Raw genomic sequence first — 55,273 nt, forward strand, 5'->3', positions numbered from 1 at the left:
CCAGGGCACCAGCACGACCAGGACCGTGACGGGTCTGCCGTCCACCGGCACGATCTACGTGCGGCTGTGGTCGTATATCAGCGGAAGCTGGCAGTGGAACGACTACACCTACAAGGCCGGCGGCGGCGGGACGAAGTCTGTCCTTATCTCGCCAGCCAACGGAAGCAAGCTGGCCAAGACGACTACATTCCAATGGTCGTCGGTCAGCGGCGCCTCGCAGTACTGGATCTACTTTGGTTCTACGGTAGGTGGTTCCAACTACTACAGCGCGTCCCAGGGGACGAGTACCTCGAACACGTTCACCTTCAACAACTTCAACGGCCAGACCATCTACATGCGGCTCTGGACGCTGTATGGGGGAGTGTGGGCATATAACGACTACAATTTCATCGCGCCCAGTGCATCCACCACAACGGGCGGGGCTTCGGGCGCGCCGTCCGTCACGGGTGGCGTGATGCAGCAGAGCGCGCTCGAATAGACTGACGATCGCGGTCGGGGCGGCCGCCGGAAGCGGCCGCCCCGATTTTTTTCAACACCTTCCTACTGCAAGTGCAGCGGACGGGGTTTAACTGCATCCCTTTCCCCCCAAGGCCGAGCGATCGATGGCGGTGCTGGCCGGGTGGCGACGCGGACGAGCAGGGCGAGATCGCCGATTGCCGGCTCTTCCGCCTTCGCCTATCACGCTTGGCATGTCCCCCCAGGTCGAAGCCGCTCTCTTCATCTTCGGTCTCGTCGCCATCGGCTATCTCGCCGGGGTGACTGGCTATCTGCGCGCCGAGATCGGCGACGCGCTGGGCGAGTTCGCCGTCGGCGTGGCGCTGCCGCTGCTCCTCTTCCGCACCATGCTCTCGGCGGATTTCCATGGCGCGGCGCCGTGGTCGCTCTGGGCGACCTACTTCTCCGCGGTGGCGCTCGCCTGGACGATCGGACATCTCGTGACCACCCGGGTCTTCGGGCGCGATGCGCGCGCGGGTGTGGTCGGCGGTGTTTCCTCTTCCTTCTCCAACACGGTCCTGCTCGGACTTCCGCTCGTGATGGGCGTCTATGGTCAGGCCGGCTTCGAGGTGCTGGCGCTGATCGTCTCGGTGCATCTCGGGATCATGATGGCCGCGACGATCATCATCTTCGCGATCCTCGAGGGCGGGGAGAAAGGGTTTCGGCCAGTCGCGCTGCTGCGGGATTTCGTGCGCAAGCTCGCAACCAATCCCCTGATCGTCGGCATCGTGTGCGGTCTGGCGTGGCGATTGACCGGCCTGCCGCTGCCCTCGCTCGCGGCGCGTTTCGTGGACGGGCTGGGCAACATTGCCGGCCCACTCGCGCTGTTCTCCATGGGGCTCGGACTGCGCCGCTATGGCATATCGGGGAATCTTCGGGCGGGGTTCGCGCTGGCGGCGCTGAAGCTCTTCGTCATGCCGGCGATCGCGCTCGGCATGGTGCTGCTCTTCGGCCTGCCGCCGCTCGCGGCTTCGGTGGTGGTGTTGACGGCGGCGCTGCCGGCAGGCGTCAACTGCTACCTCATCGCCGTGCAATTCGGCACCGGCCAGGCGCTCGCCTCCAACATGATCACCATCGCGACCGGGCTCGGCGTCGCGACGACCGCCTTCTGGATCACGGTTCTGCACGCGATCTTCGGTTGACGGACGGTCGACGACGCCTCTTCGTGCAAGAGGTCGGCGGATGGTCGACGGTCCTTCCCCTCAAAGGAATGAGTGGCAGGCGACCTCAGCCAAGCTCCGAGCGGTAATGGATGGTGCCGGTGAGGCAGCGCGAAACGCGCAGTTCCACCGGCTTGCCTTCGAGGTCGAGCGCAACGCGGGTGATTTCCAGTAGCGGCGCCCCGACCTCGCAGCGCAGGTGCGGCGCCTCTGCGCAGGTGGCGGCGACAGCCTTCAGCTTCTCGCTCGCCCGCGCGATGGTGATGCCCCAGCGTTCCGAGTAAAGCCCGTAGACATTGTTGGGGATCTCCGCGAGGTCCCCGAAACCCGAAAAGCGCGCTGCCGGCAGCCAGATCGTCTCGACCAGCGAAGGCGTCTCGGCGAGCGAGCGGACGCGGTCGATGCGCCAGATCTCGTCGCCTTCAGCTATGCCCAGTGTGGCTGCTTCGCGGCTTCCGCTCGCCTCGGAGCAACGCGCTAGAATCCGCGAGCTCGGAAAGGTCACGTCGCCGTCATCGGGAACGAGCCGGAAGAATTGGAACAGGATCCGGCTTTCCTCGGGTCTTGCGACGAAGGTGCCGCGGCCCTGGCGCCGGATCAGGAGGTTCTCGGCGGTCATGGCATCGAGCGCCTTGCGGATGGTGCCCTGGCTGACGCCGACTTCACGCGCCAGCTCCATTTCCGAAGGAATGACCTGGCCCGGCTGCCATTGACCTTCGATGAGGCGGCGCACCAACTGGTCCCTGACCTGCACGTAGAGGGGTTTGTAGGGAAATGGGGCGACGGCGCCGCTCTGGTCCATGCTCGACTTCCAGTCTCGGAACGGCCTCCTTGTTAGCGTGTCGCGATTGACTCCGCTATCATTTCGTATCTTATGTCTTATATAAGACTCCTTTACCGCCGGACCGTCGTCATGAGCATTCCCCACCTTCTCGTCCACGAGCACAACGACAATGTCGGCGTCGTCGTCGTGGAAGGATTGAAGGCCGGGACGAGGATGCTGGCGGTGGTAACGGCGGACAATTCCTCCTTCGAGATCGAGGCGAAGGCCGACGTCCCGATCGGCCACAAGGTGGCGCTCGACGATCTGGTGAACGGCGGGACTGCCATCAAGTATGGCGAGGACATCGGCCGCTTCGTCGCTGACGTGAGGAAGGGCGAGCACGTCCACGTCCACAATCTCAAGACGAAGCGCTGGTGAGGCTCCCGGCGGCGCGCGGCGGCACCCGCGCGTCCCGGAGCGGTTCGACAGAAGGGAAAGGCGGCCGATGGCGTCGAGATACTCCAACATGACGGTTCATGCCTACCGGCGCGACAATGGCCGCGTCGGGGTGCGCAACCATGTGGTGATCCTGCCGGTGGACGACATCTCCAATGCCGCCTGCGAGGCGGTGGCGAACAACATCAAGGGCACGGTCGCGCTGCCCCACGCCTATGGCCGGCTGCAATTCGGCGAGGACCTCGACCTCTTCTTCCGCACCATGATCGGCACCGGCGCAAATCCGAACGTTGCGGCGGTGGTGGTCATCGGCATCGAGCCGGGCTGGACGAAGCGGATCGTCGACGGCATCGCGGCGACCGGCAAGCCGGTGGCGGGCTTCTCCATCGAGCAGAATGGCGACTTGAAGACGATCATGGACGCGAGCCGGAAGGCGAAGGAGTTCGTGCACTACGCCACCGAACTCCAGCGCGAGGAGTGCTCGATCTCGGAGCTGTGGATCTCGACCAAATGCGGCGAGAGCGACACGACGACTGGGCTCGGCTCCTGCCCGACGGTCGGAAACATGTACGACAAGCTCTTGCCGGAAGGCATCTACGGATGCTTCGGCGAGACATCGGAAATCACCGGCGCCGAACACATCGCCAAGGCACGCGCCATCAATCCGGAGGTCGGCGAGCGCTGGTACGCGATGTGGAAGGCCTACCAGGAGGACGTGATCGAAGCGTACAAGACCGACGACCTGTCGGAGAGCCAACCGACCAAGGGCAATATCGAGGGCGGACTGACGACCATCGAGGAAAAGGCGCTGGGCAACCTGGAGAAGATCGGCAGGACGTCGAGATACATCGACATCCTCGAGCCGGCAGAAGCGCCGAAATCGGGCGAGGGGCTCTACTTCATGGATTCCTCCTCCGCGGCGGCCGAGTGCGTTACCCTGATGGCGGCGGGCGGCTATGTCATCCACACGTTCCCGACCGGCCAGGGCAACGTGATCGGCAATCCGATCGTGCCGGTGATCAAGATCACCGCCAACCCGCGCACCGTGCGAACCATGGGAGAGCATGTCGACGTCGACGTGTCGGGCATCCTGCGCCGCGAGATGACGATCGACGAAGCCGGCGACGCGCTGATCGACATGATCGTGCGGACCGCCAACGGCCGCAACACCGCCGCCGAGGCCCTCGGGCACCGCGAGTTCGTGATGACCAAGCTTTATCGCAGCGCGTGAGGCTCAGTCGTCGATATGGTCAAGCATCGAGCGTGCTGCGCCTTCGAGCATGTCGAGCCTCGTCGTGCAGATGGTCCAAAGTGCATCATAGTCGATGCGGAAATAAACGTGCCTGATGATGTTTCCTATTGCGGCGACATCGGCCCATGGGATGTCGGAACGGGTCGACTTGAGCGAGGCAGATAAATGCCGAGCGGCCTCGCTTATCACGAGGATCGACATCGATACCGAGTTTCGCCTCATGACGTCCGACATGAAAGCTTCCCTGTCGATCCCGTTCAGGACGAACCTGATTTCGTCGATCGATCGCAGGATGTCTTCGAGCCGCAGGGCGTCGCGGCGCGTCATCGCTTTTCAGAACACCAGGACAAGTTCCGGTGCGATCTCCCGTCGGAACCGTTCATCGATGGAGCGCGATGTGGTCGGGTATGACTCGATGCCAAGTACTTCCGTCAGTTGCCGATGCATACCGGACAGGTCGAGCAGCGAGAAGTTTGCGTCGGGTCTAACGTCGACCAGCAGATCCAGGTCGCTGTCGGGACGCTCGTCCCCGCGCGCACGCGAGCCAAACATCTGCAGGCGCGTGATGCCGCGGGCGCGCAGCTGCGGTTCCAACTCCCTCAGTCTGGCGATGATTTCGTCGCGTGTCATGACGGGCGCCGTGCCTTGCCATTGGATGAGACCAATATAGTGCAAAAAGCAGAGCGAGGGGAGGCCGTTCGCCGCGCTTCGACATGGCTATCGCCTGGATCTGATGGACGGCTGACACCCGGAGGAGACGGCAAGGATGCGTGAGATCGTCATCACCGAGTTCATGGACGAGGCCGCGATCGAGCGGCTGAAGGCCCGGCACGAGACGCTCTACGATCCAGGCCTGGTCGACCGGCCGGAGGACCTTGCGCGTGCGGTCGCGAATGTACGGGCGCTGATTGTGCGCAACCGCACGCAGGTTCGCGGCGCGCTGCTCGACGCCGCGGAAAAACTCTCGTGCGTCGGCAGACTGGGCGTGGGGCTCGACAACATCGACGTCGACGCCTGCAAGGCGCGTGGCATCGCGGTCTACCCGGCGACCGGCGCCAACGACCTGTCGGTCGCCGAATACGTGGTCTCGGCCGCCATGACCCTGCTGCGCGGCGCCTATTCCGCGACCGCCGACGTCGCGGCCGGCAAGTGGCCGCGACAGACCCTCATCGGGCGCGAGCTGGCCGGCAAGACCATGGGGCTCGTCGGGCTGGGATCGATCGCGCGCGAGGTGGCTTGGCGGGCGCAGGCCTTCGGCATGCAGGTTGCCGCCACTGACCCCATGCTGCTCGCCAACGATCCGGCCTGGCAACTGGCGCGCAACGTCTCGCTCGACGGGCTTCTGGCAATTTCGGATGTGATCAGCCTGCACGTGCCGTTGACCGACGCGACCAGTCGCATGATCGGCGCGGCGCAGATCGCCGCCATGAAGCCGGACGCGATCCTGATCAATGCCGCGCGCGGCGGCGTGGTCGACGAGGAAGCGTTGGCTGAGGCGTTGCGGGTGGGCAGCATCGGCGGCGCCGCGCTCGACGTGTTCGAGACGGAGCCGCTGACGGCCGAGGCGGGCGCGAAGTTCGCGGGTCTGGACAATCTCATCCTGACGCCGCACATCGCGGGCGTCACGGTCGAGTCGAACGTCCGCGTCTCGGACCTGATCGCCCGGACCGTGCTGGCGCATCTGGAGAAGGCCTGAATGTCGGAGAGACTGCTGAGCGTCGGCGAGGCGCATGCGCTCATCGCTGCGGCTCTGACGGCGTCGAGGACGTCGCCGGAGAATGCGTCGCAGGTCGCTGACGCGCTGGTGGGTGCCGAACTTGCGGGGCAGGGCGGGCACGGGCTGCGGCGCGTGCCAGCCTATGCGGCACAGGCTAGAGCCGGCAAGGTCGACGGCTTTGCCGTGCCGAGCGCAAAGCGCACCCGGCCGGGCGCCGTGCATGTCGATGCGGCACTCGGGTTCGCCTATCCAGCGCTCGGCCTGGCCGCGCGGGAACTGCTCGCGATCACGCCGGAGCAGGGGATCGCCACCGCGGGCATTTTTCGCTCCCATCATGCCGGCGTCGCCGGGCTTGCGGTCGAAGCTTTGGCCGAGCAAGGCCTCGTGGCCCTGATGTTCGCCAATGCGCCGGCCTCGATCGCGCCCTGGGGCGGACGGCGTCCGCTCTACGGAACCGACCCGATCGCATTCGCATGTCCTACCGAAGGCGGCGCGCCGGTCGTGGTCGACGTGTCGATGTCCAAAGTGGCGCGCGGCAAGATCATGGCGGCAAACCAGAAGAAGGAGCCGATCCCCGAGGGTTGGGCGCTGGATGTCGACGGCAACCCCACCACGGATGCGAAGGCGGCCCTTGCCGGAACCATGGTGCCACTCGGCGACGCCAAGGGAACCGCGCTGGCGCTCATGGTCGAGCTCCTGTGCGCCGGTCTGACCGGCGCCAATTATGCCTATGAACAATCGTCCTTTTTCGACGCCGAAGGCGCGCCGCCGGCGACGGGCCAGTTGCTGATCGCCATCGACCCCCAGGCCTTCGGCGGCACCCGAGCATTGGCGCGTTTCGCCGAGATGGCGGGGCTCGTGGCGGGCATGGAAGGCGCGCGGTTGCCAGGGTCGAGGAGGCAGGCTATTCGTGAACGCTTTCGGCGCGACGGCATCCCCGCCGACGCCGCGCTCGTCACTGAAATCGAACAGATAGCCGCCGGTTGAAGGCGGGCCAAGGAGGCGTCCCGATGTTGCAGAAGACCAGTCACTATATGCGCCAGGCAAACCTGATCGGCGGCGAGTGGGTGCAGGCGGATTCGGGCGCCACGATCGACGTCACCAATCCGGCGAACGGCCTCAAGATCGGCACCGTGCCGAAATCCGGCAAGGCTGAGACGAAGCGTGCCATCGAGGCTGCATCGGAAGCCTTCAAGACGTTCCGCAAGACCTCCGCGCTCGACCGTTCCAAGATGCTGCGCCGGTTGCACGACGCCATCATGGACAACCAGGATGCGCTGGGCGAACTCCTGACCATGGAGCAAGGCAAGTCGCTCACGGAAGCCAAGGGCGAGGTCGGCGCTTCCGCCGCCTACATCATGTGGTTCGCCGAGGAGGCGCGCCGCACCTATGGCGAGGTCGTGCCTTCTCCATGGACTGATCGCCGTATCCTGGTGACGCGCGAGCCGGTCGGGGTTATCGCCGCCATCACGCCGTGGAATTTTCCGTCCTCCATGCTTGCCCGCAAGATCGGCCCGGCCATCGCCGCCGGCTGCACGACGGTGGTCAAGCCCGCCTCGCAGACGCCGTATTCCGGTCTCGCCTGGGGGCTCCTGTGCGAGGAAGCCGGCATCCCGGCGGGCGTGGTCAATATCGTCACCGGCTCGGCCGCCGAGATCGGCGACGAGATCTGCGCCAATCCACTGGTCAAGAAGATCACCTTCACGGGCTCGACCGAGGTCGGCAAGATCCTGATCGAGAAGTCCGCCGCGACCGTCAAGAAAGTGTCTATGGAACTCGGCGGCAACGCGCCGTTCCTGGTCTTCGACGATGCCGACATCGACCGCGCTGTCGAAGGCGCGATGGTCGCCAAGTATCGCAATTCCGGCCAGACCTGCGTGTGCACCAACCGCTTCTTCGTGCAGGCGGGCATTCACGACAGGTTCGTGGAGAAGCTGGCCGAGGCTTCGGACAAGCTCAAGGTCGGATCGGGACTGGACCAGGGCGTGCAACAGGGTCCGCTGATCGACGACAAGGCGGTCGAGAAGGTCGAGGAACTGATCGGCGACGCGACCGCCAAGGGCGGCAGGATCGTCACCGGCGGCAAGCGCCACGACCTCGGCGGCTCCTTCTTCCAGCCCACCGTGATTTCCGGCGCCACGCCTGAGATGCGCTTCATGAAGGAGGAGATTTTCGGCCCGGTCGCCCCGGTCTTCAAGTTCGAGACCGAGGAAGAGGCCGTCGCGCTCGCCAACGACACCGAATACGGCCTCGCCTGCTACTTCTACACCTCTGACCTCGGCCGCGCCTTCCGGGTCATGGAAGGGCTGAAATACGGCATGGTCGGCGTCAACGAAGGGCTGATCACCACGCCGGAGGCGCCGTTCGGCGGCGTGAAGGAGTCTGGTCTTGGCCGCGAGGGCGGGCACCAGGGCATCGAGGATTACCTCGACACAAAATACGTCTGCATCGGCGGCCTCGGCCTCTAGCCGGCAGCGAAACTGATCCAGGGCGACGCGCCGCAAGGCCGTGCCGGTTTGACGGGAGCGCCATATGGCGGATGCCGAGGAATTCGGGACGACGGCGGAAGGCGAAGCGGTCCATCGTTTCGAGATCAAGGGCGGCGGCCTGACGGCGCGCATCCTTACCTGGGGTGCCGTCGTGCAGGACCTCCGGCTGGCCGAGCACGACGCGCCACTGGTGCTCGGCTTCGAGAGCTTCGAGGATTATCCCGCCTTTTCGTCGTATTTCGGCGCGATCGCCGGACGCTATGCCAACCGCATCTCCGGCGGCCGCTTCACCATCGAGGGGCAGCGCTTCCAGACCGATACCAACTTCCTCGGCAAGCATACGCTGCACGGCGGATCGAGGAGCACGGGCAAGCGGGTCTGGCGGCTGGACAACCGGGGCTCCGACTTCGTTACCCTGGCGCTGCGCGATCCTGACGGCTTCATGGGGTTCCCCGGCACGCTCGACATCCTGTGCACCTATCGCCTCAAGCTGCCGGGCACGCTGTCTGTCGAGCTCAGCGCGATCACCGACCAGCCGACGCTCTGCAATCTCGCGCACCACTCCTATTTCAACCTGAACGACGGCGGGATGAACGACATTCTGGGCCACCGCATGATGATCCCCGCGCAGGCCTACCTGCCGGTGGACGGCGAACTGATCCCGACCGGCGTCGTGCAGCCGGTCGAGGGAACGGCGTTCGACTTCCTGCTGCCGCGTCCGATCGGCCTGCCGTTCGACGGCAAGCACGTCGACTACGACCACAATTTCTGCCTGTCGGCGTCGCGAGGCCCGCTCAAGCAGATGGCCTGGGCGCAGGGCACCAATTCGGGCGTGGAGATGGAAGTCTGGTCGACCGAGCCGGGCCTGCAGTTTTATGACGGCCACAAGGTGGCGCGCGAGAAGCCCGGTCTTGGTGGCCGCATCTACAAGGCCAATGCCGGCTTCGCCGTGGAGCCGCAGATCTGGCCGGATTCGCCAAACCGGCCGTATTTCCCGCAGGCGCTGCTGTGGCCCGGCGACCGCTACCGGCAGGTGACGGAGTATCGCTTCAGGATGCCGTGACGGCCGCGCCGAACGCCTCGCGCAGGACCGGAACGGGCGCGAGCGCGCCGCGTACCTGCACGACCGCGGCCGCGACCCGGTGGGCCCGCCGCACCGCATCGGCAGGGGCATCGCCGGCAAGGCGCGCCGCGAGATATGCGCCGTTGAAGCTGTCGCCGGCCCCCGTGGTGTCGACCGGGTTCGCCACGCGGATGGCGGGGATCGTTTCCGTCGCGCCGGCCTGGACCGACAAGGCGGGCTCGGATCCGTTCTTGATGGCGATCTCGGCCACGCCCGCTTTGCGCAGCCGCTCGGCGGATTCCTCCAGCGTGAGGTCGCCATAAAGCGCCTGTTCGTCGGGAAAGGTCGGCAGCGCGATGTCGCAGACGGCCAGCGCCTCGGCCACCGCTTGCCGGGCCGGTTCGGCCGAGGGCCAGAGGCGGGGGCGATAGTTCGGGTCGAAGGCGATCTTGGCGCCGGCCCGTCGCGCCGCGGCAATGGCGGCGAGCAGCGTCGCGCGGGCATCCTCCGGAAGGATCGCCAGCGTGATGCCCGAAAAGTAGACCAAGGCGCGGCCCTCCAGGCTGACTGCGAGCGCGTCGGGATCGTCGGCGAGGCGCCGCGCCGCCGCGTCAGAGCGCCAGTAGGTGAACGAGCGCTCCGCGCCGTCGAGCGTGATGGCATAGAGACCCGGACGCGCGCCGGGAATCACCGGGCTGGAGGCAATGCCGATGCCGTGGTCGCGCAGGAAGGCGATCTGCCTGTCCGAGAACGTATCGTCCCCGAAAGCGGAGACGTAGTCGGTCGCTCGCGCTTGATCGGTCAGTGCGCGGATCGCCCAGAGCGTGTTGAACGTGTCGCCGGCAAAGCCCATGCGCCAGGTCTCTTCGCCCGCGCCCGAGAGCTCGAGCATGCACTCGCCGATCGATGCGACACCAGTTCCCGACATGTGATCTCCTCTCCGGTGGATTTGGTCTATACCGGAAGCGGGTCGCGCGCGAGGGGAGCGTCGGCACGGGATTTTACGCTTGACCTACCCGGAGCTGGAAGGTCTAGCAGACGAAATGCGGCCCCGGACGGTCGCCCCAAGGCGCGAAGGTTGCAGGCGGAGGAGCTTCTTGATCATTCGCAATCGGGTGGAAGAGGTTCTTTGATAGGGAAGAGCATGCTTGCGAACCTTTCCCTCGGCGCCTTCGTCATCTCGCTTACCGTGGTGATCCACACATGGGGTCTGATCGCGATCACGCATGTGACGGCGCAACTGACGGCCCGCTTCCGGACGCATGGACGGCGCAGCCGAATCTTTGCGATGGTGACGACCGTGATCGGCATATTCTGCGTCATCACCGTCGAAGTGTGGCTATGGGCGGCCTTCCACTACGCGCTGGGTGTGGTCGGCGATTTCGAGACAGCTCTCTATTTCTCGACCGTCTCCTTCTCGACGCTCGGCTACGGCGATGTCATCCCCGCGGTCGAATGGAGGCTGTTCGCGGCGCTCGAAGGGGTGGACGGCTTCCTGCTCATCGGCTGGTCGACGGCCTACCTGATCGCGGCCGGCATCCGCGTCGGGCCGTTTCGCAGCGGCGAGCATTTCTGAGGAGTCAGCGGCTCGCGCGCGGCCAGCTGTCCTTCACCGTCTCCATGGCGACGAAGGTCGAGGTCTGGGAGACGTGCGGCAGCGCCGAGATCTTCTCGCCGAGCACGCGGCGGTAGTTCGCAATGTCGGTCGTGCGCACCTTCAGGAGATAGTCGAAGCTCGACGCGATCATGTGGCACTGCTCCACCTCCGGTACCGCGAGTACGGCACGGTTGAAAGCATCGAGCGCGGCCGACCGGGTATCCGACAGTTTTACCTGCACGAATGCGACATGGCCTTCGCCCATCTTCTCGCGGTCGACCATGGCGGCATAGCCGCGGATGTAACCGTCCGCCTCCAGGCGTTTCACCCGCGCCTGCACCGGCGTCTTGGAAAGGCCGACCTTCTGTGCCAGTTCGGACATGGACAAACGGCCCTCGCGCGTCAGCGCGGCGAGGATGTTGCGGTCGATGCGGTCCAGCGCGTCTGCCAATCCAGAGAATCCGATCCAAACGATCTGAAAGTCCTTCTTTCTTTGGCACGCACGGCCTGTGAAGTGCAACAGAACGGTCCATACGTGCCGCCCGGGCGGTGGTAATCAGGAGACCTGCACCCGGCTTGACGCTCCTCGTCCCGCCGCGCCAAATCGGTGTCGTTCCTGCAAGGATTTCGCCATGCCGTCTCTTGCCAGCCTCCGCGATGCGATCCGTGCCAACACTCTCCGCGACGAGGACGAAACGCTTCGCCGCCTGGTGGAGGAGGCGAACCTCTCGGGCGACGAGCGCGCGAACATCTCGGCACGTGCGGAAGGGCTGGTGCGGACGGTGCGCAAATCCTCCGACCCGCACCTGATGGAGGTTTTCCTGTCGGAATACGGGCTGTCGACGCAGGAAGGCGTGGCGCTGATGTGCCTGGCGGAGGCGCTCCTGCGCGTGCCGGACGCGGAGACCATGGACGACCTGATCCGCGACAAGATCTCGCCGCACGACTGGTCGGCGCATTCGGGCGAGTCCACCTCGATCTTCGTCAACGCCTCGACATGGGCGCTGATGCTGACGGGCCGGGTGCTGGAGGAAGGGCAGGGCGGCATCGAGGGCACGCTCCGGGGCATGGTGCGGCGCCTCGGCGAGCCTGTGATCCGCACTGCGGTGTCGGCCGCCATGCGCGAGATGGGCGAACAGTTCGTGCTGGGGCGCACGATCTCCGAAGCGGTGAAGCGCGGCCGGCCCTACACGCAGAAGGGCTATCTCTATTCCTACGACATGCTGGGCGAGGCAGCGCGCACCGAGGCCGACGCCCGGCGCTACCACCGCGCCTATGCCGACGCCATCTCGTCGCTCGACAGCGGTGCGACGAGCACCAACATCCGCCGCAACTCTGGCATTTCCGTAAAACTCTCGGCGCTGCATCCGCGCTACGAGTTCACGCAGAAGGACCGAATGATGCCGGTCATGGTCGACCGTCTGCTCTCGCTGGCGATAGCCGCGCGCCATGCCCGCATGGGGCTCAACATCGACGCAGAGGAAGCGGACAGGCTCGACGTCTCGCTGGACGTGATCGAGCGGGCGCTGGCCGAACCGGAGTTGCAGGACTGGGACGGTTTCGGCGTGGTCGTGCAGGCCTACGGCCCCCGCGCGCCCTTCGTCATCGACTGGCTGCACGAGCTGGCGCGGCGGCTCGACCGCACCATCATGGTGCGGCTGGTAAAGGGCGCCTACTGGGATTCGGAGATCAAGCGGGCGCAGGCGATGGGGCTCTCGGGCTACCCGGTCTTCACGCGCAAGCCAAACACCGACGTTTCCTACATCGCCTGCGCAAAAAAGCTGCTGGAGATGACCGACCGCATTTATCCGCAGTTCGCCACCCACAACGCCCACACCGTCTCGGCTATCCTGGAGATGGCCGAGGACCGCGACAGCTTCGAGTTCCAGCGCCTGCACGGGATGGGCGAGGCGCTACACGAGACGGTGCGCAGGGCGGAAGGCACGCGCTGCCGCATCTATGCGCCGGTAGGCGCGCATTCCGACCTGCTCGCCTATCTCGTGCGGCGGCTTTTGGAAAACGGCGCCAATTCCTCCTTCGTGCACCAGATCGTCGACGAGGACGTCGGCGCCGACGAGATCGCCCGGGACCCGTTCGAGGTCGTGGAGAAACAGGGCAGGGCGCACAACCCGGCGATCCCCATGCCGTCGGAAATCTTCGGGCGCGACCGCAAGGCGGCGAAGGGCTGGGACATCACCGATCCGGTGACTATCGCGCGGCTGGAGAAGGAGCGGGCGCCGTTCGACGGCGGCCAACCGTGGATGTCGCGTCCTACCACGGGAGCGGCATCCGGCGAGGTGCGGCCGATCCTGAACCCGGCACACCCGGACGAGATCGTCGGAACCGTCGTGGAGGCCGATGCGGAGACCGCGGCGACGGCGGTCGCGGTCGGGAAGGCGGCGCAGCCCGGCTGGGCCGCGGTTCCTGTTGCCGAACGCGCGGAAATCCTGCGCCGGGCCGCCGACCTCTACGAGGCGAACGCGGCGGAGTTCTTCGTGCTGTGCACCCGAGAGGCGGGCAAGACGCTGGCCGACGGCATCGCCGAGGTGCGCGAGGCGGTGGATTTCCTGCGCTACTACGCGGCCGAATCCGAGGGGGTCGAGACAGGCACGCAGGCCCGCGGCGTCATCGTCTGCATCTCGCCCTGGAATTTTCCGCTCGCCATCTTCACCGGCCAGATCGCGGCCGCCCTCGTCACCGGCAACGCGGTGATCGCCAAGCCGGCCGAGCAGACGCCGCTGATCGCCGCCCGCGCCGTCGCACTACTGCACGAGGCCGGCATACCGGCCGAGGCGCTGCAGCTGCTGCCCGGCGACGGGCCCTGCGTCGGCGCGCCTCTGGTCGCCAGTCCGGACATCGCGGGCGTCTGCTTCACCGGTTCGACCGCCGTGGCCAAGGGGATCGAGCGGCAGATCGCGCAGACGACAGCCCCCGACGCCATGCTGATCGCCGAGACCGGCGGGCTCAACGCCATGGTGGTCGATTCCACCGCGCTGCCCGAACAGGCGGTGCGCGACATCCTCGCCTCGGCCTTCCAGAGCGCCGGCCAGCGCTGCTCGGCGCTCAGAATCCTCTACGTGCAGAAGGACGTCGAACGGAAGGTGGTCGAGATGCTGCGCGGCGCCATGGAAGCGCTGGTCGTCGGCGATCCACGCACGCTTTCGACCGACGTCGGCCCGGTGATCGACGAGGAGGCGCAGGCTTCGATCCGCGCCTATTGCGAGGAGATGGAGGCCAAGGGAAAGCTAATCGCCAAGCTCGATGCGCCGGCCGCCGGCCGCTTCGTGGCGCCGCACATCTTTCGCGTCTCGGGCATCGGCGAACTGGAGCGCGAGGTGTTCGGCCCGGTGCTGCACGTCGCGACCTTCGAGGCCGACGAGATCGACCGTGTGATCGCCGCCATCAACATGAAGGGCTACGGCCTGACCTTCGGACTGCACACCCGCATCGAGGGGCGCGTGCAGCACTTCGTCGACGGCGTGCATGCCGGCAACCTCTACGTCAACCGCAACCAGATCGGCGCCGTCGTCGGCTCGCAGCCCTTCGGCGGCGAGGGCCTGTCGGGCACCGGACCCAAGGCCGGCGGACCGCACTACCTGCGCCGTTTCCGTCGCTCGGCGCAGCGCCAGTCGCCGACGGGCGAGGGCGAGACGGTGACGGCGGCGATGATCGCCGAGCATTTTCCCGACAACCAGCGCGGCAGCTGGGCGACGCGGCCCGATCGGGTCGGTGCGCTGCGCAAACTCCTGCGCGGCAAGGCTGCCGATGCCGTTTCCGCAGCGGCCGGACTGGACGCCGGACCCTACGACCTGCCGGGGCCGACGGGGGAAGCGAACACACTGATGCTCGTCCCGCGCGGCCGCGTGCTCTGCCTCGGGCCGGACCCCGACCTCCTTCTGATGCAGGCGGTGCAGGCGCTGGCGATCGGCAACGCGGTGCTGGCCGTCGCGCCGGGCGCAACGGCCGCGCTCCAGCCGCTCCTGTCGAAAGGCCTGCCGGTCGGCACCCTGGATGGGATCGTGGAACCTAGAACGCTGACCGCGATCGCCGTGGATGCCGTCGCCTGCGCGGCCGAGGAGGTCAACCAGCGCGCGCTGCGCCAGGCGCTCGCCGCTCGGGAAGGCCCGATCGTACCGCTGGTCTCCGAGACATTGGCGCCCGCGGCCTACGCGCACGAGCGCGCGGTCTGCGTCGACACGACCGCGGCGGGCGGGAATGCGAGCCTGCTGGCGGCGGCGTAAGGTCACGAAGGACCGGCGCGGAGAGGACGTCAGGCGGCACGGAAGAGCGCTACCGCGTCAGGACCCGCGGGGAAGCGCAGGGTGCCCGTCCTGTCGGTGGCGGCCGCCCAGATGGCTTCGGCCACATCGCTTTCCGTGGTGGTCAGGAGCGGCTGCGCGTACTCCGCGAAAATCGGCGCGGCGAAATCGGCGTAGGCCTTCGGAAGGAGTTGCTCGGGGCGCACGGAGGTGTTCTGGCCGAACCGCGTGGTCGGAGCATAGCCGGGCTCTACCAGTTTGGCGCGGATGCCGAAGTGCGCGAGCTCATGGGCGAGCGAGCCGGTGAATCCCTCGATGGCATGCTTGCTGGCGGTATAGGCCGCTGCGAGTGGCATAGGGGCAAGTGTGACGCTCGAGGTAACGTTGACGATGACGCCGGAACGGCGATCGCGCATCTGCGGGATGACGGCCTGCGTCATGGCCATGACGCCGAAAGTGTTGGTATCGAAAACCTTCCGGACATGGGACATCGGCGTCGCTTCGAAGGCGCCGACGACGCCGATTCCCGCGTTATTGACGAGCACGTCGATCGGCCCGGCGTCTTCGATAGCCCGTGCGATGCTCTCCCCGTCCGTTACGTCCAGCGCCAGGATGCGCAGGTGCTCCGAAGGTGGCAGGACGCCTTCGCGCGGGCTGCGCATCGTGGCCACGACGTTCCATTGCTTCGCGAGAAAGTGCCGGGCGGTCTCGAGGCCGTAGCCCGAAGAGCAGCCGGTGATCAGGATGGTCTGCATGGTTCATCTCCTTATGGGGGTGTCGATGAGCCATGTTAGCGCGACATTTCCGGACGTTATACGCTTGTAGGTCCGCATCTAGTTTGCGATAGTCCAATTCATGATCGATCCGCTGTCTCAAGTCATCTCCTTGCTTCGTCCCCGCGCAGTGTTCACCAAAGCCATCAGCGGCGCCGGAAAGTGGGGGGTTCGCTACGCCGACTTCGGTCATCCAAGCTTCGCCATCGTTGTCGAAGGCTCCTGCCGCCTGGCTGTGGACGGGCAGGGGGAACTTGTCCTGGAGGCAGGCGACTTCGTTCTGCTGCCGAAGACGCCCGGCTTCACGATGGCGGGTTTCGAGCCCGTCATGCCTGATTTCATCGACCCGCATGAAACGGCGGCGCCGGTCGGGGAGGTCCGCCATGGTCGCCGGGACGGCCCGCCCAGCGTCCGCATCCTGGGCGGCTACTTCGTCTTCGAAGGCGACAATTCGGATCTGCTCGTGTCGCTCCTACCGGGGCAAGTGCACATTCGTGGCGTGGAACGGCTGTCGACACTGGTGAGGCTGCTCATCGAAGAGGCTGTCCTGGATCGGCAAGGGCGCGAACTGATACTCACGCGCCTCATCGAAATCCTGCTGGTCGAAGCGTTGCGGGTCGCACAGGAAGCCCCTGACGCCCCGGCGGGATTGCTGCGCGGTCTGGGCGATCGGCGATTGGCCGGACCCATCAGGCGGATGCATGCGGATCCCGCCTTTCCCTGGACGATGGCACAGCTCGCGAAAGAGGCCGCGCTCTCCCGCTCGGCGTTCTTCGATCGGTTCACGCGCAATGTCGGCATGCCGCCGATGGAGTATCTGCTGGCATGGCGAATGGCGCTGGCAAAGGATCTTCTTCGTCGGCCGGAAGTCGACATCGCGGACGTCGCCCAACGTGTCGGGTACGGATCAGCGAGTACTTTCAGCACCGCCTTCAGCCGGCAAGTGGGACAGCCGCCAGGCCGCTACTCGCGCGGTGTCGCCCGTGGGGCGCCGGGGCCGTAGCGATTCTTCCGAATCGCCTCTGGGTGTTCGCCCCTCAAGCTCCGTCGACCGGCGTGAACCCCTCGAACTGCGGATGGCCGATATAGAGCGGCTTGTTGCCGCCGGCGTTCTTGTGGGCGGCGCGGAACTGCTCGGACCTGGTCCAGGCGGAGAAATCGTCGTAGCTGTCCCAGACCGTGTGCGATGCAAAGAGCGTGTAGCCTTCCTCCTCGTTCACCGGCCCGCGCAGCAGGTGGAACTGCCGGAATCCCTTCATCTCGGAGAGGCTGGAGTCGCGGCCTTTCCACACGTTCTCGAAATCGGCTTCGGAGCCGGACTTCACCTTGAAGCGGTTCATGGCAATGTACATCGCATCGTCCCTCGGTACGCGAGTTGCTGGGTGGCAGGTCGTGATGCGGCCGCTCCTCAGCGGGCCGCGACCGTTTTCCGGCGTCAGTTGGCGATGGCGTGGCCCGTCGTGGCGTCGATCTTCAGGAGGTCGCGCATCATCGGCCGATCCTTGATCAGGTCGGCGATCGTGTGGCTCTCCAGGACGTCGAAGAAGGCGCCGAGCGCCTGGCGCAGGGCGGAATTCAGCGCGCAACTGTCGATCAGCGGACAGTCGGCGGCGTCGTTTTCGAAGCATTCGGCCATGGCGAAGCTCTCTTCTGTCACGCGCACGACGTCGAACAGCGTGATCTCGGCGGCTGGCCGTCCCAGCTTCACGCCGCCGTTGCGGCCGCGCACGGTGGTTACCAGCTCATGCTCGACCAGCGGCTGGAGGATCTTGAACAGGAACAACTCCGACACCGAATAGGCTTGCGCGATCTCGGGGATGCGGCTCAGGCGCCCGTCGTTGGCGGCGCAGTACATCAGGATGCGGATCGCGTAGTTGGTCTGGCGGGTCAGCCGCATGGGGGTATTCCTATTGCTGCCGTCTGGCTCGGCTCCTCTTTAGAAGGATTCCAGACAATGTGGTAGGGGGTAGGAAGACAAAACATGAGCAGATTTTTCATGTTTCTGTGATCGGATCGCGCCCGCTTCGGCAGCCCGGCCTTTCCGCAGGGCCGGGAAAAGGCTACCAAGCGGCGGCGGCAATCCGCTGAGGGTGGATTATGTGAGCGAAATCCTGCAGACCTGCACGATCAGGGTGAGCTTCGGCGACTGTGATCCGGCCGGCATCGTCTACTATCCCAACCATTTCCGCTGGTTCGACGCGACGTTTCATGCGCTGCTCCAGCGCTTCGGCGGCCATGCCGCCGTGTCGCGGAAACTGGGCTCCATCGGCATTGGCCTCATCGAGGTCGGCGGCGCGTTCCGCGCGCCGGCTGAGGACGGCGACGCGCTGGTCTTGACTGCCCGCCTGGTGGAATGGCGGGAAAAGACGCTGCGGATCGCCTACGAAGGCCGGATCGACGATCGGCTGACGGTGGAAGGCTTCGAGGTGCGCGGCCTGTTCATCCGCGAGGACGGACGGTTGCGGGCCGGCCGGATGGCGCCGCTCAGGGAGATGCTCGAAGCGGGAGCGGGGAAGGCGTACGCATGACGCCCGACGCGCTCAGGCAGTTGATCCGCGTGCCCGACCGGCCACGGGCGGAGGACCATGTAATCGCGCGCGCCGTCGAGAGCACCGACGGGATCGCAACCGAGCGCCTCGCGCTCGATCTCGGCGACGGCCATAGCGCCCGCGTCTTCCTGACGCGCCCGGTGGAGCCGAAAGGTCGCCTGCCGGCGGTGCTCTACTGCCACGCGCATGGCGCTCGTTACGAAATTGGTGCGTCGGAACTTACCGAGGGGCGGTCGAGCCTGCTCGGTCCCTACGGGCCGTTGCTCGCCCGGCGTGGATTCATCAGCCTCTGCCTCGACATGCCGACCTTTGGAGACCGCGCGGGCCAGAAAGAGGACGCGCTGTCGAAGGCGCTGCTGTGGAAGGGCAGGACGCTGATGGGCGAGATGCTCGCCGATCTCCTCGCCGGTTTCGATCATCTGGTCTCGCGTGCCGACGTCGATCCTGACCGCATCGCGGCGTTCGGATTGTCGATGGGCGCTACACACGCCTATTTCCTCGGCGCCATCGAGCCGCGCATCGCCCGCGTGGCGCATCTCTGCTGCTTCGCCGACCTAGCCACACTGATCGAGACCGGCGCACACGACCTGCACGGACACTACATGACGATCCCCGGTCTGTTGGCGCAGACCTCGTTCGGCCGCATCGCGGGAATGATCGCCCCGCGCCCGCAACTGATCTGCACTGGCGAAAGGGATCCGCTGACCCCGTCGGCGGCGGTCGAGAAGGCGTTTTCCGAGTGTCGAACCGCATACCGGGCCGTCGGGGCGGAGGCCGCGCTGCTGCGACTTTTTGAGCCCGAAACCGGGCACATGGAAACGCCGGCGATGCGCGAGGCCGTCCTGGCATTCCTGGACGGCCTACGCTGACGAGCAGTCTCCCACCTTAGCGATCTAAATAAAACTCGAACCTCAGTGCCAAGCAATCCTTAGGGGAACTCGCCTAGGTTGCGAGACATGAGCAAGGCACGTCTTCATGTCGCGAAGCCGCGGTCGACGCACTCTCATCGGCGGAGTGCCTCCCGCCGGCCCGGACCGCTACCAAGGGTGCATACTGCAGCCTGGGCGGTTCTTCTCTTAGCGATTGGACTCTTCTCGTTCGCGGGATCGGATTTCGCATCCCTGTGGTCCAGTCCCTCGCCGGTCGCCTTCGCCGGATCGCCGCCGCGAACCTGCTCGGAGGCGCGTCAACGAGGTTTGGCACCAATGACCCGCTGGCACCCGGCCTATTCGGCGCATCTCGACCGCGATCGCGACGGCGTCGCCTGCGAGCCCTATTTCGGGCGGTAGCGTCGCCGCCGTCCGGCCGGAAGCGCACCAATGCTTCTTGTACAATTGTCCAAAGACCGTGGACAGGCGGACATGAAACCGCTAGAAAATCCTCCGCCAGGGAGGGTGATGAAGCCAGCATGCCGAGAGCCGCACGGGAAACCGATTCCAGGACCGCGATCCTCGACGCGGCGGAAGAGCTGTTTTCGGAGCGCGGCTTCGGCGCGGTGGCGCTGCGCGAGATCGCCCGCGCGGCCGGTCTCAACGTCGGCAGCCTGACGTACCATTTCGGCGACAAGGCCGGCATCCTGGAGGCCATCTACAGGCGCCACACCAACCCGATGAACGCCCGCCGGCTGGAACTGATCGGCGAGGCCAAGCGAATCGAGGATCGCGACCAGCGCCTGATGGCAATCCTGCGCGCATACGTGCTGCCGGCATTCTCTTCCTCGGACGACCTCGTGGGTGGCGGCACTCGGTTCACGCGCATGCGCGCGATCCTGTCGGCCGAAGGCAACGCCCAGGCGCGCGCGATCATCGCCGACGCCTTCGACACGACCACCAGATCCTTCATCGATGCGATCGCCGACTGCGTCACCGGCGCCGCGCGCGAGGACATCGTCTGGCGCAGCCAGTTCTTGCTCGGCTCGCTCTACTACACGCTGATCAACCCCGAACGAATCTCGCGCCTGTCCGACGGCAGGGCCGACGGGGGCGACCACGACGAGGCGATCCGCCAGATCGTGCTGTCGAGCCACGCGAGTTTCCGGGCGCTCGCCCGAACGTCCGGCACGCCCGCGGGCGAACTGGAGCATTCCGCATGACCAACTCAAAGGGAGGTAGAACCATGAAAATTTCCATCGCATTGAAGGCGGCCGCGGTCGCACTTTCGCTGGCGGCGACGCCGGCGCTGGCGCAGGAGCGCGTCGCGATCGGCACCGGCGGCACCGGCGGCCTGTTCTACGTGATCGGCGCCGGCATGGCCGACATTTTGAACAAGCACATGGAGAACACCACCGCGCGGGCGGAAGTCACCGGCGCGTCGGTGGAAAACATCCGCCGCGTGGCGGCCGACCAGATGACCTTCGGCTTCTCCTCGTCCTCGACGCTCTACGAGGCGAAGAACGGCATGGGTCCGTTTGACGGCGATGCGCAGCCGGTCGCGGCGATGGCCTATCTCTATCCGGCCGTCCTACAGATCGCCACGGTCGCCGACACCGGCATCGCCTCGCTCGAGGATCTTGCCGGCAAGAAGGTCAATCTCGGACCTCCCGGCAGCAACGCCGCCGTGCTGGCGCAGCGCCTGCTCGAGGCCTACGGCGTTTTCGATCCCGGCAACGCGCAGTTCCTGTCCTACACGGAAGGAACCAACGCGCTGATGAACGGCACGGTCGACGCCACCGTCGTACTTGCCGGCGCCCCGACCGCCGCGCTGATCGATCTCGACGCCCAGCGCGACATGGTGCTCCTGCCGCTCGACGAACAGAAGGTTTCCGGCCTGTTCGAGAAGTACCCCTTCTATCAGCCATACGAGATCCCGGCCGGCACCTATCCGGACCAGACCGAAGGCGTGATGGTCATCAACGACCCGGCGACGATCTTCACCAGCGAAGGCGCCGACGAGGCGCTGGTCAACTCGATCACCAAGACCATCTTCGAGCACTTGGACAAACTCGGCGAGGTCCACCCGCAGGCCAAGGCCATCGCGCTCGACACCGCGACGAAGACGCCGATCGACCTGCATCCGGGCGCCAAGGCCTATTTCGATACCGCGAAGTAGTTCGGGCGGAACAGGAAACGCATGCACGCGATCATCGACAGGATCCGGCTCGACCGCGCGGCGGACCGGGGCGAAGGGGAGGCGGCCATCGTGTCGCTCCTCTTCGCCGTCCTCGCCGTTGCCGTCACGGCGCTCGTCATCTACGGCGCCTATTTCGGGCTGATCACGGCGCTGATCCTGCGCTCCCTGTTCTATTCGCTCGTCTCGGCCGGCGGGCTTCTGCTCGTCGGCCTCAACGCCCGCGCAGGCTGGACGCGGTTACTCTGTTATGGGCTCGTTCCGGTCGCGCTGGTGCCGGGCTTCCATCTCTGGCAGTCCTACGTCGACATCATCATGCGCGGTGCGATGGCGACGCCGCCGGACCTCTGGATCTTCGTCGGGGTCATGGCCGTGCTCCTGGTGCTTGTGCGCATGGCGCTCGGCTGGGCTCTCGTGATCCTGGTCGGTGTGGCAATCGCCTATGCCTGGTTCGGCTACCTGATCCCCGGCCAGTACGGCCACGGCGGTTATGACCTGCGGCGGCTCGCCTCCACGCTCATGCTTTCCACCGAAGGCATCTACGGCCTGCCGATGGGGGTGGCCGTCGAATACATCTTCCTCTTCGCGCTGCTCGGGACGCTGCTGATGAAGATCGGCACGGGCGAGGTCTTCGTCGACATCGCGCGCGGGCTTACGGGCCGCATGCAGGGTGGGCCGGGCCTGTCGGCGGCGCTGTCGAGCGCCATGCTCGGCACCATCAACGGCAGCGCGGTTGCCAACGTCGTCACCACCGGCACTTTCACCATCCCGCTGATGAAGCGCGTCGGATATTCACCCATACTTGCCGGGGCCATCGAGGCGGCGGCCTCCTCCGCCGGGCAGATCCTTCCGCCGGTCATGGGCGCGGCCGCTTTCCTGATGGCCGAGATCATCGGCGTTCCCTATTCGCAGATCGCGCTCGCCGCGCTGGTGCCGGGGCTCCTCTACGTCGTCGCCCTGATGGTGGCGGTGCGGCTGGAGGCCGGTCGGCTTGGACTGGAGCGCGACACGGACGCGGGACTGGCGCTTCTGCGCGAGACTTTGGTGAAGCGGGGCTACCTGCTGCTCCCGCTCGTCGGGCTCATCGCTTTCCTGATCATGGGCTACACGCCGACCCGCGCGGCCGTGCTGTGTATCGTACTCGGTCTCCTGATCTCGCCGTGGAACAGGCTCACGCGGGTCGGGCCGGTCGATCTGGTCATCGTTTGCCGCGACACCCTGGTGGCGACGATGCCAATCGTGGCGGCGGTCGCGGCGGCCGGCGCCGTCATCGGCGTGCTCAACTTGTCCGGCCTAGGGCTTATGCTGTCGGGCCTGATCGTCGATCTCGGCGGGCAGAACATCTGGGCGATCCTGGTGCTGACCGCCCTTGCCTCCTTCGTGCTCGGCATGGGACTGCCGACGTCTGCGGCTTACCTGCTGCTCGCGGTCTTGATCGCGCCCGCGCTGACCAGGCTCGGCCTGCCGCCGATTGTCGCCCACATGTTCATCTTCTACTACGGTCTCGTTTCGGCGATCACGCCGCCGGTGGCACTCGCAGCCTATGCGGCGGCGAGCATCTCGGGCGGAGATGCCAACAAGACGGCCTTTGAGGCCGTGCGGCTCGGCTTCGTAAAACTGCTGGTGCCGTTCCTCTTCGTCACCATGCCGGGACTGCTGATGATCGGCTCGCCCCCCGAGATCGTCCTGTCGGGAATTCTCGCCACGATCGGCGTCGTCGGGCTGACGATCGCCTTCGCCGGCTGGCTGGCCCGGCCGCTCGGATCCGGGGAGCGGCTCATGATGGCCGCCGCAGCCCTTCTGGTGATCTGGCCGACCGCGGTGACGGCGACCGATCCCGTGACGCTTCTCGCGCGCGTCCTCGGCTGTGCCGTCCTCGGCCTGTTCGCCTGGCGCGCCATGACTTCTGGCGGCGCGGTCGCCGCCGCCAACCGACCGAGAGTTTCGTGATGTCTGACGCCTTGCCCTACCACCCGTCGCCGAAGAAGCCGGACATCGCGCTGCCCGCCGGCGCCTGCGATGCGCATTGCCACATCTTCGGTCCGGCGGCCGAATTCCCCTTCGCGCCCGAGCGCAACTACACGCCCGTCGATGCGCCGAAGCAAAAACTCTTCGCGCTGCACCGCCTGCTCGGCATCGAGCGCGCCGTGATCGTTCAGGCAAGTTGCCACGGCACCGACAACACGGCGATGATCGACGCGATCGCGGCGGCCGGTGGCCGCTACCGCGGAATCGCGATGGTGAAACCGGACGTGACGGACGCCGAACTGGCCGCGCTGCACGAAGGCGGCGTGCGCGGCGTGCGCTTCAACTTCGTCACCCATCTCGGACAGGATGCCGACCTCGACGCGGTACGTGCGGTGATCGGCAAGATAAAGCCGCTAGGATGGCACGCCGTGATTCATTTCGAGGCAGACCGGCTGGAGAAGCTGGCGCCGGTCCTGAAGGAACTGCCTCTCACCATGGTGATCGACCACATGGGACGGGTCGATGCCAGCCTCGGCGTAGACCAGCCGGCGTTCCGCATGCTGGTCGACCTCATGGAGGACGAGCGCTTCTGGGTGAAGGTCTGCGGCTCCGAACGCGTATCGCGCGCGGGTCCGCCGTTCCACGACGCCGTGCCTTTCGCCCGCATGCTGGTGGACCGGTTCCCCGACCGCGTACTCTGGGGCACCGACTGGCCACACCCCAACATCAAGAAGCACATGCCGGACGATGGCGCGCTGGTCGACCTGCTTGCGCTGATCGCGCCGGAGGAAGACCGATTGCACAGCCTTCTGGTGGACAACCCGACACGGCTATACTGGCCCGAGGAGAGGACATGAACCAAACCGAGCCCTGTTTCGACGTCGCCCATCTGGGGCACGTGGAACTCCTCACGGACAAGCCTGAGGAGAGCCTGGACTTCTTCGTCAACGTCTACGGACTGACCGAAAGCGGGCGCGAGGGCGATTCCGTCTATCTGCGCGCCTGGGACGATTACGAGTTCCATTCGCTCAAGCTCACCGCCTCGAATAGCACGGGCATGGCCCACTGCGGCTACCGGACATCGTCCGAAGCGGCCTTGCAGCGCCGCGTCGCCGTCATCGAGAGGATGGGGCTGGGCATCGGCTGGACAGACGGCGACCTTGGCCACGGGCGCAGCTACCGCTTCAACAGCCCCGACGGCCACGTCTTCGAACTCTACTGGGACACGAACAAGTATGACGCTCCGGCGGGTGAGAAGCCGGCGCTGAAGAACATCGCGCAACGCTACCACGGCCGCGGCGCCGCGCCGCGTCGCGTCGACCATTTCAACCTGCTTGCCTCCGACGTTTCGAAGATCCGCGACTTCATGGTCGAGGCCATGGGCAGCCGCGTCACCGAAATGATCCAGCTCGACAACGGCCGCATCGGCGGCTGCTGGTTCACGGTCAACAACAAGGGCTACGACATGGCCTGCACGGAGGATCATTCGGGCTCGAAAGGCCGCTTCCACCACCTGACCTACGCAGCCGACCACCGCGACGACATCCTGCGCGCGGCCGACGTCTTTCTGGAGAACGGCGTCTTCATCGAGACCGGACCGCACAAGCACGCGATCCAGGGAACCTTCTTCCTCTACGTCTACGAACCGGCGGGCAACCGCATCGAGATCGCCAACGCGGGGGCCCGGCTGATCGTCGATCCTGACTGGAAGCCGGTCGTGTGGACCGAGCAGGAGCGGAAGAAGGGCCAGGCCTGGGGCCTGAAGACCATCGAGAGCTTTCACACGCACGGCACGCCGCCCGTGGCGGCGGCCTCGAACCATGGAGACCGGAAATGACTGCAGGGACCGCGCTGGTCGTCAGCGCGCATTCGGCCGATTTCGTCTGGCGCGCGGGGGGCGCCATCGCGCTCCACGCCGAACAGGGGATGGACGTGACTGTGGTCTGCCTGTCCTATGGCGAGCGCGGCGAGAGCGCCAAGCTGTGGCGCCAGGACGGCATGACCCTCGACCGGGTCAAGAGCGAGCGCCGGAAGGAGGCGGAGAACGCCGCGAACGCGCTCGGCGTCGCCGACATCCAGTTCTGGGATCTCGGCGACTATCCGATCGCGCTTTCGCAGGCGTCGCTGTTCCGGCTGGCCGACCTCTTCCGCAAGATCCGGCCGTCCTTCATGCTGACGCACTCTCGGGAGGATCCCTACAATCGGGACCATCCGCTGGTCAGCCAGTTCGCGCAGGAGGCGCGCATCGTCGCGCAGGCGCACGGGCACGAGCCGGACGTCAAAGTGATCGGCGCCCCGCCGGTGATGCTGTTCGAGCCGCACCAGCCGGAACAATGCCGCTGGATGCCGAACACGCTGCTCGACATCACGCCGGTGTGGGACAAGAAGCTCGCGGCGATCAAATGCATGGCTGGCCAAGAGCATCTTTGGGAATATTACACTCGCGTCGCCCTGCAGCGCGGCGCCCAGGCGGCCCGAAACTCCGACAAGAAGATAACCTACGGCGAGGCCTACGAGGCGGTGTTCCCGTACGTGGTCGAGACGCTGGTGCCGACGCCGGGGCGGGGGTGAACACCAGGAGGTGCTGACGATGTTCCGCGGCGGATGCTACTGCGGGCGTGTGCGCTACGAGGTTACGGCGGAGCCCGTGATCTCGGCCCAGTGCCACTGCCGGCCATGCCAGTATTTTTCAGGTGGCGGTCCGAACTACTACATGCTCGTGGAGCCCGCGCGCTTTGCCTATTCCGCGGGGCAAACCGCGTCTTTCCGGCGCCCTGACCTGGAGAACGCCGTCACGCGCGAGTTCTGTCCGTCCTGCGGAACGCACCTCCTCACCCGAAGGCCGGGCCTCAGGCAAATCGTCCTGAAAGCCGGAACCCTCGATGATCCGTCCTTGTACGGAAAGCCCAGGATGGCGATCTTCTGCGCCGAGATGGCACCATTTCATCTGATCCCGGACGGCATACCGGCGTTCGAAGGGTTGCCGGAACGGCGATGATCCACTTGCGAGGAAAAGAACAATGAGCGTGGTCGTTCAGAACATCGAAAGAGCCGCTAGCGAGACCATCGACGGTCTTGGCGAATGTGGCGTCGCCACGGTGCACGAGGCGATGGGCCGTAAGGGCCTGATGCGCGCCTTCATGCGGCCGATCTATTCCGGTGCCCGTATTGCCGGTTCGGCGGTGACGGTCTCGATCGCGCCGGGTGACAACTGGATGATCCATGTCGCGGTCGAGCAGTGCCGGGAGGGCGACATTCTCGTCGTCGCGCCGACCAGCCCCTGCGAGGACGGCTATTTCGGCGAGCTCCTCGCGCGCTCCCTGATGTTCCGGAAGGTGAGGGGCTTTATCATCGAGGCCGGCGTGCGCGACGTGCGCGACCTGACCGAGATCGGCTTCCCGGTCTGGTCGAAGGCTGTCTTCGCCCAGGGCACGGTCAAGGAGACGCTGGGATCGGTCAACGTGCCGGTGGTCTGCGCCGGAGCGGCGGTCCATCCCGGCGACGTGATCGTGGCTGACGACGACGGCGTTTGCGTCGTTCCGCGGGCGGAAGCCGAGACAGCCCTGAAAGCGAGCCGCGCGCGTGAGACCAAGGAGGCCGAGACGCGCAAGCGGCTGATGGCTGGCGAACTCGGTCTCGACATCTACGGTATGCGCGAGAAACTCGCCGCGAAGGGGCTGAAATATGTCTGATGGCGTGCGCTGCATGTGGATGCGCGGCGGCACCTCCAAGGGCGGCTATTTCCTTGCCGACGACCTGCCGGCCGACACGGCGGCGCGCGACGCCTTCCTGCTGCGCGTCATGGGTTCGCCCGATTCGCGTCAGATCGATGGCATGGGCGGGGCCGACCCGCTGACCTCCAAGGTCGCGGTGGTACGGAAGTCTGCTCGCGACGGCGTCGATGTCGACTACCTGTTCCTCCAGGTCTTCGTCGACAAGCCGATCGTCACCGACGCGCAGAACTGCGGCAACATCCTTGCCGGCGTCGGCCCCTTTTCGATCGAGCGCGGACTTGTCGCGGCCCGCGATGGCGAGACGCCTGTGCGCATCTTCATGGAAAACACCGGCCAGATCGCCGTCGCGACCGTTGCGACGCCCGGCGGCATGGTGAGCTACAAGGGCGACGCGCGCATCGACGGCGTGCCTGGGACAAGCGCGCCGGTGCCGATCGAGTTCGAGGACACGGCCGGCTCCTCCTGCGGCGCGCTGCTGCCCACCGGCAACCCGGTCGACGTGATCGACGGCGTCGAGGTGACAATGATCGACAACGGCATGCCCTGCGTGGTCATGCGCGCCGCCGACATGGGCATCTCCGGAGACGAAACGCCCAAGGAACTCGAAGGCAACGCGGAGCTTCGGGCAAGACTCGAGGCGATCCGGCTGAAGGCCGGGCCGCTCATGAACCTCGGCGACGTAGAGAAGAAGTCGGTCCCGAAGATGACGATGGTCTCGCCGGCGAAGAACGGTGGCGCGATCTCGACGCGCACCTTCATCCCGCATTCCTGCCACTCCTCGATCGGCGTGCTGGGCGCCGTTAGCGTCGCAACGGCCTGCCTGTTGCGGGGCTCTCCCGCCGCCGAGATCGCATCCGTCGGCGAAGGCGACCGGCGCTCGCTCTCCATCGAGCACCCGACCGGCGAGATGACAGTGGTGGCCAGCCTCGGCGCCGACGGAAGTGTGAAGAGCGCGGCGATCCTGCGCACCGCGCGAAAACTCTTCGACGGAACCGTGTTCGCGGACTGAACGGAGCCGGCGATGCACATCGGATTCATCGGGTTCGGCGAAGCGGCCCGCGCCTTCCAGGAAAGTCTCTCCGGGACGAACGGAGACCTGTCCTTCTCGGCCACCGATATCCTGCTGGATCACGAAGGCGCGGATGGCGATTGCGCGCGGGCGATGCGGGAGCGCGGCGTTGCGGCGGCTGCCGCCACCGATGGCATGCCTGACGCTGACTGGATCGTCAGCGCCGTGACGGCGGACCAGAGCCTCCAAGCGGCGGCGACGGCCTGTGCGTGGTTGCGGCCGGGCCAGACGTTCTTCGACATCAACTCCGTTTCGCCCGACCGCAAGCGCGCGACGGCCGCGAAGGCGAACGCCACCGGCGCGGTCTACGTCGACATGGCGGTGATGGCGCCGGTGCATCCGAAGGGACATCGCACCAAGATGCTCCTCGCCGGCCCCGTCGCGGCCGAAACTTCCGAGCGGCTGTCGGCCCTCGGCTTCGATTTCGAGACCGTGGGTCCGGCGCCCGGATCGGCGACCGCCATTAAGATGGTGCGAAGCCTGTTCGTGAAGGGGCTCGAGGCGATCACCGTCGAGGCGCTGCTCGCCGCGCAGGCGTCCGGTTGCCTCGACTACATCATGGGCTCGCTTTCCGGTTCCTATCCGGGCCTCGGCTGGCCGGACTTCGCGCGCTACGAGTTCGAGCGCACGCTGAAGCACGGCAAGCGCCGCGCCGCCGAGATGCGCGAGAGCGCGGCGACGCTCCGCGCGCTGGGCCTCCACGATGCGCTGGCCGACGCCATCGCCGACGTGCAGGAGAAGATGGGCGGGCTCGCCGCGCTTCCGGAATTTGCGCAAGGAACTCCCGATCTGGCGCCGCTGGTGGCTGCGCGACGGACCGGATCGGCGCGGGACGGATAGGCTTTCGCGAACCGCGGTTCCCGACCCAGTCCCGGTGCTGCCCCAGACGCCAAAACCGTGGCTTCTCGAAGTTGTCCACAAGTTGGAGAATCCGCGCCGGCGTCCTATATAACGCCCAGTGATTCCATTGACGATCGTGATCCAGTTTGGCTGACCTTACCACCCCGCGCGGGTCCGATGGCGGACCCAACGGCATAGAGCCGATTTCCATCATCGAGGAGATGCAGCGCTCCTATCTCGACTACGCGATGAGCGTGATCGTGAGCCGGGCGCTGCCGGACGTGCGCGACGGGCTGAAGCCCGTGCACCGGCGCATCCTCTACGCTGCGCACGAGAGCGGCTACCACTGGAACCGCAAGCACGTGAAATCGGCGCGCCCGGTCTCCGACGTGATGGGCAAATACCACCCGCACGGCGACGCCTCGATCTACGACGCCCTCGTGCGCATGGCGCAGGACTGGTCCATGCGCCTGCCGCTCATCGACGGGCAGGGCAATTTCGGCTCGATCGACGGCGATCCGCCAGCGGCCATGCGCTACACCGAGGCGCGGCTCACCAAGGCCGCCCACGAGATCCTGGAGGACATCGACAAGGACACGGTCGATTTCCAGGACAACTACGACGGCTCCTCCTCCGAGCCCAAGGTTCTGCCGGCGCGCTTCCCCAACCTTCTGGTCAACGGCTCGGGCGGCATCGCCGTCGGCATGGCGACCAACATCCCGCCGCACAATCTGGGCGAGGTCTGCGACGCCGCGATCGCCATCGTCGACAATCCCGCCATCGACCTGCCGGCGCTGATGGAGATCATCCCGGGGCCGGATTTCCCGACCGGAGGCATCATCCTCGGCCGCGCGGGCATCTACAGCGCCTATCAGACCGGTCGCGGCTCCATCCTGATGCGCGGCAAGGTCGACATCGAGCAGATCCGCGGCGGCGACCGCGAAGCGATCATCATCACCGAGGTGCCCTACCAGGTGAACAAGGCCACGATGATCGAGAAGATGGCCGAACTCGTGCGCGACAAGCGCGTCGAGGGCATCTCCGACATCCGCGACGAAAGCGACCGGCAGGGCTATCGCGTCGTCATCGAGCTGAAGCGGGACGCCAACGCCGAGGTCGTGCTGAACCAGCTCTACCGCTACACGCCGCTGCAGACCTCGTTCGGCGCCAACATGGTCGCGCTCAACGGCGGCAAGCCGGAGCTGATGAACCTCGTCGATATCCTGAAGGCCTTTGTGTACTTCCGGGAAGACGTGGTCAGCCGGCGCACGAAATACCTCTTGAGGAAGGCGCGCGAGCGCGCCCACGTGCTCGTCGGTCTCGCCATTGCGGTGGCCAACATCGACGAGGTTATCAAGCTGATCCGGGCGGCACCCGATCCGCAGACGGCGCGCGAGCAACTGATGGAGCGGCGCTGGCCGGCCCACGACGTCGAGGCGCTGATCCGCCTGATCGACGATCCCCGCCACCGCATCAACGAGGACGGCACCTACAATCTCTCCGAGGAGCAGGCCCGCGCGATCCTGGAACTGCGCCTTCAGCGCCTGACGGCGCTCGGCCGCGACGAGATCGCCGACGAGCTGAACAAGATCGGCGAGGAGATCCGCGACTATCTCGACATCCTCGGGTCGCGCGCCCGCATCCAGAAGATCGTCAAGGATGAGCTCGCCGCCGTGCGCGACGAGTTCGGCACGCCTCGCCGCACCGAGATCGCCGACGGCGGCGCCGACATGGAGGACGAGGACCTTATCCAGCGCGAGGACATGGTCGTAACCGTCAGCCATTCCGGCTACATCAAGCGTGTGCCGCTGTCGCTCTACCGGGCCCAGCGGCGCGGCGGCAAGGGCCGCTCCGGCATGTCGACCAAGGAAGAGGATTTCGTCACGCGGCTGTTCGTGGCCAACACGCACACCCCCGTGCTCTTCTTCTCCTCGCGCGGCATCGTCTACAAGGAAAAGGTCTGGCGCCTGCCGATCGGCAATCCGCAGTCGCGCGGCAAGGCGCTGATCAACATGCTGCCGCTGGAAAAGGGCGAGCGCATCACCACCATCATGCCGCTGCCGGAGGACGAGGACAGCTGGGGCGAGCTGGACGTCATGTTCGCGACGACCCGCGGCACGGTCCGCCGCAACAAGCTGTCGGACTTCATCCAGGTGAACCGCAACGGCAAGATCGCCATGAAGTTGGAAGAGGGCGACGAAATCCTCGGCGTCGAAACCTGCACCGAGAACGACGACGTCCTGCTGACGGCAGATTCCGGCCAGTGCATCCGCTTCCCCGTGGCTGACGTCCGCGTCTTCGCTGGGCGCAGCTCGGTCGGCGTGCGCGGCATCGCCATGGGCGAGAGCGACCGGGCGATCTCCATGACGATCCTGGAGCACGTAGAGGCGACCGCGGCCGAGCGCGCGGCCTATCTGAAACGCTCCGTCGCCGACCGTCGCGCGACGACCGGAGAGGACGAGGAGATCGTGCTCACCAACGAGGAGATTTCGGAGGAGGCCGATCTTTCGGACGAGCGTTACGACGAACTGAAGACACACGAGCAATTCGTTCTGACGGTCACTGAATACGGCTACGGAAAGCGCTCGTCGTCTTACGACTTCCGCGTCATCGGGCGCGGCGGAAAGGGCATCCGGGCGACCGACGTGTCGAAGGTCGGCGAGATCGGCCGGCTGGTTGCCGCGTTCCCGGTCTCCGACGGTGACCAGATCATGATGGTTTCCAACGGTGGCCAGGTCATCCGCGTGCCCGTCACCGGCATCCGCTTCGCCAGCCGCGCGACCAAGGGCGTGACCATCTTCAGCACTGCCGAGGGCGAGCGCGTCGTGTCGGTGGAGCGCATTTCCGAGCCCCAGTCGGAAGAAGAGGCGGAAGTCGTTGCCTCGGAGACACCCGACCCGACTGAACCGCCGGCGCCGACCGACGAGCAGTAGGCCCCGGTTCCCGGATAACAAAACGGCCGCCCGTTATCCGGGCGACCGTTCTGCATGAACTCAGACTGGGAACCTTGAACTACCTGCGCAGCCCGTCGAACGGGTTCTTGCGCGTGACGCGAACTTCCTGTTTCTGCCGCTGTGCTTCCTCGTAGAAGCCGAAGGCCGTTGCTATGAGCATGGCGACCATCATGGCGGTTGCAAGAATCGTTATCAGCATGGCATCAATCTCCTTGCAGTTCGTAACGGACAGAAGCCGGATCGGTTTCAATCGTCTGTGAATTTCCTGGCACAGGACCGCTGAACCGGAGCTGAGGTGTCTGTTCATCTGCCGTTCATGTGAGCCGCTGGAGCCACCGAGCCTGATTGCGTTCTGTCTGCCGGCGGACTAGAAGCCCCGCCATGACAAAGCGCGTCGCGATCTATGCCGGTTCCTTCGATCCGCTCACCAACGGCCACCTCGATGTCCTGAAGGGTGCTCTCGCCATTGCGGACGAGATCATCGTCGCCATCGGCATCCAGCCAGGTAAGACGCCGGTCTTCTCCTTCGACGAAAGGGTCGCGCTGATCCGCGCTGTGGCGCGCAGCGAGATGCCGGAAGCGGAGAACCGCTTGCGCGTGGAGGCGTTCAAGGGGCTGCTGGTCGATGCGGCGCGCGAACACGGTGCCTCGATCATGATCCGCGGGCTGCGCGACGGCACCGACCTCGACTACGAGATGCAGATGGCGGGCATGAACGAGACGATGGCGCCCGACCTGCAAACCGTCTTCATTCCGGCAAGTCCGTCGGTGCGCACGATTACCGCCACACTCGTGCGCCAGATCGCCGCCATGGGCGGCGAGATCGGTTCCTTCGTCCCGAAGGTGGTCGCATCGGCTCTCGCCGCTAAGTTCAAGTCCTGATCAACGAACAGGGAGTTACCCCATGCTGCTTTCCAGGCTGGCTTCGGCCGCAATTCTTTCGGCGGGCCTCGTCTTCGGCGCCGTCGCGGCGGAGCCGGAAAATACGCTGATCCTCGAACTTGGGGACGGCAATGTGGTTATCGCCCTTCGCCCTGACCTGGCACCGCAACACGTCGAGCGCATCAAGAAGCTCGTCCGCGATGGCGAATACGACAACGTCGCCTTCCATCGCGTGATTGAAGGCTTCATGGCGCAGACCGGCGACGTCGAGTTCGGCGACATCAACGACGGCTTCAATGCACGGCGCGCCGGCACCGGCGGTTCCAGCTTGCCGGATCTGCCGGCGGAGTTCTCCGAGGAGCATTTCGTCCGCGGTACGGTCGGCATGGCGCGCGCGCAGGACCCGGACTCAGCGAACTCGCAGTTCTTCATCATGTTCGCGCCCGCGCCCAACCTCGACAATTCCTACACGATCGTCGGCGAGGTTGAGGAAGGCATGGAGCATGTCGACAAGATCAAGAAGGGCGATCCCGCACTGAACGGCGTGGTCTCCGCGCCCGACCGCATCATCGACGCGCGCATCGCGGCGGATCAATAGGGCGGTCATAACCGCTCGCGCACAAGCATCATCGAAAGGAACAATGCAAATGGCGGAAATAAAAGATCCGGAAAACACGATTCTGATGGAGACGACGAAGGGCAACGTCACCATCGAGCTTTTCCCGGACCTCGCTCCCGGCCATGTCGGCCGCATCAAGGAACTGGCGCGCGAGGGCGCCTATGACGGCGTGGTCTTCCACCGCGTTATTGACGGCTTCATGGCGCAGACCGGTGACGTCAAGTTCGGCAAGTCGGGCGGATCATCCTTCAACCCGGGCCGTGCCGGCATGGGCGGCTCGGACAAGCCGGACCTGAAGGCCGAGTTCTCCAACACGAACCACGCGCGCGGCACCTGCTCCATGGCCCGTTCGCAGAACCCGAACTCCGCCAATTCGCAGTTCTTCATCTGCTTCGACGACGCGGGTTTCCTCAACCGCCAGTACACGGTCTGGGGCCAGGTGATCGAAGGCATGGAAAACGTCGACAAGATCAAGCGCGGCGAACCCGTGCAGGATCCCGACAAGATCGTGTCCATGAAGGTCGCCGCGGACGCGAAGTGATGCGTGGGACGGCGATCGCGCTCCTTGCGGGACTGCTTGCGGGGGCGACCTCTCCGGCGCTCGCGACGGGTGAGATCGTCTGTTCTGCCGAAGACGTCTCGGTCGACCTGCTGGTCGGCCGCCTCGACGTTCTCTCGGTCGTGCGCGCCGTCGTGACGATCGGCGACGAGACCTGGTCGACCGAGCCGGATATCGTCCCCGGCACGCCGATTGCCGTGGGACAGGCGTTCGAGGCCGACGGCGTGCTGCTCGTCGACTTGACCGACGATGCCGTCAACGAGGTGCTGAGCCGTCTACGGGCCTTCTCCGCCACGGAAGGGGACAGTTCAGTGACCGGCGGCGTCTTCATGTTCAAGGACAAAGGCGCTTTCGTCGTCGACTGCTCCGAACGGGGATGAAGGTAAATCTCTTCGATTTCGACCTGCCTGACGAGCGCATCGCGCTGCGTCCGGCCCTTCCGCGCGATGCGGCACGGCTGCTCGTCGTGCGGCCGGGTGAGGGTCTGCACGACGCGACGGTGACGGACCTGCCGTCCCTGCTGCGGCCGGGCGACGCCCTGGTCTTCAACGACACCAAAGTCATTCCTGCGCAGCTGCGCGGGCTCCGGCGCCGCGGCGAGGCGGTGGCGCAGGTCGACGCCACCTTGCACATGCGTGTTTCGCCAAGCCGCTGGAAAGCGTTCCTCAGGCCGGGCAAGCGCGTGGCGGCGGACGACCGCATCAGTTTCGGCCACGGCGGCAATGCCTGCCTGGTCGGCTCGCTCGACGCGACCGTGATCGAAAAGGGCGAGGCGGGCGAGGCACTGCTCGCCTTCGACCTTTCCGGTCCCGTTCTCGACGAGGCGCTGCATGCCGTGGGGCACATCCCGCTGCCGCCCTACATCGCCTCGAAACGACCGGACGACGAACGCGACCGGACCGACTACCAGACGATCTACGCGCGCGAGGAAGGGGCGGTCGCGGCTCCCACCGCGGGGCTTCATTTCACGCCTGCGCTCTTCGACGCGCTCGACGCGCGCGGCGTCGAGAGGCATTTTGTGACGCTTCATGTCGGCGCCGGCACCTTTTTGCCGGTGAAGGCGCAGGACACGTCCGGCCACCGCATGCATGCCGAGATCGGTCACGTGAGCGCGGAGACCGCCGACGCGCTCAACGCCGTTCGCGCGCGGGGCGGCCGGGTCGTCTGCGTTGGAACCACCTCGCTCAGGGTCCTGGAAAGCGCGGCAGACGAGGAAGGCCAACTTTCGGCCTGGTCGGGCGCGACCGACATCTTCATCACGCCCGGCTATCGTTTTCGCGCCGTCGACGTCCTGATGACCAACTTCCACCTGCCGCGCTCGACGCTGTTCATGCTCGTCTCGGCCTTTTCCGGCTTGGAGACGATGCGCGAGGCCTACCGCCACGCGATCGACAGCGGCTACCGGTTCTATTCGTATGGCGACGCCTCTCTACTCTTCCGCGAACCGGAGTGACATCCATGGACGAGGACCTCGAGCGCATGGACCGCGACGCGCTGCTTGTGGAGGCGAGGAAGCTGCGCAACGCGATCCGCGCCCACTGCGACGCCACCAGTCACGACCTGTGCTGGCATCACTCGGACATGTGGGCGCTGTTGCCTGAACGGCTCGACCCCGCTATCGCGGTGCCGCCCTTGTCGAAGTTCATGCGAGGCTGCATCTGCTACCGGCAGTCGCTCGACGAACAGGCGTCGGACGCGCCCGTTCACGACGAAGAGTTCGATGGCTGACCAGTTCTCCTTCCGCCTTCTCGCCAGCGACGGCCACGCCCGCCGCGGCGAGATCGCCATGCCGCGCGGAACGATCCGCACGCCCGCCTTCATGCCAGTCGGCACCGGCGGCACGGTCAAAGCCATGTATATGGACCAGGTACGGGCGTTGGGCGCGGACATCATCCTGGGCAACACCTACCACCTGATGCTGCGGCCCGGCGCCGAGCGCATGGCGCGGCTCGGCGGGCTGCACGAGTTCGCCCGCTGGCCCTGGCCGATCCTCACCGATTCCGGCGGCTTCCAGGTCATGTCGCTGGCGCAGCTTCGAAAGCTCACCGAGAAGGGCGTCACCTTCAAGTCGCATATCGACGGCGTCGTCTACGAGATGACGCCGGAACGCTCGATCGAGATCCAGGGGCTGCTCGATTCTGACATCCAGATGCAACTCGACGAGTGCGTGGCGCTGCCGGCCGAGCCTGCCGAAATCGAACGCGCGATGGAGCTTTCGCTGCGTTGGGCGGAGCGCTGCAAGTCGGCCTTCGGCGACCAGCCCGGCAAGGCGATGTTCGGCATCGTGCAGGGCGGGGACATCGCCGGCCTTCGAGTTCGCTCGGCCGAGGCGCTGAAGGCGATGGACCTGAAGGGTTACGCCGTCGGTGGCCTGGCGGTCGGTGAGCCGCAGGCAGTGATGCTGGAGATGCTAGAGGCGACGTGCCCGGTCTTACCTTCGGACAAGCCGCGCTACCTGATGGGCGTCGGCACGCCGGACGATATCGTGAAATCGGTCATGCGCGGCATCGACATGTTCGACTGCGTGATGCCGACGCGCGCCGGACGGCACGGGCTCGCCTACACCCGCCGCGGCAAGATCAACCTGAAAAACGCCCGCCACGCCGAGGACCCGCGTCCGCTGGACGAGGAGAGCGACTGCCCGGCCGCGCGGGATTACTCGCGCGCCTATCTGCACCACCTGGTGAAGTCCGGCGAGAACCTCGCCGGCATGCTGCTCACCTGGAACAACCTGTTCTACTACCAGGACCTCATGCGGGGCATCCGCGATGCCATCGAGGCGGGTCGCATGGCCGATTTTGCCGCCGAAACCGCCGAACGCTGGGCGAGGGGGGACCTACCGCCGGTCTGACCGGGCGACCGCCTTGCGGCCCCGGCGCTACGTGCTGAGCGCGTTCGATGCCCGCAGGCTGCAGCCGGTGATGCGCCAGGTCCCGTCAGGCTGGAGTTCGAGCGTATACACCGCCTCGTAGTCCTTGCCGTCGGGCCCGACGAGCAGAACCTGCTGGATCACCGAGGTCGGGCTCATCTGTTCCGATTTTCCGAAGGCATAACTCTGCGGTCGCCGCACGGGCATGTAGGCGCCTTCGACCATGGACATGAAGCTCTGCACGGTCGGGAACATCCGGGTGATGTTGGGTGCCGCGAAGGCATAGGCCCCGCTCTCGTCGTCCGCCAGGAAGGCCTTGAGCTGGCCGTCGATTGCCCCCCGGGCTCCGGCGATCTCAGCTTCCCCGGCGGTCGCGGGAGCACTGGCCGTGAACGCCAGGAAAACGAGGGCAGTAAAGAATCTCCACATGTCGCAATCTCCTTCGTGGTCGATCTCGCGGACGCGCTTGCGGATGCCCGCACGATATCAGATACGGAGAAAATTGGTCCTGGGTTTCGCGTGCCTGCCGCTTCCTCAACCCGGAAGGGCGCCTGCCGGAATTTTGAGCAGTGACCACAAAAACATCCAGGCGGAACCAGTTGCGGGGGGATTGCGCTTGATTTCCTTAGACAAAGCCTTTGAAATGGCTGTCACAGGGGAGTTGCCGCGTGGTTGCGTTCGACGAGATGCGGCCGGACGGAGCGGATGTCCGCGAACCGTACCGGCGTTATGAGGGTTGGCTGAGCGCACAGGATGCCGCTCGCCTTACAGAAAAGATGACCGACGCGGAACGGGTCTTCCGCAGAACGGGCATCACGTTCAACGTGTATGGCGACAACGAAGCGGCGGAGCGGCTCATCCCGTTCGACATCGTGCCGCGCATCATCGCCGGCCGCGAATGGCGGCGCCTCACGCAGGGCATCGAACAGCGCGTGATGGCGCTGAATGCCTTCCTCGACGACATCTATCACCGGCAGGAAATTCTTCGCGCGGGGCGGATTCCGCGCGAACTGATCGCCGGCAACGAGGCCTTCCTGCCCGAGATGATCGGGATGAAGCCTCCGGGCGGGGTCTATACACATATCATCGGTGTCGACATCGTGCGCACGGGCGAGGACGAGTTCTTCGTGCTCGAGGACAATGCGCGAACGCCATCCGGAGTCTCCTACATGCTGGAGAACCGCGAAACGATGATGCAGCTGTTCCCCGAACTCTTCCAGTCGGTCAAGGTCCGTCCGGTGGAGAACTACCCTCAGCTTCTGCGACAGTCGCTCGGACGGGTGCGGCCCAACGGCTGCACCAAGGAGATGCCGCGCGTCGCCGTGCTGACGCCCGGCATCTACAACTCGGCCTATTTCGAGCACGCATTCCTCGCGGACCAGATGGGCGTCGAACTGGTGGAGGGCTCCGACCTCCGCGTGGTCGACGGCTGCGTGGCCATGCGCACCACCGAGGGCTACAAGGAAATCGACGTTCTTTACCGGCGAGTCGACGACGACTTCCTCGACCCGCTGACCTTCCGCTCCGATTCGGCATTGGGCATTGCCGGTATCATGGACGTCTACAGGGCCGGCAACATCACCATAGCCAACGCGCCGGGCACCGGCATCGCCGACGACAAGGCGATCTATTCCTACATGCCCGAGATAATCGAGTTCTATACCGGACGTCGCGCCATCCTCGGCAACATCCCGACCTGGCGCTGCTCGGAGGACGACAGCCTGAAATACGTGCTCGAACACCTGCACGAACTCGTGGTGAAGGAAGTCCACGGTTCGGGCGGCTACGGCATGTTGGTCGGCCCCGCCGCCTCGAAGAAGGAGCGCGAAACCTTCGCCGCCAAGCTCAAGGCGAGGCCCGGCAACTACATCGCCCAGCCGACCCTCTCGCTCTCCACCTGCCCGATCCTCACTGACGCCGGCCTGTCGCCCCGCCACGTCGACCTCAGGCCTTTCGTGCTCGTCTCCGACAAGGTCCAGATCGTCCCGGGCGGCCTGACCCGCGTCGCCCTGAAACAGGGCTCCCTCGTTGTGAACTCCTCGCAGGGCGGGGGGACGAAGGATACGTGGGTGCTGGATGATTAGTGCGTAGTGCATAGGGAATAGTGTGTAGGCAGTAGGAACAAGGGACGGCGGGACAATCGCAGGACGATCTTTTTAAAGAGGGGAAGCACTCCGATGGAGGCCGCGGCGAGCACGCGCGAACGTGATGGCAGAACTTATCGTGACCTTCTGGTGTGGGAGCATGCAATTGAACTGGCGGTGGCGTGCTTTGGTGCCACCAAGGCGCTGCCGCAGGGAGAACTCTACGGATTGACCAGCCAGATTCGCCGCGCCGCAGCCTCCATTCCTGCGAACATCGCTGAGGGGTATGGTCGGGACAGCAGAGCCTCATTCGTGCAGTTTCTCCGCATAGCACAAGGCTCCCTCAAGGAACTTGAAACCCACCTTATTCGCGCGGGCAGACTGGATTACGTGAGCACCTCGGTCAGCGAATCACTCCTCGGAAGGGCCGATGAAGTAGGAAAGATGCTGCGCGGCTTGATCCGCAGTCTGCAGAGAAAAGATTGACGATGACCGAACCGACCGACGCTCGCCGCTTCACTCCTGCCCGATGGGTTTATTCCCCGCCCAGTCCCCTTGTCCGGCAGCGCAAGGATCTCATCTCATTTGCTACGCACTACGCACTATGCACTACGCACTTTTCGCATGAGGCCGACTGCCGCGTCAGTGGCGGAGCCCGCTGATGCTGCTCGGACGCACCGCCAATGGCCTCTACTGGATGAACCGCTACATCGAGCGCAGCGAGAACATGGCGCGGCTCGTGGATGCGGGGCTGCGGCTGGCGCTGACGCGCACGGCCGACGCTTCTGACGAATGGGCCTCGATCGTGGCAAGCGCGGGGGCGGCCGATACCTTCCGGCAGCGGCATTCGGAGTTCAATGCCGAGACGGTGTCGGACTTTCTCCTGCGCGACCCGACCAACCCCGGCAGCGTCGTGTCGTCGATGGAGACGGCGCGCAGCAACGGGCGGATGGTGCGCACCGCGCTGACGCGCGAGACCTGGGAGAGCATCAACGACGGCTGGATGTCGATCAAGCGCATGCTGGCGAACCCGATCGACGGTCGCGACCTGCCGGCTATCCTCGACGGCATCAAGCGCGAGACCGCCATCATTCGCGGTTCCTTCCACGGCACGATGCTGCGCAACGAGATTTTCGATTTCTCCCAGATCGGTACCTTCGTGGAGCGGGCTGACAACACCGCCCGCATCCTCGACGTGAAATACTACGTGCTGCTTCCGTCGGTCTCCTGGGTCGGGTCGACCCTGGACAACTACCAGTGGGAATCGATCCTTCGCTCCGTCTCGGCGCATCGCTCCTACCGGTGGGTCTACGACGCGGAGTACAAGCCAAGTCTGATTGCCGACTATCTGATCCTCAACGGCCGCATGCCCCGCTCGCTCGCCTTCTGCTACCGCAACATCGCCGAGAGCCTGAACTTCCTCGCCTCCGAGTACGGGGTTCGCCATTCATGCCACGATCTGGCCGAGTCGGTGCTATCCCGGCTAAAGGTCAGTTCCATCAAGGAGGTCTTCGACCAGGGGCTGCACGAGTTCCTTACGGACTTCATCGGCGACAACAGCCGTCTCGGCAGCGAGATCGCCCAGAACTACCGCTTTTACTGAGCCGGCAAACGGAAGGCTGGGCATGCGTCTGAAGATCACGCACCGCACCGAGTATCGCTACGACGTTCCGCTGGGATATGCCCTCGAGAGGCTGCGGCTGACGCCTTACAGCGGCGGCGCGCAGACGGTCCACGCATGGTCTCTTGCCATCGAGGGCGCGCGCGAGGAGGTGCGCTTCGTCGACCAGTTCGGTAACGAGACGATCCTGATCAGTGCCGAAGGCGGCCCTCACGTCATCTCCGTTGAAGCCAGGGGCGAGGTCGAGACGCGGGATACCGCCGGCGTCACCGGTCCCCACCGGGGCTTCGCGCCGCTCTGGCTCTTCGAGCACCAGACGAAGCTGACGGCGCCGGGCGAGGGCATCGCGCGCCTGGCCGGAACGATCAGCGAGGGAAGCGAACTCGACCGCCTGCACCAGCTGATGGCCGCGGTTGCCGAAAGCGTCGTCTATGTCAAAGGCTCCACCGACGCCGCTACTCCGGCCGAAGAGGCGCTCCAGCGAAAGTCGGGCGTCTGCCAGGATCATGCCCATGTCTTCATCTCGACCGCGCGGCTGCTGGGGTTTCCCGCCCGCTACATCAGCGGCTATCTCTGGACCGACGAAAGCGGCGAGTACGCCGCGAGCCACGCCTGGGCGGAGGCGCATGTCGAGGCGCTCGGCTGGGTGGGCTTCGATCCCGCGAACGGCATGTCGCCCGATGAGCGCTACGTCCGATTGGCGACGGGCCGCGACTACCGCGACGCGGCGCCGGTTTCGGGGATAAGGTTGGGCCAGGCCAGCGAACAGCTTGCGGTCAGCGTCACCGTCGAGCAGTAATCGCCGGGGTTTTCCCTCGGACCGATTCGCGTCATGACATACTGTGTTGGGATCAAGTTGGACCGCGGTCTGGCCTTCATGTCGGATACCCGCACCAATGCGGGTATCGACAGCATTTCCACGTTCCGCAAGATGTTCACCTGGTCGAACCCGGGCGAACGCGTAATCGTCCTGCTCACCGCCGGCAATCTGGCGACGACGCAGGCGGTGGTGAGTCTCCTCGACGAGCGTTCGAAAGCGCCTTCGGAGCGCATGCCGTCGCTGCTCGAGACACCTTCCATGTTCCAGACGGCGCGCGTGGTCGGAAACCTGGTCAAGGAGGTCATCAGCGGATCGACGCCGAACGGCCAAAGGCAGGATTCATTCTCGGCGTCCTTCATCCTCGGCGGGCAGATCAAGGGTTCCGAGCCGCGCTTGTTCATGATCTATCCGGAAGGGAACTTCATCGAGGCCGGCGGCGACACGCCGTTCTTCCAGGTCGGCGAAACCAAATACGGCAAGCCGATCCTGATCCGCGCATACGATCCGAAGATGAGCTTTGCCGAGGCGGCGAAGCTGCTGATGGTGTCGTTCGATTCGACCCTGAAGTCGAACCTGTCGGTCGGCATGCCGCTGGACATGCTGTTCTACGAGCGCGATTCGTTCCGCATCGGCTTCCAGAAGCGCGTCACGGCCGACGATCCCTACTTCAGGACCATATCGGACGGTTGGTCCAACGCCCTTCGCAGCGCGTTCGGCAGCCTGCCCGATTTCGAAATGTCATGAACGCTTTGCAGCACCCAGTTCGTTGAGTTCGTGAAGCATGTCGAGCAGGGCCTCGATGCGGTCGCGGCCGAACCTCGCTTCCATCTTCTCGTAGATCGCGCGGCTGTCGGGCGTCACCTGCCGGATGAACTCCAGCCCGGTCTGCGTGATCTCGACGATGGTACGGCGCGCGTCGGCCGCGTCGCGTTGCCGCGAGACGAAGCCGCGCTCCTCCAGTGTCCTGACGATGCGCGTGAGGCTCGGTGGCAGGAGGCAGGCGCGTTCGGCAAGTTCCGTCGCGTCGAGGGCGCGGCCTTCGGCCAGGACGCGCACGACCCGCCACTGCTGTTCGGTGATGTCGTACGCCGCAAGCAGCGGGCGGAAATGCGACATTACGGCTTCGCGCGCCCGAAGAAGAGCAATCGGCAGGGAGCGGTTTGTGTCGCGGGGAATGAGCGGATCCCCGTGTTCGTTAGCTGGCGCGTCGGGCATCGGTCTCCGTTCGGAAATGCATGTCGAGACATAATGCATAGTCGAACCCGCAGGGGAACGGAAATACGATCTCTTCGCACCGATGCTGATGACAGCGACGCAAACCCCGCGATAGATGGTTCCGCAGAACGGGGAGTACGTGGCTGATGGACAAGGAGCAGTTCCGGCAGTGGTCGCACAAGGCGGCCGACTGGGGCGCGGACTACCGGGAAAGCCTTCGCGACCGCCCGGTTCGCGCGCAGACGGCACCCGGAGAAATCGCGGCGGCAATCGCATCGGCACCGCCCGAGATGGCCGAGCCCATGGAGGCGATCTTCGCGGATTTCGAGAAGACGATCGTGCCCGGCATGACGCACTGGCAGCATCCGCGCTTCTTCGCCTATTTTCCGGCGAACGCGGCGCCCGTCTCGGTCGTGGCCGAATATCTGGTCACGGCCATGGCGGCCCAGTGCATGCTCTGGCAGACTTCGCCTGCGGCGACCGAACTCGAAACGAAGGTTCTCGACTGGCTGCGCCAGGCGCTGGGGCTCCCGGCGGGCTTTGCCGGCGTCATCCAGGATTCGGCGTCGTCCGCGACCTTGGCAGCGATGCTCGTCATGCGCGAACGGGCGCTGGAATGGCAGGGCAACGCCAAGGGTCTCGCCGGGCAGAAACCCGTCCGAGTCTATTCCTCCGACCAGGTGCACACGTCGATTGATCGCGCCGTCTGGATCGCCGGCATCGGACAGGACAATCTCGTGCGGATCCCGACGAAGGGCGCTCTGCGGAGCATGGATGCCGATGCGCTGTCCGAGGCGATCGCGCGCGACAGGGAAGCCGAGCTCCTGCCGGCGGGCATCGTCGCCTCCGTCGGCGGGACGAGCGTCGGCGGGAGCGACGACGTGACCTCCGTCTGCGCGGTGGCTCGGAAACACGGTCTTTATGTCCACGTCGATGCGGCTTGGGCCGGTTCGGCGATGATCTGCCCGGAATTCCGCTCCCTGTGGTCGGGCGTGGAGGAGGCCGACTCGGTCGTGTTCAATCCGCACAAATGGCTCGGCGCGCAGTTCGATTGCTCTGCGCATTTCGTCCGAGATCCGGAGAGCCTGGTGAAGACACTGGCGATCCAGCCGGAATTTCTGAAGACGCACGGCAAGGAAGGGCTCATCAATTATTCGGAGTGGAGCGTGCCGCTTGGCCGTCGCTTTCGCGCCCTCAAGCTCTGGTTTCTCATCCGTGCGCACGGGCTCGAAGGCCTGCGCAGCATGATCCGCAATCATGTCGCCTGGGCCGGCGAATTGGCTGAACGACTCGCGCGCGAACCGGATTTCGAGATCGTCACGCAACCCATGCTGTCCCTCTTCAGCTTCCGGCATCGCGCGCCGGACGGCAGCGATGAAGACGCGCATAACTTGGCGCTGGTCAACCGGATCAACGATCAGGGGCGCATCTATCTCACCCAGACGCGTGTGGACGGACGGGTGGCCATACGTTTCCAGGTGGGGCAGTTCGAGGCGACGAAAGCGGATATCGACGCCGCCTTCGACGCCATCGTCGATGCTGCGCGCGGCTTTTTGATGGGGCCATAGAAACTGCTTGCCAATCCGTTGCTTTCGTTTTCTTCTTCGAGAACCGAAAACGAAAGTAGGGAAAGCCAGCGGATGTTCCTGTCGCCACGGCACGCCGCCATCATCGAGATGGCCAAGGAGCACGGACGCGTACTGGTCGACGACCTTGCCGCGCATTTCAACGTGACCCCGCAGACGATTCGCAAGGATCTGAACGACATGTGCGACCAGCGCCTGCTGACGCGCATTCATGGCGGGGCGCTTTTCCCATCCGGCATCGAGAACATGGAGTACGAGGCACGTCGCAAGATCGCCTCGGACGAGAAGGACGCGATCGGCAAGGCGGCGGCGAAACTGATCCCCGACAACGCCTCGCTGTTCATCAACATCGGCACGACCACGGAAGCCGTCTCGAAGGCCTTGCTCGACCATAACGGGCTGATGGTCATCACCAACAACATCAACGTTGCCAACAGGATGCGTGTATATCCGTCGATGGAGGTAGTGATCGCCGGCGGCGTGGTGCGCGGTTCTGACGGCGGCATCGTCGGCGAGGCGGCCGTGGATTTCATCCGGCAGTTCAAGGTCGACTATGCGGTGATCGGCTCGTCCGCCATCGACCATGACGGTGCGCTTCTCGATTTCGACTTTCGCGAGGTCAAGGTCGCGCAGGCGATCATCGCCAATGCCAGGCACGTGATCCTGGTGGCGGATGCGACAAAGTTCGAGCGTACCGCACCTGTCAGGATCGGCCATCTCTCGCAGGTCAACACCTTCATCACGGACAGATGCGACGTCGATTCCATCCGGCGCATCTGTTCAGACTCGGAAGTGCGCCTCATCGAGACGACCCGCCTGTCGCCCATGGAATAGGCTTCCTTCTTTATTCGTTTGACATTCGGGTCGATTTCGATTTTCCTCCTTCTTGCGCTTCCAACGAGAAGAATGCTGCATTGCGAAAGCGCGGGAGGAAACGTGGACGCCGCGGGGATTTACGACATCCTTGTCATAGGAGGGGGCATCAACGGCTGCGGCATCGCCCGCGATGCCGCAGGGCGCGGCTACTCCGTCTTCCTCGCCGAGATGAACGATCTGGCGAGCGGCACGTCGTCCTGGTCCACGAAGCTGATCCATGGCGGACTGCGCTATCTCGAGCATTACGAGTTCCGGCTGGTGCGCGAAGCGCTCATGGAGCGCGAGGTGCTGTGGAGCAACGCCCCGCACATCATCTGGCCCATGCGGTTCGTGCTGCCACACCACGAGGGGCTGCGCCCGGCATGGCTGTTGCGGCTCGGGTTGTTCCTCTACGACCATATCGGAGGACGCAAGCTGTTGCCGGCCACCAAGACGCTGGACATGCGGCGCGATCCGGCCGGCGAGCCGTTGAAACCACTCTATTCGCGCGCTTTCGAATATTCCGACTGCTGGGTCAACGATGCCCGGCTGGTGGTGCTGAACGCCCGCGATGCGGCCGATCACGGCGCGGTCATCCGCACGCGGTCCCGGGTCGCGTCGGCGCAGCGGACCGGCGAGCATTGGCAGGCGGTCGTCGAGAACCGCAGGACAGGTACGAAGGAAACCGTCCGGGCCAGGCTCATTGTGAACGCCGCCGGACCCTGGGTCGACGACGTGTTGGCGTCGACGCTTGGCCGCAATGACGTCCACAATGTCCGGCTCGTCCAAGGCAGCCATATCGTCGTCGCCAAGAAGTTCGACGATCCGCGCGCCTATTTCTTCCAGAACCGCGACGGACGCATCATCTTCGCGATCCCCTACGAAGAGGAATACACTCTCATCGGCACGACGGATCGCGACTATGACGGCGAGCCCGGCGACGTGGCGATCAGCGAGGCCGAGATCGACTATCTTTGCGAGGCCGCCAGCGAGTATTTTGCCGAACCGGTCAGGCGCGAGGACATCGTGTGGACCTATTCGGGTGTGCGCCCGCTTTTCGACGATGGCGCCTCCAAGGCGCAGGAGGCCACGCGCGACTACGTGCTGCGTTCCGAAGGCGGGGAGGGCAAGGCGCCGTTGCTCAACATATTCGGCGGCAAGATCACGACCTACCGGCGCCTTGCCGAGGCGATGCTCGAAAAGATCGAGGGCTTCCTCGGCCGCAAGGGTAAGCCATGGACCATGAGCGCGCCGCTGCCCGGAGGCGACTTTCCGGTCATCGGTTTCGAGGAGCAGGTATCGCGCTTTCGCGGCGAACATCCCTTCCTGGGGGCTGCACATGCCCGCAGGCTCGTCCGGCTCTACGGCACCAAGGCTGCCAGGGTCGTCGGCCTCGCGAAGTCCACGGCGGAGCTTGGCCGGCACTTCGGCGCCGATCTCTACGAGGCGGAAGTTCGATACCTGATGGCGAATGAATGGGCTGTCACGGCCGACGACGTCCTGTGGCGGCGCACCAAGAGAGGCCTGAGGGTCGGCGGCGAGGAGGCCGCCGCTCTCGAGGAATTCATGCGCGGCGCAGCAAGCCGTGAGGAAGCAGCCGCGGCGGAATAGCAGAACCCTCTGGGAGGAGGCGACGGTGCTGGAACTGAGGAACGTGTCGAAGACGGTGGGAGGCGAGGAGCACATCCGCGATGTGTCGCTCACGCTTGGTCACGGCACGCTCAATGTCCTGCTCGGCCCGACGCTTTCGGGCAAGACCAGCCTGATGCGCCTGATGGCGGGCCTCGACGCGCCGACCTCGGGCACCGTGGTGTTCGACGGCGAGGACGTGACCGGCCGGCCGGTCCAGAAGCGCAACGTCGCCATGGTCTACCAGCAGTTCATCAACTATCCGGCGATGACGGTTTACGAGAACATCGCGTCGCCGCTGCGCATTGCCGGCAAGGATCGCGCGACCATCGACCGTGAGGTCCGCCATGCCGCGGATCTCCTTCGCCTCACGCCCTATCTCGACCGCACGCCGCTCAATCTTTCCGGCGGCCAGCAGCAGCGCACGGCACTCGCACGTGCGATCGTCAAGAATGCCGGGCTCGTCCTGCTCGACGAGCCGCTCGCAAATCTCGACTACAAGTTGCGCGAAGAGCTGCGCGCCGAACTGCCGAAGATCTTCGCCGAATCCGGGGCTATCTTCGTCTACGCCACGACCGAGCCGCACGAGGCGCTTCTGCTCGGCGGCAACACGGCGACGCTTTCGCAAGGGCGTGTCACGCAGTTCGGCCCGACGATCGAGGTCTTCCGCAAGCCGGCGGACCTGATCACCGCGAAGACGTTCTCCGATCCGCCGCTCAACACGATCGTCCTGAAGAAATCCGGACCGGTCTTTCAGCTTGATGGTGGGGCTGACCTCCCTGCGCCCGCCGCTCTGGCGGGTGTCGCCGACGGGAACTACACGATCGGCTTTCAGCCCCACCATCTCTTTCTTCGCGCGCCGACACCGGAGGCAGTGCCGGTCCAGGCGAAGGTCACGGTCATCGACATCACCGGATCTGAGACGTTCATCCACCTTGCCTATGCGGATGCGCGCTGGGTGATGCTGGCGCATGGCATCCACCATTTCGATCCGGACGAAATGATCGAGGTGTTCATCGACACACGACACCTGATGGTCTTCGACGAGACCGGCCGGGCCGTGGCCTCGCACGAGAAACTGGCGGCCTGAGGGAGGGCGGGATGGCACGGATCGACCTCGAGCACATTCGTCATTCCTACGGCGCGAGGCCACAGTCGGATGCCGACTGGGCGCTGAAGGAAGTGCACCACACCTTCAAGGACGGCAGCGCCTATGCGCTTCTGGGACCGTCCGGATGCGGCAAGACGACGCTGCTCAACATCATCTCCGGCCTGTTGCACCCGACCGAAGGCCGCCTCCTCTTCGACGGCAACGACGTCTCGACGCTCTCCACGCAGGAGCGCAACATCGCGCAGGTGTTCCAGTTCCCCGTGATCTACGACACCATGACCGTCTACGACAATCTGGCGTTTCCCTTGCGCAACCGCGGCGTTGCCGAACGCGACGTCGACCGACGCGTGCGCGAAATCCTCGAGATGATCGACCTGTCCGACTGGGCGAAGCGCCGGGCGAGGGGGCTGACGGCGGACCAGAAACAGAAGATCTCGCTTGGTCGCGGCCTGGTGCGCTCGGACGTCAACGCGATCCTCTTCGACGAGCCGCTGACCGTCATTGACCCGCACATGAAGTGGGTCCTGCGCTCGCAGCTGAAGCTCCTGCACGGCCGTTTCGGCCACACGATGATCTACGTCACCCACGACCAGACGGAGGCGTTGAGTTTCGCCGACGACGTCGTCGTCATGTACGAGGGCGAGGTGGTACAGATCGGCACCCCCGACGAACTCTTCGAGCGACCGAAGCACACCTTCGTCGGATACTTCATCGGATCGCCCGGCATGAACGTGCTGCCCGTCTCCGTCGAGGGCGCCCAGGCGCGGTTTGGCGGCACCGCGATCACGCTGCCGGGCAAGCCGCGCACGCCGATGGGCGGCGCGATCGAACTCGGAATCCGGCCGGAATTCGTGCGGCTTGGCCGAGAAGGCATGCCGGTTCAGATCACGAAAGTGGAGGACATCGGGCGGCACAAGATCGTGCGCGCGCGGCTCCAGGATCACGAGATCGCGGCTATCGTCCGGGAGGACGAGGACGTGCCGGCGGAACCCCATGTCGCGTTCGTGCCGGAAAAGATCAACATCTATGCCGGTTCGTGGCGCGTCGCCTTCGAAGGCGAATCCGAGAGGACAGCGGCATGACCAAGACCTGGAACAACCGCGCCTGGTTCATGGTGCTGCCGGTGCTCTTGCTGGTGGCCTTTTCCGCGGTGATCCCGCTGATGACGGTGGTGAATTATTCCGTCCAGGATACCTTCGGCAACAACGTCTTCTTCTGGGCGGGAACCGAATGGTACCAGGACGTGCTGTCGTCGGACCGGTTCTGGAACGCGATGGGGCGCAACCTGGCGTTCTCGGCGATCATCCTGGCGATCGAGATACCGCTCGGCATCTTCATTGCGCTCAATATGCCGCGCAAGGGGTGGGGAGTGCCGATCTGCCTCGTGCTCATGGCCTTGCCGCTGCTCATCCCGTGGAACGTCGTCGGCACGATCTGGCAGGTCTTCGGCCGCATCGACATCGGGCTCCTGGGGCGTACGCTCGCGGCAATGGGGATCGACTACAACTACGTCAACGATCCCTTCGACGCCTGGGTGACGGTGATCGTCATGGACGTCTGGCACTGGACGAGCCTCGTCGTGCTCCTCTCCTATGCCGGTCTGGTGTCGATTCCGGACGCCTACTACCAGGCGGCGCGGATCGATGGCGCCTCGCGCTGGGCCATCTTCCGCTACATCCAGCTGCCGAAGATGAACCGGGTGCTCCTGATCGCGGTTCTGCTGCGCTTCATGGATAGCTTCATGATCTACACGGAACCCTTCGTGGTCACCGGCGGCGGACCCGGCAACACGACCACCTTCCTGTCGATCGACCTCGTGAAGCTGGCGATCGGCGAGTTCAACCTCGGCGAGGCGGCCGCCATGTCGATCATCTACTTCCTGATCATCCTCCTCCTGTCCTGGGTCTTCTACACCGTCATGACCAACGCCGGGTCGGAGAAGTGAGATGGCGTCGACGAGGCAGGGAGCGGCAAATGAGAGGGACCGGACACTGATGCGGGGCGAGACGGACACCACCACGGTCGGATCGGCGAGCGCGAAGAGCGCCGAGGTCGCCCGCGTGATGCGCCGGCGCGGAGAACAGTCGCGGTTCTGGTGGCTCGTGCCGACGCTCTACATCGTCTTCCTGCTCCTGCCGATCTACTGGCTGGTCAACATGAGCTTCAAGACCAACCAGGAGATCCTCGGTACCTTTTCGCTCTGGCCACAGAATCCGACGCTGCGGAACTACGCCGTCATCTTCACCGATCCGTCGTGGTATAAGGGCTACATCAATTCCATCATCTACGTGGTGATGAACACGGTCATCTCGGTGGCGGCCGCGCTGCCGGCGGCATACGCCTTCTCGCGCTACCGGTTCCTCGGCGACAAGCACCTGTTCTTCTGGCTTTTGACCAACCGCATGGCGCCGCCGGCCGTCTTCGCGCTGCCGTTCTTCCAGCTCTATTCGGCCTTCGGGCTGATCGACACCCACATCGCGGTCGCGCTGGCGCATTGCCTGTTCAACGTGCCGCTGGCGGTGTGGATCCTGGAGGGCTTCATGTCCGGCGTGCCGAAGGAGATCGACGAGACCGCCTATATCGACGGCTATTCCTTCCCGCGCTTCTTCGTGAAGATCTTCATGCCCCTGATCGCCAGCGGCATCGGTGTGGCCGCCTTCTTCTGCTTCATGTTCTCGTGGGTGGAACTCCTGATCGCGCGTACGCTGACCACCACCGATGCGAAGCCGATCGCGGCCATCATGACGCGCACGGTCTCCGCCTCGGGCCTCGACTGGGGCGTGCTCGCCGCGGCCGGCGTGCTCACCATCATTCCCGGGGCATTGGTGATCTATTTCGTCCGCAACTACATCGCCAAGGGCTTCGCCCTGGGGAGGGTGTGATGAGTCTCTCCTGGATGGCCTGGACCTGGCCGACCGCGATCTTCTTCATTGTGATCTTCGTGCTCCTGGCAAGCATGGCGGTCTGGGAATACGCCCGCCCGGGCGGTCATCCGCGGGTCGGCATCCTGCGCTTCGAAACGACGCGCGGCGACAGGCTCTTCGTGTCGCTGCTCGGCAGCGCCTTCATCACTCTCGCCTGGCTGGGGCTGATCGGTTCCAGTCTCTGGTGGGCTCTCGCTCTCTCCGTGGTCTACGCCGTCGGCGTTTTCCGCTACGTATAGAGGGAGAAATCGTCGGAGCCGCGGCGTGCCGGCCGCGGCTCCGGATCGCAATCGCAACCTTATGGGAGGACTACTCATGCGACGGCACTTTTTAACATCCACCACCGCCCTTGTCCTGTGTCTCGGCGTCAGCCATGCCTATGCCGGCATGGACGAGGCCAAGGCGTTCCTCGATGCCGAAATCGGCGACATGTCGACCCTCGACCGCGCGGCGCAGGAAGCCGAGATGCAGTGGTTCGTCGATGCTGCCCAGCCGTTCCAGGGCATGGACATCAAGGTGGTTTCCGAGACGATCACCACACACGAATACGAGTCCAAAGTGCTCGCGCCGGCCTTCACCGCCATCACGGGCATCAAGATCACGCACGACCTGATCGGCGAAGGCGACGTGGTGGAGAAGCTTCAGACCCAGATGCAGTCGGGCGAGAACATCTATGACGGCTACATCAACGATTCGGACCTGATCGGCACCCACTGGCGCTATCAGCAAGCGCGCAATCTGACCGACTGGATGGCGAACGCCGGCAAGGACGTCACCAACCCGAACATCGACATCGACGATTTCATCGGCAAGTCGTTCACCACCGCTCCGGACGGCAATCTCTATCAGCTGCCCGACCAGCAGTTCGCGAACCTCTATTTCTTCCGCTACGACTGGTTCAACGACGAGAAGAACAAGGCCGACTTCAAGGCCAAGTACGGTTACGACCTCGGCGTGCCGGTCAACTGGTCGGCCTATGAGGATATCGCCGAGTTCTTCACCGGCCGCGAGATCGACGGCAAGAAGGTCTATGGCCACATGGACTACGGCAAGAAGGACCCGTCGCTCGGCTGGCGATTCACCGATGCCTGGCTGTCGATGGCCGGCAACGGCGACAAGGGCATCCCGAACGGCAAGCCGGTCGACGAGTGGGGCATCAAGGTCGACGAGAACGATCGGCCCGTCGGTTCCTGCGTCGCGCGCGGCGGCGACACCAATGGACCCGCGGCGGTCTACTCGATCGAGAAGTACCTCGAGTGGATGAAGAAGTATGCTCCGGCCGCGGCCCAGGGCATGACCTTTGGCGAATCGGGACCCGTTCCCTCGCAGGGCGAGATCGCCCAGCAGATGTTCACCTACACGGCCTTCACCGCCGACTTCGTCAAGGAAGGCCTCCCTGTGGTGAACGATGACGGCACGCCCAAGTGGCGTTTCGCCCCGTCGCCGCATGGGGTGTACTGGAAGGACGGCATGAAGCTCGGCTACCAGGACGCCGGTTCGTGGACGCTGATGAAGTCGACGCCGGACGATCGCGCCAAGGCGGCATGGCTCTATGCGCAGTTCGTCACCTCCAAGACGGTTGACGTGAAGAAGAGCCATGTCGGCCTCACCTTCATCCGGCAGTCGACGCTCGATCACCAGTCCTTCACCGATCGCGCGCCGAAGCTCGGCGGCCTCGTCGAGTTCTACCGCTCGCCGGCCCGCCTGCAGTGGTCGCCGACCGGCACCAACGTGCCGGACTATCCGAAGCTCGCGCAGCTCTGGTGGCAGGCGATCGGCGATGCCTCGTCGGGCGCCAAGACCGCCCAGGAAGCGATGGACTCGCTTTGCGCGGAGCAGGAGAAGGTTCTGGAGCGCCTTGAGCGCGCGGGCGTCCAGGGCGACATCGGTCCGAAGATGGCCGAGGAGCACGATCTCGAGTACTGGAACAAGGATGCCGTCTCGAAGGGCAATCTCGCGCCGCAGCTCAAGATCGAGAACGAGAAGGAGCAGGGCCAGACCGTGAGCTACGACGAGCTGGTAAAGAGCTGGCAGTAGTTTCGTCAAAGACTGCGCCGGCTTGGGTCGGCGCAGTCCTCTATTAAAAAGGACCGGCGGTCGAATGCCACTTCATCTTGCCATGAAGAGTCACTTAGATTTGGCGTGCCGACATTTCGATGGTGGAAAAACTGCGGACACACATCGCCGACCGAGAAGCAATGCGGACCTGTCGCGGTTTGCGTCTCTCACCGAATTGCAGACCGCGATCGACCATGGAGCGACGACAATACCCCAGATACAGTCGAATACCGGCAGATTTTACGGGTACATTCTGACGTATTTTCTCTTCCTTGGGCGACAGTTTAACCCAAGCGGCGTAACCCTCGATGGATGCGACGTCGTGGTACCCGATTTGGCAGTTGTGAAAAGGCTTATGACTGAAGGATATGCAAGATTCGACCGTGACAGCGGATTGCTCGCGTTGACTACTTCCGGTCTGGCTTTGGTAGAGCAGCTTCGCCGGCAGTATTCTGATGGTGAGTACCTCGAACAATGACGTCCCACATCCTCGCCATCGACCAGGGGACGACCTCCTCCCGCGCCATCGTATTCGACGGCGACATGAAGATCGTGGCCACCGGCCAGAAGGAATTCGCGCAGCACTATCCCGCGTCCGGCTGGGTCGAGCACGATCCGGAGGAGATCTGGTCGTCGGTGGTCTCGACCGTGAAGCAGGCGCTCAGGAAGGCGAAGCTGAAGGCGTCCGACATAGCAGCCATCGGAATCACCAACCAGCGCGAGACCGTGGTGGTGTGGGGCAAGGACACCGGCAAGCCGATCCACAATGCCATCGTCTGGCAGGACCGCCGCACCGCGCCGATGTGCCAGAAGCTGAAGAAGAAGGGTTTCGAGCCGAAGTTCACCAAGCGCACGGGCCTCATCCTCGATCCCTATTTCTCCGGGACGAAGCTCGCCTGGCTGCTCGACAACGTTAAGGGCGCGCGCAAGCGTGCCGAGAAGGGCGAACTGCTCGCAGGCACCATCGATTCTTTCCTGATCTGGCGGCTGACGGAGGGAAAGAACCACGTCACCGACGCGACCAACGCCTCGCGCACGCTGGTCTACAATATCGCCAGGAACGAGTGGGACGCCGAGCTTTTGAAGATCCTCGACATCCCGGCCGCGATGCTGCCCGAGGTGAAGGACTGCGCCGACGATTTCGGCGTCACCGACGAAAAGCTGTTCGGCGCTGCGATCCCGATCCTCGGCGTGGCCGGCGACCAGCAGGCCGCGACGATCGGCCAGGCCTGCTTCGAGCGCGGCATGATCAAGTCGACCTACGGCACCGGCTGCTTTGCCGTGCTCAATACGGGCGAGGAACTGATCCGCTCGAAGAACCGGCTGCTCTCGACCATCGCCTACAGGCTCGACGGCACGACGACCTACGCGCTCGAAGGCTCGATCTTCGTGGCGGGCGCGGCCGTTCAGTGGTTGCGCGACGGCATCAAGGTGATCGGCAAGGCCGAGCACAGCGGCGAATTGGCAGCACAGGCCGACGAAACGCAGGACGTTTATCTCGTGCCGGCCTTCGTCGGCCTCGGCGCTCCCCATTGGGACCCTGACGCGCGTGGCGCGATGTTCGGCCTTACGCGCAACACGGGACCGGCCGAATTCGCCCGCGCGGCGCTCGAATCCGTCGCATTCCAGACGCGCGACCTGCTCGATGCCATGTGGAAAGACTGCAAGGGCATGCAGGGCAACACCGTGCTTCGCGTCGATGGAGGCATGGTCGCCTCCGACTGGGCCATGCAGCGGCTGGCCGACATCCTCGACGCGCCGGTCGACCGCCCCCGGATCCTGGAGACGACGGCGCTGGGTGCCGCCTGGCTCGCCGGCTCGAAGGCCGGCGTGTGGCCGGACGCGAAGGCCTTCGCGGAGAAATGGGCGCTAGACCGCCGCTTCGAACCGACCATGGGCAGCAAGGAACGCAAGCGCCGGATCAATGGCTGGAAGGACGCCGTGCGGCGGACCTTGAGCACCACCTGACACCATTTTCGGAATCGCCTGGGGAGAACACCGGGTGGGGGAACGGTCCGCTTGCGGGTGCCTGCGCTTGTCCCTATGAGACGCGTTTGAGATGAGCGCCCAGCCGGACTTCCCGATCTATCCGCACCGACACCTGCTCGGCATCCGCGAGCTTTCTCCCGCCGACATCGAACTCTTGCTCGACCGCGCCGAAAAGGCGGTGGCGATCTCCCGGCAGTCAGAGAAGAAGATGTCGACGCTGCGCGGCCGCACGCAGATCAATCTGTTCT

The 55,273-nt window shown here is 65.1% G+C and carries 59 protein-coding genes (1 of these 59 cut by a window edge); 48 read left to right on the forward strand and 11 right to left on the reverse strand.

The annotated features are described in order from the left end of the window. Positions 1-478, forward strand: a 478-nt coding sequence (locus tag ABGN05_RS12500; protein ID WP_367954380.1) for a hypothetical protein, incomplete at its 5' end; no start/stop codon positions are given. A gap of 211 nt (positions 479-689) precedes the next feature. Next, positions 690-1,637: an AEC family transporter gene (locus ABGN05_RS12505; protein ID WP_367954381.1), complete on the forward strand. Its 948-nt coding sequence runs from the start codon at positions 690-692 to the stop codon at positions 1,635-1,637. Between the two features lie 85 nt (positions 1,638-1,722). Here the strand turns inward: ABGN05_RS12505 and ABGN05_RS12510 are convergent, their stop codons facing one another. Next, a complete protein-coding gene (locus ABGN05_RS12510; protein ID WP_367954382.1) occupies positions 1,723-2,457 on the reverse strand; it encodes a GntR family transcriptional regulator in 735 nt (244 codons plus the stop codon). A 111-nt stretch (positions 2,458-2,568) separates the two neighbouring features. On the opposite strand from ABGN05_RS12510, the gene ABGN05_RS12515 reads away from it, so the two are divergent. Further along, entirely contained in the window at positions 2,569-2,856 is a 288-nt protein-coding gene (locus ABGN05_RS12515) for a UxaA family hydrolase (RefSeq protein WP_367954383.1), read from the forward strand. A gap of 67 nt (positions 2,857-2,923) precedes the next feature. Beyond that, positions 2,924-4,105, forward strand: a complete 1,182-nt coding sequence (locus ABGN05_RS12520; protein ID WP_367954384.1) for a UxaA family hydrolase — start codon at positions 2,924-2,926, stop codon at positions 4,103-4,105. Positions 4,106-4,108: 3 nt separating this feature from the next. Here ABGN05_RS12520 and ABGN05_RS12525 read toward each other — a convergent pair whose 3' ends face one another. Continuing rightward, positions 4,109-4,453 carry a HepT-like ribonuclease domain-containing protein gene (locus tag ABGN05_RS12525; RefSeq protein WP_367954385.1) on the reverse strand — a complete coding sequence of 115 codons (345 nt, stop codon included), beginning with the start codon at positions 4,451-4,453 and terminating at the stop codon, positions 4,109-4,111. Positions 4,454-4,459: 6 nt separating this feature from the next. Next, entirely contained in the window at positions 4,460-4,756 is a 297-nt protein-coding gene (locus ABGN05_RS12530; protein ID WP_367954386.1) for a nucleotidyltransferase family protein, read from the reverse strand. A gap of 136 nt (positions 4,757-4,892) precedes the next feature. On the opposite strand from ABGN05_RS12530, the gene ABGN05_RS12535 reads away from it, so the two are divergent. The 4 genes from ABGN05_RS12535 (at position 4,893) to ABGN05_RS12550 (ending at position 9,395) form a co-directional block, all read left to right on the forward strand. Next, positions 4,893-5,822, forward strand: coding sequence for a hydroxyacid dehydrogenase (locus ABGN05_RS12535; RefSeq protein ID WP_367954387.1), 930 nt, complete (start codon positions 4,893-4,895; stop codon positions 5,820-5,822). Next, positions 5,823-6,830: an Ldh family oxidoreductase gene (locus tag ABGN05_RS12540; protein ID WP_367954388.1), complete on the forward strand. Its 1,008-nt coding sequence runs from the start codon at positions 5,823-5,825 to the stop codon at positions 6,828-6,830. A 23-nt stretch (positions 6,831-6,853) separates the two neighbouring features. Further along, positions 6,854-8,311 (forward strand): NAD-dependent succinate-semialdehyde dehydrogenase, encoded by a 1,458-nt coding sequence (locus tag ABGN05_RS12545; protein WP_367954389.1) that lies wholly within the window; start codon positions 6,854-6,856, stop codon positions 8,309-8,311. A gap of 64 nt (positions 8,312-8,375) precedes the next feature. Further along, complete coding sequence (locus ABGN05_RS12550; protein ID WP_367954390.1) at positions 8,376-9,395, forward strand: aldose epimerase family protein; 1,020 nt, start codon at positions 8,376-8,378, stop codon at positions 9,393-9,395. On the opposite strand, the gene ABGN05_RS12555 is transcribed toward ABGN05_RS12550, so the two are convergent. Beyond that, positions 9,382-10,323, reverse strand: a complete 942-nt coding sequence (locus ABGN05_RS12555) for a sugar kinase (protein WP_367954391.1) — start codon at positions 10,321-10,323, stop codon at positions 9,382-9,384. The genes ABGN05_RS12550 and ABGN05_RS12555 overlap by 14 nt on opposite strands. A 216-nt stretch (positions 10,324-10,539) precedes the next feature. On the opposite strand from ABGN05_RS12555, the gene ABGN05_RS12560 reads away from it, so the two are divergent. Further along, complete coding sequence (locus tag ABGN05_RS12560; RefSeq protein ID WP_367954392.1) at positions 10,540-10,971, forward strand: potassium channel family protein; 432 nt, start codon at positions 10,540-10,542, stop codon at positions 10,969-10,971. A gap of 4 nt (positions 10,972-10,975) precedes the next feature. Here ABGN05_RS12560 and ABGN05_RS12565 read toward each other — a convergent pair whose 3' ends face one another. Continuing rightward, a complete protein-coding gene (locus tag ABGN05_RS12565) occupies positions 10,976-11,443 on the reverse strand; it encodes an Lrp/AsnC family transcriptional regulator (protein WP_367954393.1) in 468 nt (155 codons plus the stop codon). Between the two features lie 181 nt (positions 11,444-11,624). Here ABGN05_RS12565 and putA point away from each other — a divergent pair, with 181 nt between their 5' ends. After that, a complete protein-coding gene (gene putA / locus ABGN05_RS12570; RefSeq protein WP_367954394.1) occupies positions 11,625-15,233 on the forward strand; it encodes a bifunctional proline dehydrogenase/L-glutamate gamma-semialdehyde dehydrogenase PutA in 3,609 nt (1,202 codons plus the stop codon). A gap of 29 nt (positions 15,234-15,262) precedes the next feature. Here putA and ABGN05_RS12575 read toward each other — a convergent pair whose 3' ends face one another. Then, complete coding sequence (locus ABGN05_RS12575; protein ID WP_367954395.1) at positions 15,263-16,006, reverse strand: SDR family oxidoreductase; 744 nt, start codon at positions 16,004-16,006, stop codon at positions 15,263-15,265. A 100-nt stretch (positions 16,007-16,106) separates the two neighbouring features. On the opposite strand from ABGN05_RS12575, the gene ABGN05_RS12580 reads away from it, so the two are divergent. Further along, the gene (locus tag ABGN05_RS12580) at positions 16,107-17,027 is read left to right on the forward strand and encodes an AraC family transcriptional regulator (RefSeq protein ID WP_367954396.1); all 921 of its coding nucleotides are present in this window, start codon (positions 16,107-16,109) and stop codon (positions 17,025-17,027) included. Positions 17,028-17,061: 34 nt separating this feature from the next. On the opposite strand, the gene hmuQ is transcribed toward ABGN05_RS12580, so the two are convergent. After that, complete coding sequence (gene hmuQ / locus ABGN05_RS12585; RefSeq protein WP_367954397.1) at positions 17,062-17,376, reverse strand: heme-degrading protein HmuQ; 315 nt, start codon at positions 17,374-17,376, stop codon at positions 17,062-17,064. Between the two features lie 83 nt (positions 17,377-17,459). After that, positions 17,460-17,921, reverse strand: coding sequence for an iron-responsive transcriptional regulator RirA (gene rirA / locus ABGN05_RS12590; protein ID WP_367954398.1), 462 nt, complete (start codon positions 17,919-17,921; stop codon positions 17,460-17,462). Between the two features lie 202 nt (positions 17,922-18,123). Between rirA and ABGN05_RS12595 the strand changes: the two genes are divergently transcribed. The 14 genes from ABGN05_RS12595 (at position 18,124) to gyrA (ending at position 32,183) form a co-directional block, all read left to right on the forward strand. Further along, positions 18,124-18,552: an acyl-CoA thioesterase gene (locus ABGN05_RS12595; RefSeq protein ID WP_367954399.1), complete on the forward strand. Its 429-nt coding sequence runs from the start codon at positions 18,124-18,126 to the stop codon at positions 18,550-18,552. Beyond that, positions 18,549-19,442 (forward strand): alpha/beta hydrolase family protein, encoded by an 894-nt coding sequence (locus ABGN05_RS12600; RefSeq protein WP_367954400.1) that lies wholly within the window; start codon positions 18,549-18,551, stop codon positions 19,440-19,442. Before ABGN05_RS12595 ends, ABGN05_RS12600 begins: the two co-directional genes overlap by 4 nt. 87 nt (positions 19,443-19,529) lie before the next feature. Next, positions 19,530-19,862: an excalibur calcium-binding domain-containing protein gene (locus tag ABGN05_RS12605; RefSeq protein ID WP_367954401.1), complete on the forward strand. Its 333-nt coding sequence runs from the start codon at positions 19,530-19,532 to the stop codon at positions 19,860-19,862. Between the two features lie 119 nt (positions 19,863-19,981). After that, positions 19,982-20,665: a TetR/AcrR family transcriptional regulator gene (locus ABGN05_RS12610; RefSeq protein ID WP_367954402.1), complete on the forward strand. Its 684-nt coding sequence runs from the start codon at positions 19,982-19,984 to the stop codon at positions 20,663-20,665. 23 nt (positions 20,666-20,688) lie between these two features. Further along, the gene (locus ABGN05_RS12615) at positions 20,689-21,621 is read left to right on the forward strand and encodes a TAXI family TRAP transporter solute-binding subunit (RefSeq protein WP_367954403.1); all 933 of its coding nucleotides are present in this window, start codon (positions 20,689-20,691) and stop codon (positions 21,619-21,621) included. Between the two features lie 21 nt (positions 21,622-21,642). Next, positions 21,643-23,589: a TRAP transporter permease gene (locus ABGN05_RS12620; protein WP_367954404.1), complete on the forward strand. Its 1,947-nt coding sequence runs from the start codon at positions 21,643-21,645 to the stop codon at positions 23,587-23,589. Beyond that, positions 23,589-24,464 (forward strand): amidohydrolase family protein, encoded by an 876-nt coding sequence (locus tag ABGN05_RS12625; protein WP_367954405.1) that lies wholly within the window; start codon positions 23,589-23,591, stop codon positions 24,462-24,464. Before ABGN05_RS12620 ends, ABGN05_RS12625 begins: the two co-directional genes overlap by 1 nt. Beyond that, the gene (locus ABGN05_RS12630; RefSeq protein WP_367954406.1) at positions 24,461-25,444 is read left to right on the forward strand and encodes a VOC family protein; all 984 of its coding nucleotides are present in this window, start codon (positions 24,461-24,463) and stop codon (positions 25,442-25,444) included. Before ABGN05_RS12625 ends, ABGN05_RS12630 begins: the two co-directional genes overlap by 4 nt. After that, positions 25,441-26,178, forward strand: coding sequence for a PIG-L deacetylase family protein (locus tag ABGN05_RS12635; RefSeq protein WP_367954407.1), 738 nt, complete (start codon positions 25,441-25,443; stop codon positions 26,176-26,178). The genes ABGN05_RS12630 and ABGN05_RS12635 overlap by 4 nt, the downstream gene beginning before the upstream one ends. A 19-nt stretch (positions 26,179-26,197) precedes the next feature. After that, positions 26,198-26,605 carry a GFA family protein gene (locus tag ABGN05_RS12640; RefSeq protein WP_367954408.1) on the forward strand — a complete coding sequence of 136 codons (408 nt, stop codon included), beginning with the start codon at positions 26,198-26,200 and terminating at the stop codon, positions 26,603-26,605. A 22-nt stretch (positions 26,606-26,627) separates the two neighbouring features. Beyond that, positions 26,628-27,299, forward strand: coding sequence for a 4-carboxy-4-hydroxy-2-oxoadipate aldolase/oxaloacetate decarboxylase (locus tag ABGN05_RS12645; protein ID WP_367954409.1), 672 nt, complete (start codon positions 26,628-26,630; stop codon positions 27,297-27,299). Continuing rightward, positions 27,292-28,350: a 4-oxalomesaconate tautomerase gene (locus ABGN05_RS12650; protein ID WP_367954410.1), complete on the forward strand. Its 1,059-nt coding sequence runs from the start codon at positions 27,292-27,294 to the stop codon at positions 28,348-28,350. Before ABGN05_RS12645 ends, ABGN05_RS12650 begins: the two co-directional genes overlap by 8 nt. A gap of 12 nt (positions 28,351-28,362) precedes the next feature. Further along, positions 28,363-29,250, forward strand: coding sequence for an NAD(P)-dependent oxidoreductase (locus ABGN05_RS12655; protein WP_367954411.1), 888 nt, complete (start codon positions 28,363-28,365; stop codon positions 29,248-29,250). A gap of 146 nt (positions 29,251-29,396) precedes the next feature. Continuing rightward, on the forward strand, positions 29,397-32,183 hold the full coding sequence (gene gyrA, locus ABGN05_RS12660; RefSeq protein ID WP_367954412.1) for a DNA gyrase subunit A: 2,787 nt from the start codon (positions 29,397-29,399) through the stop codon (positions 32,181-32,183). Between the two features lie 79 nt (positions 32,184-32,262). Here gyrA and ABGN05_RS12665 read toward each other — a convergent pair whose 3' ends face one another. Beyond that, a complete protein-coding gene (locus ABGN05_RS12665; RefSeq protein WP_367954413.1) occupies positions 32,263-32,403 on the reverse strand; it encodes a hypothetical protein in 141 nt (46 codons plus the stop codon). A 182-nt stretch (positions 32,404-32,585) separates the two neighbouring features. On the opposite strand from ABGN05_RS12665, the gene coaD reads away from it, so the two are divergent. Genes coaD through tgt form a run of 7 tightly spaced genes read left to right on the forward strand, consistent with a single transcriptional unit; the run spans position 32,586 to position 37,115 of the window. Next, entirely contained in the window at positions 32,586-33,086 is a 501-nt protein-coding gene (coaD, locus tag ABGN05_RS12670) for a pantetheine-phosphate adenylyltransferase (protein ID WP_367954414.1), read from the forward strand. A 22-nt stretch (positions 33,087-33,108) separates the two neighbouring features. Further along, positions 33,109-33,684: a peptidylprolyl isomerase gene (locus ABGN05_RS12675; protein WP_367954415.1), complete on the forward strand. Its 576-nt coding sequence runs from the start codon at positions 33,109-33,111 to the stop codon at positions 33,682-33,684. 49 nt (positions 33,685-33,733) lie between these two features. Beyond that, the gene (locus ABGN05_RS12680; RefSeq protein ID WP_367954416.1) at positions 33,734-34,246 is read left to right on the forward strand and encodes a peptidylprolyl isomerase; all 513 of its coding nucleotides are present in this window, start codon (positions 33,734-33,736) and stop codon (positions 34,244-34,246) included. After that, positions 34,246-34,644, forward strand: a complete 399-nt coding sequence (locus ABGN05_RS12685; RefSeq protein ID WP_367954417.1) for a hypothetical protein — start codon at positions 34,246-34,248, stop codon at positions 34,642-34,644. The genes ABGN05_RS12680 and ABGN05_RS12685 overlap by 1 nt, the downstream gene beginning before the upstream one ends. Then, positions 34,641-35,717 (forward strand): tRNA preQ1(34) S-adenosylmethionine ribosyltransferase-isomerase QueA, encoded by a 1,077-nt coding sequence (gene queA / locus ABGN05_RS12690; RefSeq protein WP_367954418.1) that lies wholly within the window; start codon positions 34,641-34,643, stop codon positions 35,715-35,717. Before ABGN05_RS12685 ends, queA begins: the two co-directional genes overlap by 4 nt. Positions 35,718-35,722: 5 nt before the next feature. Next, complete coding sequence (locus ABGN05_RS12695; protein ID WP_367954419.1) at positions 35,723-35,992, forward strand: hypothetical protein; 270 nt, start codon at positions 35,723-35,725, stop codon at positions 35,990-35,992. After that, positions 35,985-37,115: a tRNA guanosine(34) transglycosylase Tgt gene (gene tgt, locus ABGN05_RS12700; RefSeq protein ID WP_367954420.1), complete on the forward strand. Its 1,131-nt coding sequence runs from the start codon at positions 35,985-35,987 to the stop codon at positions 37,113-37,115. Before ABGN05_RS12695 ends, tgt begins: the two co-directional genes overlap by 8 nt. A 27-nt stretch (positions 37,116-37,142) precedes the next feature. Here tgt and ABGN05_RS12705 read toward each other — a convergent pair whose 3' ends face one another. Then, positions 37,143-37,562, reverse strand: a complete 420-nt coding sequence (locus ABGN05_RS12705) for a DUF4864 domain-containing protein (protein WP_367954421.1) — start codon at positions 37,560-37,562, stop codon at positions 37,143-37,145. A gap of 239 nt (positions 37,563-37,801) precedes the next feature. On the opposite strand from ABGN05_RS12705, the gene ABGN05_RS12710 reads away from it, so the two are divergent. From ABGN05_RS12710 to ABGN05_RS12730, 5 genes are all read left to right on the forward strand, one after another. Next, positions 37,802-39,217, forward strand: coding sequence for a circularly permuted type 2 ATP-grasp protein (locus ABGN05_RS12710; protein ID WP_367954422.1), 1,416 nt, complete (start codon positions 37,802-37,804; stop codon positions 39,215-39,217). A 93-nt stretch (positions 39,218-39,310) separates the two neighbouring features. Next, positions 39,311-39,703, forward strand: a complete 393-nt coding sequence (locus tag ABGN05_RS12715; RefSeq protein ID WP_367954423.1) for a four helix bundle protein — start codon at positions 39,311-39,313, stop codon at positions 39,701-39,703. 175 nt (positions 39,704-39,878) lie between these two features. After that, a complete protein-coding gene (locus ABGN05_RS12720; protein ID WP_367954424.1) occupies positions 39,879-40,820 on the forward strand; it encodes an alpha-E domain-containing protein in 942 nt (313 codons plus the stop codon). 22 nt (positions 40,821-40,842) lie between these two features. Beyond that, on the forward strand, positions 40,843-41,637 hold the full coding sequence (locus ABGN05_RS12725; RefSeq protein WP_367954425.1) for a transglutaminase family protein: 795 nt from the start codon (positions 40,843-40,845) through the stop codon (positions 41,635-41,637). Positions 41,638-41,670: 33 nt separating this feature from the next. After that, on the forward strand, positions 41,671-42,402 hold the full coding sequence (locus ABGN05_RS12730; RefSeq protein WP_367954426.1) for a proteasome-type protease: 732 nt from the start codon (positions 41,671-41,673) through the stop codon (positions 42,400-42,402). On the opposite strand, the gene hpaR is transcribed toward ABGN05_RS12730, so the two are convergent. Further along, on the reverse strand, positions 42,397-42,873 hold the full coding sequence (gene hpaR / locus ABGN05_RS12735; RefSeq protein ID WP_367954427.1) for a homoprotocatechuate degradation operon regulator HpaR: 477 nt from the start codon (positions 42,871-42,873) through the stop codon (positions 42,397-42,399). The two genes, ABGN05_RS12730 and hpaR, sit on opposite strands and share 6 nt — an antisense overlap. A 146-nt stretch (positions 42,874-43,019) precedes the next feature. On the opposite strand from hpaR, the gene ABGN05_RS12740 reads away from it, so the two are divergent. From ABGN05_RS12740 to ABGN05_RS12790, 11 genes are all read left to right on the forward strand, one after another. Continuing rightward, a complete protein-coding gene (locus tag ABGN05_RS12740) occupies positions 43,020-44,441 on the forward strand; it encodes a pyridoxal phosphate-dependent decarboxylase family protein (protein ID WP_367954428.1) in 1,422 nt (473 codons plus the stop codon). A gap of 72 nt (positions 44,442-44,513) precedes the next feature. Continuing rightward, positions 44,514-45,293, forward strand: a complete 780-nt coding sequence (locus ABGN05_RS12745) for a DeoR/GlpR family DNA-binding transcription regulator (protein ID WP_367954429.1) — start codon at positions 44,514-44,516, stop codon at positions 45,291-45,293. A gap of 72 nt (positions 45,294-45,365) precedes the next feature. After that, entirely contained in the window at positions 45,366-46,925 is a 1,560-nt protein-coding gene (gene glpD / locus ABGN05_RS12750; RefSeq protein ID WP_373695932.1) for a glycerol-3-phosphate dehydrogenase, read from the forward strand. A gap of 25 nt (positions 46,926-46,950) precedes the next feature. After that, complete coding sequence (locus tag ABGN05_RS12755) at positions 46,951-48,033, forward strand: ABC transporter ATP-binding protein (RefSeq protein WP_367954431.1); 1,083 nt, start codon at positions 46,951-46,953, stop codon at positions 48,031-48,033. Positions 48,034-48,044: 11 nt separating this feature from the next. Then, positions 48,045-49,136, forward strand: coding sequence for an ABC transporter ATP-binding protein (locus ABGN05_RS12760; protein WP_367954432.1), 1,092 nt, complete (start codon positions 48,045-48,047; stop codon positions 49,134-49,136). After that, a complete protein-coding gene (locus ABGN05_RS12765) occupies positions 49,133-49,999 on the forward strand; it encodes a carbohydrate ABC transporter permease (RefSeq protein WP_367954433.1) in 867 nt (288 codons plus the stop codon). Before ABGN05_RS12760 ends, ABGN05_RS12765 begins: the two co-directional genes overlap by 4 nt. Positions 50,000-50,117: 118 nt before the next feature. Then, the gene (locus ABGN05_RS12770) at positions 50,118-50,936 is read left to right on the forward strand and encodes a carbohydrate ABC transporter permease (protein WP_367955125.1); all 819 of its coding nucleotides are present in this window, start codon (positions 50,118-50,120) and stop codon (positions 50,934-50,936) included. Then, positions 50,936-51,217, forward strand: coding sequence for a DUF2160 domain-containing protein (locus tag ABGN05_RS12775; RefSeq protein ID WP_367954434.1), 282 nt, complete (start codon positions 50,936-50,938; stop codon positions 51,215-51,217). The genes ABGN05_RS12770 and ABGN05_RS12775 overlap by 1 nt, the downstream gene beginning before the upstream one ends. 76 nt (positions 51,218-51,293) lie before the next feature. Further along, positions 51,294-53,015: an ABC transporter substrate-binding protein gene (locus tag ABGN05_RS12780; protein WP_367954435.1), complete on the forward strand. Its 1,722-nt coding sequence runs from the start codon at positions 51,294-51,296 to the stop codon at positions 53,013-53,015. Positions 53,016-53,510: 495 nt separating this feature from the next. Further along, complete coding sequence (glpK, locus tag ABGN05_RS12785) at positions 53,511-55,004, forward strand: glycerol kinase GlpK (protein ID WP_367954436.1); 1,494 nt, start codon at positions 53,511-53,513, stop codon at positions 55,002-55,004. Positions 55,005-55,095: 91 nt separating this feature from the next. Then, positions 55,096-55,273: the beginning of an aspartate carbamoyltransferase catalytic subunit gene (locus ABGN05_RS12790; protein WP_367954437.1), read on the forward strand. The gene runs 785 nt beyond the window's last position; only the first 178 of its 963 coding nucleotides appear in the window; it begins with the start codon at positions 55,096-55,098; its stop codon lies off the right edge, out of view.

The organism is Aquibium pacificum (assembly GCF_040839445.1).
Taxonomy (GTDB): Bacteria; Pseudomonadota; Alphaproteobacteria; order Rhizobiales; family Rhizobiaceae; genus Aquibium; species Aquibium pacificus.

What these genes read in the sequence shown, in the direction of transcription:
- ABGN05_RS12505 (WP_367954381.1), top strand. Translation starts at nt 690, where the DNA reads ATGTCCCCCCAGGTCGAAGCCGCTCTCTTCATCTTCGGTCTCGTCGCC.
- ABGN05_RS12510 (WP_367954382.1), bottom strand. Translation starts at nt 2,457, where the DNA reads ATGGACCAGAGCGGCGCCGTCGCCCCATTTCCCTACAAACCCCTCTAC.
- ABGN05_RS12515 (WP_367954383.1), top strand. Translation starts at nt 2,569, where the DNA reads ATGAGCATTCCCCACCTTCTCGTCCACGAGCACAACGACAATGTCGGC.
- ABGN05_RS12520 (WP_367954384.1), top strand. Translation starts at nt 2,924, where the DNA reads ATGGCGTCGAGATACTCCAACATGACGGTTCATGCCTACCGGCGCGAC.
- ABGN05_RS12525 (WP_367954385.1), bottom strand. Translation starts at nt 4,453, where the DNA reads ATGACGCGCCGCGACGCCCTGCGGCTCGAAGACATCCTGCGATCGATC.
- ABGN05_RS12530 (WP_367954386.1), bottom strand. Translation starts at nt 4,756, where the DNA reads ATGACACGCGACGAAATCATCGCCAGACTGAGGGAGTTGGAACCGCAG.
- ABGN05_RS12535 (WP_367954387.1), top strand. Translation starts at nt 4,893, where the DNA reads ATGCGTGAGATCGTCATCACCGAGTTCATGGACGAGGCCGCGATCGAG.
- ABGN05_RS12540 (WP_367954388.1), top strand. Translation starts at nt 5,823, where the DNA reads ATGTCGGAGAGACTGCTGAGCGTCGGCGAGGCGCATGCGCTCATCGCT.
- ABGN05_RS12545 (WP_367954389.1), top strand. Translation starts at nt 6,854, where the DNA reads ATGTTGCAGAAGACCAGTCACTATATGCGCCAGGCAAACCTGATCGGC.
- ABGN05_RS12550 (WP_367954390.1), top strand. Translation starts at nt 8,376, where the DNA reads ATGGCGGATGCCGAGGAATTCGGGACGACGGCGGAAGGCGAAGCGGTC.
- ABGN05_RS12555 (WP_367954391.1), bottom strand. Translation starts at nt 10,323, where the DNA reads ATGTCGGGAACTGGTGTCGCATCGATCGGCGAGTGCATGCTCGAGCTC.
- ABGN05_RS12560 (WP_367954392.1), top strand. Translation starts at nt 10,540, where the DNA reads ATGCTTGCGAACCTTTCCCTCGGCGCCTTCGTCATCTCGCTTACCGTG.
- putA (WP_367954394.1), top strand. Translation starts at nt 11,625, where the DNA reads ATGCCGTCTCTTGCCAGCCTCCGCGATGCGATCCGTGCCAACACTCTC.
- ABGN05_RS12575 (WP_367954395.1), bottom strand. Translation starts at nt 16,006, where the DNA reads ATGCAGACCATCCTGATCACCGGCTGCTCTTCGGGCTACGGCCTCGAG.
- ABGN05_RS12580 (WP_367954396.1), top strand. Translation starts at nt 16,107, where the DNA reads ATGATCGATCCGCTGTCTCAAGTCATCTCCTTGCTTCGTCCCCGCGCA.
- hmuQ (WP_367954397.1), bottom strand. Translation starts at nt 17,376, where the DNA reads ATGTACATTGCCATGAACCGCTTCAAGGTGAAGTCCGGCTCCGAAGCC.
- rirA (WP_367954398.1), bottom strand. Translation starts at nt 17,921, where the DNA reads ATGCGGCTGACCCGCCAGACCAACTACGCGATCCGCATCCTGATGTAC.
- ABGN05_RS12600 (WP_367954400.1), top strand. Translation starts at nt 18,549, where the DNA reads ATGACGCCCGACGCGCTCAGGCAGTTGATCCGCGTGCCCGACCGGCCA.
- ABGN05_RS12605 (WP_367954401.1), top strand. Translation starts at nt 19,530, where the DNA reads ATGAGCAAGGCACGTCTTCATGTCGCGAAGCCGCGGTCGACGCACTCT.
- ABGN05_RS12610 (WP_367954402.1), top strand. Translation starts at nt 19,982, where the DNA reads ATGCCGAGAGCCGCACGGGAAACCGATTCCAGGACCGCGATCCTCGAC.
- ABGN05_RS12615 (WP_367954403.1), top strand. Translation starts at nt 20,689, where the DNA reads ATGAAAATTTCCATCGCATTGAAGGCGGCCGCGGTCGCACTTTCGCTG.
- ABGN05_RS12620 (WP_367954404.1), top strand. Translation starts at nt 21,643, where the DNA reads ATGCACGCGATCATCGACAGGATCCGGCTCGACCGCGCGGCGGACCGG.
- ABGN05_RS12625 (WP_367954405.1), top strand. Translation starts at nt 23,589, where the DNA reads ATGTCTGACGCCTTGCCCTACCACCCGTCGCCGAAGAAGCCGGACATC.
- ABGN05_RS12630 (WP_367954406.1), top strand. Translation starts at nt 24,461, where the DNA reads ATGAACCAAACCGAGCCCTGTTTCGACGTCGCCCATCTGGGGCACGTG.
- ABGN05_RS12635 (WP_367954407.1), top strand. Translation starts at nt 25,441, where the DNA reads ATGACTGCAGGGACCGCGCTGGTCGTCAGCGCGCATTCGGCCGATTTC.
- ABGN05_RS12640 (WP_367954408.1), top strand. Translation starts at nt 26,198, where the DNA reads ATGTTCCGCGGCGGATGCTACTGCGGGCGTGTGCGCTACGAGGTTACG.
- ABGN05_RS12645 (WP_367954409.1), top strand. Translation starts at nt 26,628, where the DNA reads ATGAGCGTGGTCGTTCAGAACATCGAAAGAGCCGCTAGCGAGACCATC.
- ABGN05_RS12650 (WP_367954410.1), top strand. Translation starts at nt 27,292, where the DNA reads ATGTCTGATGGCGTGCGCTGCATGTGGATGCGCGGCGGCACCTCCAAG.
- ABGN05_RS12655 (WP_367954411.1), top strand. Translation starts at nt 28,363, where the DNA reads ATGCACATCGGATTCATCGGGTTCGGCGAAGCGGCCCGCGCCTTCCAG.
- ABGN05_RS12665 (WP_367954413.1), bottom strand. Translation starts at nt 32,403, where the DNA reads ATGCTGATAACGATTCTTGCAACCGCCATGATGGTCGCCATGCTCATA.
- coaD (WP_367954414.1), top strand. Translation starts at nt 32,586, where the DNA reads ATGACAAAGCGCGTCGCGATCTATGCCGGTTCCTTCGATCCGCTCACC.
- ABGN05_RS12675 (WP_367954415.1), top strand. Translation starts at nt 33,109, where the DNA reads ATGCTGCTTTCCAGGCTGGCTTCGGCCGCAATTCTTTCGGCGGGCCTC.
- ABGN05_RS12680 (WP_367954416.1), top strand. Translation starts at nt 33,734, where the DNA reads ATGGCGGAAATAAAAGATCCGGAAAACACGATTCTGATGGAGACGACG.
- ABGN05_RS12685 (WP_367954417.1), top strand. Translation starts at nt 34,246, where the DNA reads ATGCGTGGGACGGCGATCGCGCTCCTTGCGGGACTGCTTGCGGGGGCG.
- queA (WP_367954418.1), top strand. Translation starts at nt 34,641, where the DNA reads ATGAAGGTAAATCTCTTCGATTTCGACCTGCCTGACGAGCGCATCGCG.
- ABGN05_RS12695 (WP_367954419.1), top strand. Translation starts at nt 35,723, where the DNA reads ATGGACGAGGACCTCGAGCGCATGGACCGCGACGCGCTGCTTGTGGAG.
- tgt (WP_367954420.1), top strand. Translation starts at nt 35,985, where the DNA reads ATGGCTGACCAGTTCTCCTTCCGCCTTCTCGCCAGCGACGGCCACGCC.
- ABGN05_RS12705 (WP_367954421.1), bottom strand. Translation starts at nt 37,562, where the DNA reads ATGTGGAGATTCTTTACTGCCCTCGTTTTCCTGGCGTTCACGGCCAGT.
- ABGN05_RS12715 (WP_367954423.1), top strand. Translation starts at nt 39,311, where the DNA reads ATGGAGGCCGCGGCGAGCACGCGCGAACGTGATGGCAGAACTTATCGT.
- ABGN05_RS12720 (WP_367954424.1), top strand. Translation starts at nt 39,879, where the DNA reads ATGCTGCTCGGACGCACCGCCAATGGCCTCTACTGGATGAACCGCTAC.
- ABGN05_RS12725 (WP_367954425.1), top strand. Translation starts at nt 40,843, where the DNA reads ATGCGTCTGAAGATCACGCACCGCACCGAGTATCGCTACGACGTTCCG.
- ABGN05_RS12730 (WP_367954426.1), top strand. Translation starts at nt 41,671, where the DNA reads ATGACATACTGTGTTGGGATCAAGTTGGACCGCGGTCTGGCCTTCATG.
- hpaR (WP_367954427.1), bottom strand. Translation starts at nt 42,873, where the DNA reads ATGCCCGACGCGCCAGCTAACGAACACGGGGATCCGCTCATTCCCCGC.
- ABGN05_RS12740 (WP_367954428.1), top strand. Translation starts at nt 43,020, where the DNA reads ATGGACAAGGAGCAGTTCCGGCAGTGGTCGCACAAGGCGGCCGACTGG.
- ABGN05_RS12745 (WP_367954429.1), top strand. Translation starts at nt 44,514, where the DNA reads ATGTTCCTGTCGCCACGGCACGCCGCCATCATCGAGATGGCCAAGGAG.
- glpD (WP_373695932.1), top strand. Translation starts at nt 45,366, where the DNA reads ATGCTGCATTGCGAAAGCGCGGGAGGAAACGTGGACGCCGCGGGGATT.
- ABGN05_RS12760 (WP_367954432.1), top strand. Translation starts at nt 48,045, where the DNA reads ATGGCACGGATCGACCTCGAGCACATTCGTCATTCCTACGGCGCGAGG.
- ABGN05_RS12765 (WP_367954433.1), top strand. Translation starts at nt 49,133, where the DNA reads ATGACCAAGACCTGGAACAACCGCGCCTGGTTCATGGTGCTGCCGGTG.
- ABGN05_RS12770 (WP_367955125.1), top strand. Translation starts at nt 50,118, where the DNA reads ATGCGCCGGCGCGGAGAACAGTCGCGGTTCTGGTGGCTCGTGCCGACG.
- ABGN05_RS12775 (WP_367954434.1), top strand. Translation starts at nt 50,936, where the DNA reads ATGAGTCTCTCCTGGATGGCCTGGACCTGGCCGACCGCGATCTTCTTC.
- ABGN05_RS12780 (WP_367954435.1), top strand. Translation starts at nt 51,294, where the DNA reads ATGCGACGGCACTTTTTAACATCCACCACCGCCCTTGTCCTGTGTCTC.
- glpK (WP_367954436.1), top strand. Translation starts at nt 53,511, where the DNA reads ATGACGTCCCACATCCTCGCCATCGACCAGGGGACGACCTCCTCCCGC.